Here is a 57,671-nt window from a genome sequence, read left to right as displayed (position 1 = left end):
GCGTTAATGAAAGCGATAAAACCTAAAACTCCAGCACTTACAGCCATTCGATAAACATCATTAATGTTAAACAATGAACAAAATACTGAACTAAAATAACCTACTAATGCCCCAACTAAAGAAGGGGAAAAAATAACTGTAATCATCCATCCATAAAGATGAGCTACTTTAGCTCCATAGATTTTTTCTAAATAAACCAGCATCCCTCCTGTTTTTGGAAACATAACACCAAGTTCACAAAGAGTTAAGCCTCCACAAATGGAAATAGCACCACCGATTATCCATGCTAATAATGCATAATTATAATCACCAGTAACTTCTAATACAGCTGGTGGTTTCATAAATGCCCCAGCCCCTAAAACCATGCCAACAACCAACGATAATGCTGAAACTAAACCAAGATCTTTCTTTAGGCTATTTTCTAAATTATGTTCTGCCATAAAGGTCCTCTTAAAACATATAAAATAAATAAGCGAAACTGGGTTATAATAGGCATTTATTAGTAAAACACAAGGAAGATTAAGTTTTTTATATTAAAATTATAAGAATCAAGTAAATAAAACAATTTTATTTATAAAAAAAGCCAGCACTAAGCTAGCTTTTAGAATTGATAGTAAAATTAACTTATTTATTTTTCTTCATTTTCATATCAACAACCATACGACCTCGAATTCTACCAGCTTTCATTTCGTCAATCATATCATTGATATCTTCCAATGGTCTTTTTTCGACTATTGGTACAACTTTTCCTTCTGCACTAAAACGAAATGCTTCCGCTAAATCTTCACGAGTACCCACCAATGAACCTAAAACTTGAATACCATCCAATACTGTTTTAGGAATACTTAAATCCATATTTTCAGAAGGTAAACCTAATGCAACAACACGTCCTAAAGGGCGCACTGAATTGATAGCTTGATTGAATGCTGTTTTAGTCACAGAAGTTACAACGGCACCATGAACACCACCATCAGTATGCTTTTTAATATAAGCACCAACATCTTCAACTTTTTTAGGATTAACAACTAAATCAGCACCTAATGTTTTACATAATTCTAATTGGCTATCACTATTACTGATTGCAACTACTTTATTGTTAAATACTTTTTTACCATATTCAATTGCTAGTGTTCCTAGTCCACCAATACCAAATACAGCAAGCCATTGACCTGGTTTTGTATTTGCTACTTTAATGCCTTTATATGTAGTTACACCTGCACAAGTGACACTTGTTGCTTGTGCGGGATCGAGCCCTTCTGGTACTTTAACCGCATAATCGGCCTTAACAATACACTGTTCTGCCATACCGCCATCAACAGTATAACCAGAATTTAAAGCACTTCGACAAAATGTTTCATTACCTGAAATACAATACTCACAAGTACCACACCCTGCATGAAACCAAGCAATACTAACTCGATCTCCAATTTTCAGGCTTTTTACATCAGGAGCGATTTTGATCACAATCCCTACGCCTTCGTGACCAATAACGCGCCCTGGTTTTTTACCAAAATCCCCTGCTGCAACATGGAGATCTGTATGGCAAAGACCACAATATTCAACATCAACAAGCGCTTCTCCAGATTCTAAAGGACGAACTGGGATATCTTTAATTTCAACTTGCCCATCACATTCTTGTTTGATAACAGCAGCTTTCATATTTTTCTCCTAAATAATTTTAAAGTTAAAATATAATTGATTCTCATTCTAAACGAATTATTTTGAAAAAATATGAGTAATTTCACAATTTTATAAAAAATATTGATGCTTTAATAAGCTACACTAAAACACACAAATCTCTCAAGATTTGTGAACTCAATAATAGTTGATAAGCGTAATAATATAACGTGCAATTAGTTATTTGATTTCATACAAATCCCAAAATATTGTAATTATAGACTCGATAATCACCAAAAACATATATAACCAAAAGTAATATAAATATGAGTAATTAGCATTTCTCAACTTAATTTAAAGTTCATATAGTGAGATCCTAAAATTATTTAATTGATGAATAAATATCTTTATATGGTGACAATTATTTCAAGGAATCCTCATGAAAATTTTTAATTATAAGAAAGCACTGATTAATACTTTTTTTTCAATTTTGTTACCGTTCTACGCTATGGCAGATAATACTCCACAGCAAGGAGGAACACTTGTTGTCCATTATTCTGGTGAACAAAGAATACTCAACCCAGCACTACGAGCTTCAACAGGGGTATATGAAATATCAGGAAAGATCATAGAATCACTTGTTGATCTTGATGCAGATGGAAATATTATTCCGGTCTTAGCTACATCTTGGTCATCATCTTCTGACGGTAAAGCAATTACATTTAAATTACGTGAAGAAGTTAAATGGCACGATGGCAAACCATTTTCAGCAGAAGATGTTAAATATAGTGCGATTGAATTCTGGAAAAAACGTTTAAATTTTTCAACAGCGTTGCAACTTAATTTAACTTCTGTTGATACACCAGATAAATATACTGTTGTATTTAATTATTCTCGACCTATGCCATTAGATCTCTTATTACGTGCTTTAGTTGATTTGGGTTATGTTGTACCTAAACATTTATATGAAGGAACTGATATTTTAAACAATCCTTATAATACAGCCCCAGTGGGAACTGGACCATTTAAGTTTGTTGAATACCAAAGAGGACAACACATTATTGTTGAAAGAAACCCTGATTATTGGCGTAAAGGTTTTCCTTATCTAGATAAAATTGTTTGGCGTATCATCGACGATAAATCATCCGCCTCTGCAGCATTAGAAAGCGGTCAAATTCATTTAAGTACCTATTCCAAACTTAGTCTTGCCGATATTAATCGATTCAAACAGAACCCAACGTTTGAAGTATTAACAAAAGGATCACAAGCAAATATCTTCAATAACACGCTTGAATTTAATTTCCGCAATCCAATCATTGCAAACCTGAATGTCCGTAAAGCAATAATACAATCACTTAATATTCCCTTCTTTACTAATGATTTTTTATATGGTTTAGGAAAACCTGCAACAGGAATTATTCCCTCATCATCAAAATCATTCTATCCATCAAATAGCAAAATAATCTATCCTTTTGATCAACAAAAATCTGAAGCTTTATTAGACGAGGCTGGTTATAGACGAAAATCGGATGGTATACGATTTAATTTGAAATTAGTGCATATCAATAATGGAGAAGATGTACCACTTTTTGCAACTTTTATTCAACAATCTCTTGCCGAAATTGGTATTAACGTCACCATAATCAATCTTGATACTGCTGGAGCCTTAAACGCAGTTTATAAACAACATGATTTTGATATCGCAACAGGTTGGCATCAATATCGCGGTGACCCAGCAGTATCAACAACAGTTTGGTTACGCTCTGGTAGTCCTGATGGTGCTCCATGGACCAACCAATATGGTTGGAAATCAGACAAAGTAGATACCCTAATCGATGCAGCTGCCACTGAAATTGATCCAGTTAAACGAAAAGCCCTATACGCAGAGTTAGTTGATGTTGTCAACAATGAATTACCATTATGGTTTGCAACCGAGCGCGATTTTATCTCTGTTGTTAGCACCAAAGTGCACAATCATCACAATACAGCACGTTGGCCATCAAGTAGTTGGTTTGATGTTTGGATAGAACAATAAGGAAATAAGATAATGCATTTATTCACACTAGTAATTAGACGATTATTAACTACTATTCCAGCATTGCTTATTATTTTAATAGGACTATTCCTTTTATTACAATTAGCACCAGGAGACACAGTGGATGCATTACTTGCTCAAATTGGAGGAGCTGAATCAAGTGTTATAAATGAAATGCGTCATCACTATGAACTTGATCAATCTACCAGTTCACGTTTATTTAATTATTTATGGCGACTAGTTCATTTAGATTTAGGACAATCAGCCATCTATAATAAACCAGTAAGCTATATTATTATCGAACGATTACCTGCAACATTATTATTAATGGGTAGTGCAATGTTGTTAGCTTTCTCTATTGGTACCATTTTAGGGATTTTAGCTGCACAAAAAGTCAATCGCTGGCAAGATTCACTAATTTCGGTATTAGGATTAATATTCTACTCTACACCATCATTTTGGCTTGCATTGATGGGAATAGTTGTTTTCTCGATTTACTTGAATTGGTTACCTCCTAGTGGCTTTGGAACCGTTGGTCAATCACTAACGGGAATTACCGCTATACTCGATATCGCATGGTATTTAATCTTACCTACTATTACATTAGCACTTGTTTATCTTGCTATTTATTTACGTATCATGCGCGCCTCATTGCTTGAAGTTTCAACTCTTGATTTTGTAAAAACAGCTAAAGCTAAAGGCCTAACCTCACGAAAAGTTTTAAACGATCATATTTTACGTAATGCAATGTTACCAATGATTACACTAATTGGCTTACAAGCAAGCACTATGCTTGGTGGCTCAGTTGTCATTGAAACTATTTTTACAATTCCTGGACTAGGACGATTAGCTTATGACTCAGTAACTCAACGCGATTTAAATACCTTATTAGGTGTAGTTTTTATATCCGCCATTTTGGTTATCGTCATCAATTTCATTATCGACATTCTTTATGCAAAACTTGACCCTAGAATTATAGGATACTAATTATGACGCTATTAAAAAATTATTTCCGTAGTCCTATTGCAAGCTTTGGGCTAATTTTATTGCTATTAATTATTATCATTGCATTAACCGCTGATTGGTTTTTCCCGGGGAACCCTCTTAGTTTAGCTGGACGACCATTACAGTGGCCATTCACAAACCCCAAATTTTATTTAGGAACAGATCAAGTCGGTCGAAATATTGCGGCACAACTTTTTCATGGCGCTAGAGTTTCACTCTTAATTGGTTTAATTGCCACAATAATTTCGATTACTATTGGCATAATCATAGGCGCAATATCAGGGTTTTATGGCGGTTGGATCGACGATATTTTGATGCGTTTTACTGAAGCCTTTCAAATTCTGCCAAATTTTTTACTACTACTGGTAGCTGTTGCCGTATTTGGTTCAACAATCGGGGTTATCATTTTTGCTATTGGTATAGTTTCATGGCCACCAGTAGCCCGATTAACTCGCGCCGAATTTTTATCATTACGTAACCGTGAATTTATTCAAGCGGATAAAACGATTGGCATGAATTCAATACGACTAATGTTCAACGAAATCTTACCTAATGCACTACCACCAGTTATGATGTATGCCAGTGTAATTTTATCAACATCAATATTACTTGAAAGCGCCCTAGCCTTTTTAAACCTTTCCGATCCTAATATCGCTTCTTGGGGAAATTTAGTTGGAGGAGGAAGAGCTGTATTACGCCAACAGTGGTACGTATCTGCAATACCAGGTATTGCAATACTATTAACCGTGCTCTCAACTTCACTCGTTGGTCAAGGTTTGAATGATGCACTCAATCCGAGGTTAAAAAAACGATGAAAGATAAAAAATTAACAGTAAAAAATTTAACTATTACACTACCAAGTGGAGCTGATCGTACAAATGCTATAAACGATGTATCACTCGATCTTTATCCAAATGAAATACTTTGCATTGTTGGTGAAAGTGGTTCGGGTAAATCCATACTTTCAAATGCAATTATGGGATTATTACCGGATGAAGTTATTGTTTCACAAGGTGAAATTAATTTTAATAATAACAACTTGTTAACTTATAGCGAAGACCAAATGCGTAAAATTCGTGGAGCCCATATTGGAATGGTATTTCAAGATCCAATGACGGCTTTAAATCCACTTAAAACAATCGCCAGTCAAATTGGCGAAATGTTTACCATCCACACCAATTTGAGTAAAAAAGAGATTAAACGTAAAGTTATTGAACTACTAACTGACGTACAAATTTCAGACCCAATAGCAGCAGCTAAAGCTTATCCACATCAACTTTCTGGAGGACAAAGACAAAGAGCAATGATTGCAATGGCATTAGCGCTCGAACCAACTATTTTGATTGCTGATGAACCAACTACAGCACTAGATGTCACCACACAAGCATGCATTTTAAAACTAATTCGACAATTACAAATACGTAAAGGAACTTCAATCCTTTTTATTACTCATGATTTTGGAGTTGTAGCAGAAATTGCAACCCGTGTTATTGTAATGCAACAAGGAAAGATAGTCGAACAAGGCTCTGTTAAAGATGTATTAAATAACCCTTTACATCCTTACACTCAAAAATTAATAGCTGCTGTTCCACCATTAGTACCAGGTGACGTTCGTCGAATAAACAAAGAAATTATTCTTCAAGCAAAATCAGTATCTAAAACCTATCATAACCATAGCTTGTTTAAACATAATCGTCGAATTACCTATGCTGTTAATAACGTTAGTTTCAAGTTACATAAAGGTAGCACGCTTGGTATAGTAGGAGAAAGCGGCTCCGGAAAATCAACTCTTGCACGTTGCATAATAAAACTATTAGATATTGATAGCGGTCAAATTGACTTCAATCAAACTAATATCGCAAACCTAAAAGGTAAAAAACTAAAACAGTATACTCGCCATATCCAAATGGTATTTCAAGATCCTTATGCATCATTAAACCCTCGCCGTAAGGTTGGTGAACAAGTTGCCATGGGACCTTGGCTTTATGGAGCCTCAAAACTTGAAGCTAGAACAAAAGCCGAAGAATTATTCAAACTTGTTGGATTAGGCAGTGAAGCATTAAATCGTTATCCACATGAATTTTCTGGGGGTCAACGGCAACGTATTGGGATTGCCAGAGCTTTAGCACTAGAACCCAAAGTATTAATTGCCGATGAACCTGTATCTGCACTAGATGTTTCCGTTCAATCACAAGTACTTGAATTACTATCACAATTACAACAAAAATTAGGATTAACAATACTTTTTATAACTCATGATTTACGTGTTGCAGCTCAAATTTGTGATCATATTTTGGTAATGAAATCAGGCCAAATTGTCGAGCATGGAATTGCTTCGCAAGTATTCTTACATCCTACACACACTTATACTAAAAACCTACTTAACGCTGTTCCTGGGCAAGGTTGGAACCCTCCTCGTTTAATCGATATGTCTCCAGCCATCCACATTTAAGGAGTTAACCTTATGACACAAATTATTCCACAAATTGACCATGTCGTAATAACAGTATCCGACAAGCTTGAGCAAGCTTATCTTCAATACCAAAAATTGGGATTTACCATGACACCAAGAGGGCACCATTCACTTGGTACAAGTAATAATTTGGCTATTTTTGGTACAACCTATCTAGAACTTTTAGGGTATGAATCCCAAAACACAAGTAAAGTCGATACTAGTTGGCGTTTTGATGATGGTTTAACAGGACTAGTATTCAAAACTCAAGATGCAGAAAGTTTATATCAATCATTAATAGCTAGTGGAATAAAAGTTGAAGGTAGTGCACCTAAATCATTTTTTAGACCAGTTGAATTAAATGATGGAACCTGTCCTGAAGCTCGTTTTAAAACAGTACGATTAGACCCTACTTACACACCAAATGGACAAATCTTCTTTTGCGATCAGTTAACACCAGAATTAATTTGGCGAAAAGAATGGCAAAATCATGCCAACGGAGTTATTAACATAAAAGAAGTTATCATAGAAGCCACCGATCCTGCCAAATCTATTAATTTATTAAAAAAAACTTTCTCAACTGCCAATATTGTTGACATTGAAGGAGGTTTACGCCTAATAGCAGAAGATAAACAAATCGATTATTTACACCCAACTTTTACGAAAAAAATTTTCGGATCATCACTAACTAAATCAAACAACCTCCAAGATCGTAAAGTTGCTTTAGCGTTTAAAACACATTCATTATCTCAAACCCAAAAAGCGTTAAAGTCAGGATGTATCTCATTCATTACACAACAAAATTCTATAATTGTACCAGCAAGTGAAACACTTGGTGTTGTAATGATTTTTAAAGAGAAATAATCAATAAGAGGTAGCAATAATGAGTAAAATTCTATTTATTGGTAGCGGACAAATGTCAGAAGCAATTATTCGAGCACTAATTACCAATAAAACCTATTTAGCAAATGACGTCTTGATCAATGACATTGATAACTCACGCTTACATTACTTACAAACAAAGTATAATGTTATACCAACAAAGCAAATAAAAAATACTGATATTATTGTATTGGGTGTGCGACCTCAGGATCAATGGCCTGAAATTGTTAAAAATTTAAAGCTAGAAAATAACAATACTATTCTAATTTCAATTATTGCTGGAGTATCTATTGCTCAAATAAAACAAGCATTAACTATTCACATACCAGTGATTAGGACTATTCCCAATACACTAACCGACACACAGTATGGTTATTCTGGCGTTGCAACCGATAACAATGATCAATGGATAATTAAACAAGAAAATGTTGTGAAGTTTTTTACCAGCTTTGGGAAATTAGAATATATCGATGAATCATTACTTAATATTTTTACTGGTTACGCCATTGCTGGACCTAACTATATTTACTATTTTTACGAATCAATGGTCGATGCTGGCGTATTAGCTGGATTATCGCGTGATGTAGCCAAACGAATTGCCATCGAAAATTTACATGGTGCGGCGGCAATGCTGCAACTAAGTAAAAAACACCCACGCGAATTACTTGATATAAACAATTCCCCTGCAGGGGTTGGTATCAATAGTCTTTACGAATTAAATAATAGCGACTTTACCGCCGCCTTACAACGTAGCATCCAAACCGCGATAAAACGAACAAAAGAATTGGGCGAAAACGAATAGAATAGAAAACAACAAAATAGACTGGCAAATAATAGGAACGAACAACAAAATTCGTTCCTTCTTATTGTTCCGATAATAATTACGTTTATTCCATATCTTTAGCAAGATATTTTTGGCTACTATTATTGATTAATAGAAATAATCCAATAAATGCACCTAAACAAAATAATCCAACCACATAGATAGCGGGTGCCATTTTACTAACTAAATCACTAAAAAATGAAATCAGTAAAGGCGTTATACCGCCAGCAATAGCATAAGCCATATTGAATGAAAAAGAGACTCCACTATAACGAATTTGCGCAGGAAACACTTTAACCATAAAATAAGAAAAAGAACCTACTATACCTATACTAAATCCTGTCAGCGAGTAAGTGATAAATAAAACATGAGGATTATCTAATAAACAATAAAAAATAATAATCATAATTACAGCAATAAAACACCCAATAAATAATACATTACCTATAGGAAATCTATCCATCATCATGCCATAAAAAGTACAACTTATAATTAATCCAATAATCGCTAATATATTGCCTTGCAACGCATCAATTGGAGAATAACCAAACTGCTTTTGTAACAAAATTGGCGTCATCAGCATGATAACCATGATACCAGCAGAAAGTACCCATGTGAGTAGCATTGATAAAATAGTTTGAGGTAGGTACTGAGTTAATACTGTTATAACAGGTATTTTTTTAGACAATTCTTGTTGTTTACGTTTTTGAATTTCAATAAAAATTGGCGTTTCTTTTAACCAACGACGTAAATACATTGCAACCAATCCAAAGATACCACCAATAATAAATGGAATTCTCCAGCCCCAATCAATAATCTGTTCAGAAGACAAAAATTTATTCATAGCCGTTGAAACTAATGAACCGAGTAAAATACCTAGGCTCAAACCACTCGTCAAAATTCCACAAGCTAAGCCAATTTTATTTTTCGGCACATGCTCTGCAACAAAAGTCCAAGCACCTGGAACTTCACCTCCTACAGCCAGACCTTGACACAAACGCATAAGCAAAAGTAACAAAGGAGCCAAAATACCAATATTTGTATAAGTCGGTAAACAACCTATAAATAGTGTAGGTAATGCCATAAGCAATATGCTTAATGTAAACATTTTTTTGCGACCTAAACGATCACCAAAATGAGCCATTACAATTCCACCCAATGGGCGTATTAAATATCCCGCTGCAAAAATACCAAATGTTTGAACTTGACTTAACCAAGCAGGCATATCATTTGGAAAAAAAAGATGGCTAATAGTCATTGAAAAAAAGACAAAAATAATAAAATCATAAAATTCTAATGCTCCACCTAATGCGGAAAGCGCCAATGTTTTATAATCCTGAGTATTTAAAGTTCTTGTCGATGCGTGAGTTAATTCATTTGGCATGGTTATCCCTGTAAAATTCTATTTACAAATCATTTAATATTTTGAACCACTATACCTTAACGTATAATTTTTTAAAGAATATATTTACTCAATCAATTAATTTAATTATGGTCTCATTACACAATAATTTATTTCTATTAAGCATATCGTTAAAACTAGCACAAATGATTAATAAATAGACAAACAAAAAAACTAGAATAGAGATACTTATTAAATGGAGGTCATAAAATGGCTAAAAAATATATTTCTCGTGGCAAATTTACCCGCATGCAGCAATTATCAAACCAAGATGGCGTTATTGCTGCATTAGCGATAGATCAACGTGGTTCAATGGTTAAAATGATGGAATCAGCTGTTGGTAAAGAACGTTATCATATTGATATGGTTTATGAATTTAAAGAACTTGTCTCTCAAGAATTAACTAAATATGTCAGTGCAATTTTGTTAGATGAAGAGTATGGCTTTAAAGGTATGTCAGCCAAAAATAGTAATTCCGGGTTAATCATGTCATATGAAAAAACAGGATATGATGCCAACACTCCAGGCCGATTACCCGATATTTTACCCGAAGATTCATTACAGCGCCTAATAAAAAAAGGAGCCGATGCTGCAAAAGTCTTGGTTTATTATAATCCCGACGACCCTCAAGATATTTTAGACAAAAAACACGCATTTTTAGAACGTTTAGGCAATGAAGCTAGAGCAGCGGATATTCCTGTTTTTGTTGAACCTATTGTATATGATAACGTGATAACTGATGATAAAAGTCCTGAATTTGCCAAAATAAAACCACAAAAAGTCATTAATACCATTAAAGAATTTACAAAAGAACAATATTACATTGATGTTTTAAAAGTCGAAGTTCCTGTATTGTTCAAAAATGTAGAAGGATTTAACGACAACAATATTGTTGTTTATACTCAAAAACAAGCTGCTGACTATTTTAAACAAGCAAGTGATGCAGCAACTAGACCATTCATTTATTTGAGCGCAGGGGTACCGACAAAAACTTTCCACGAGGAGCTGATTTTTGCAGGTGAAAATGGAGCTAAATACAGTGGTATTTTAGGTGGTCGTGCAACGTGGTTTGAAGGTGTTGCCGCCTATGCAAATGGTGGTACAGAAGGTTTAAAACGTTGGTTAGATCAAACTGGACGAGAAAATGTTGAACACCTAAACAAAATATTAAAACAGTATGCAACACCTTGGTATGATATTTACGGTGGTAAAGATAATATTGAAGTTATTGATATTAAATTAAGCAATTAGCCAAATTACCCTAAATAATCAATAGTAACAAGGTATTGTTAAACAAAAAAGAACAGGATTTACTTTTCCTGTTCTTTTTTATGAAGTTAAATTTTACTGTTCAGGTTTAATATCAAGTAAAACCTAATAATTTTATATTTCTACTCATTCGCTTAAATAGCCTTATCAAAAAACAGATCAACCTTACTAAGGTTTGCCATAGATTGAATATAAGCTTTAATTTTAGGCGGAAATGTTAATTTTTTAACACACGTCAAATTACGTAAAATTGGGAATAAACAGATATCATCAAGAGATAATTGCCCATTACACGCATCAGACGAAACAATCAACGAATCAAGTTTGTACAACACAGCTGAAATCTTTGAAATTAACAAATCACTTTGCAACAAACATTCATCAAAAGAGCCCATTTTTTTAACTTTGCTTGTAACAAAATAATCGATAGCACTTTGTGTTGCAAATTCAGCTAAACCTAGTCTGATATAACGTGGACACACTAATTTATAGTCATATTGTTGTAACTGTTTTATTAATTCTGCAATATTTAACGATTGTGAACCTATTAAAATAGTATTTCCTCCATAGTTATTATCAACATAATTAACAATATCTAAGCTTTCTGGCATATAACTACCATCATCTTTTTGTAGAATTGGTGCCATTTTTTCACCAATCATATGTTCAGGCGTAGCAAAATCATCACTAAGTAATACCTGTTGTTCCACAGGTACATTTTTTAGTCCGAAAATCATTCTCGCTCTAACACAAAAAGGACAATGCTCATAAATATACAGTTTCATTTTTGACTCCTTAAGCAGTCAATTGCCCAACATAAAAAAACTAATCCCAAAAATAATAAAAATACCTTACTAACAGCCAATAGTGCTTTAAAATAACCAATCTGCACAACATTAATAAAAGGATACGGATATAAACTTGTATAATAGCCTCGAACAAAAATATAAATGCCATATCCCATTAATGACAATAACGATCCTACAATGACTTTAATATTGATTTTCCGAAATGGTCCCCAAATAAACCAAGTCAATATTCCCAAAACAGGGATAACAACATGCAAACTTTCATTAGCAATTTTTAATAATATATTAGGTGGTGAATGAATTCCCCTTAATATTATGTTATACACTATTGTAGTTATAATCACACCAACTAATCCATTTAATCGAATAACTTTAAAACTATACCGATGGCAATTAGGATTTATAGTTAGCCAAAAACAACTCAATGCTAACATTAAATTTGATAATACTGTAAAGAAACTATAATAATAAACTAACCGCCCTATTGAAGAGCTAGGCTGCCAAGGACGAAACCGAGTATGCCAATAAATATAGGTTTCCAGAACAATAATAGAAATAGCAAACAGAGCAATAAAAAGATTAATACTTCGCTTTAACATAAACAATAGTAAAAAATAACAAAAACCTAAGTATATAGTAGTTAATAAAAATAAGTAACAACAGCCATCATAAATACCCATTACCCAAAACTGTAACTTATTAACAGTTCGTATATAATATAACAAACGAATAAATATAATTTAGAGATAATTTTGATGTCTTACCAAGACGCTCCCCCCCAAAACAAAATGTTAATAGCGCATTTCTTAGATTCATTATGGTTAGAAAGAAACCTAGCTGAAAATACCATTGAATCTTATAAACTTGATCTATTAGCGTTAAGCCAATCTTTACAACAGCAAAATACAACATGTTTAACAGCTCAAACGATTAATTTACAAGAATTTTTGATGCAACGGGTAAAAGATGGTTATAAAGCAAGTAGTTCAGCACGCTTACTTAGCGCAATCAAAAGATTTTTTCAGTATTTATATCAAGAAAATTACCGAACTGATGACCCATCAGCGATATTATCATCACCCAAATTACCCAAAAAGTTACCAAAAGATTTAACTGAATCACAAGTTAGTTCTCTACTTGAATCTCCCAGTATAGAAGATCCTATAGAATTAAGAGATAAAGCCATGTTAGAAGTGCTTTATGCTACAGGTCTACGTGTATCAGAGTTAGTAAATTTAGAAATGAGTGATATTAGCTTAAGACAAGGGGTAATAAGAGTTATTGGGAAAGGAAATAAAGAACGTTTAGTACCGCTAGGTGAAGAAGCTGTTTATTGGCTTGAATACTATTTCAAATATGGCCGAAACGATCTTCTAAAAAATGGCACTATTGATGTGCTATTTCCGAGCCGATTAGGTAAAAAAATGACACGACAGACCTTTTGGCATAGAATAAAATACTATGCCATGTTGACGGGCATCAATATCGAAGCGCTTTCACCTCATGTACTTCGGCATGCTTTCGCAACCCATTTACTTAATCACGGAGCGGATTTACGTGTTGTACAAATGTTGCTTGGACACAGTAGTCTGTCAACGACACAAATTTATACACATGTAGCGACTGAAAGATTAAAACAGTTACACAGCAAACATCATCCTCGAGCATAACGCACGAAAAAATAAGGATAATTAAATGAAAAAATTAGTTTTAGGTTTAGCATTAATATCAACTACAGCGTTAGCAAATAATACAGATATTATTAATGCAATGGACAAATTAGGTTATAGTCATAAAAATATTAAAATTGCAAATAGCCCAGTAAATGGCTTAAAAAGAGTCACTACACCTGATGGACTTTTTTATGTTACAGACGATGGTAAATATTTAACCCAAGGCCCTATTTATGATATTCAAGGTGATGAACCAGAAGATATCGCTAATGGTAACAACCTTAGATTAATCAAATCAATTAAAAATGATGCCATTGTTTATAAAGCCAAAAATGAAAAATATATTATTTCAGTCTTTACTGATTACACTTGCCATTACTGCAAACTACTACACGAAAATATCGATAAATATTTAGAAGCCGGTATTTCAGTACATTATTTTGCATTCCCTCGAGCAGGTGCTGATAGTGAGGTGGGTAAAAATATGCAATCCATTTGGAGTATGACTAACCGCAAAGCAGCATTTGAAAATGCTTATAAAGGCAACACTATTTCTCCAGCTAGCAGTATGATTCCTTACGTAACACAACAATTTAATGTTGGTAAAAAACTTGGCATTAGTGGTACACCAGCAATTGTTTTACCTAACGGACAATTGGTTTCTGGCTATTTACCTGCGGATAAATTAATTGAAATTTTAGATAAAAAAGCAACTAAATAAAAATTAACAAGTAATCACTTATTAAAACTTAAAACATAATAACAAAATACATGCTAGCGCCAATACGTTAGCATATAAAATATGAAAAGAAATAAATTAATACATCGCAAATTAATTGAGGTATATCCAGAATTTCCTAATGATATTCCGTTATTATTGCAACGAATTTATGCATCTCGTGGTATTACTCATACACAAGAGCTTGACTACACCACTCGCAATTTATGTAATTACGACAAACTAAATGGCATTGAAAAAGCCGTCGAAATTCTTTATTTAGCAATGAAGAATAATCAACAAATTATGATTGTTGGTGACTTTGATACAGATGGAGCTACAAGCACCGCTTTAACAATCAAAGCTCTTAAAAATATGGGCTGTCAATTTGTTGATTACATCATTCCAGATCGCTTCAATGATGGATATGGATTGAGTGTATCGGTGGTTAAAAAAGCCATTTTAAAAAAAGCACAACTTATTATTACTGTTGATAACGGAATTTCTGCTATTGAAGCAGTCGATTTTGCCAAACAAGCAAATTTATCAGTCATTATTACTGATCACCATTTATGTCCTGAGCAACTGCCTAATGCTGATGCCATAATCAATCCTAATTTACCTAATTGCGATTTTCCATCTAAGCACTTAGCGGGTGTGGGAGTAGCTTTTTACTTTATGTCAGCCTTACGTGCAAAATTGCGCAAAGAAAACTGGTTCACTGACAATAATTTGACTGAATATAATATAACAAATTTGCTCGACTTAGTGGCACTAGGTACTATTGCTGACGTAGTTCGGCTAGATCACAATAATCGTATTCTAGTTTACCAAGGTGTGAACAGAATCAGGGCCGGTTATTGTAGCGAAGGAATCAAAGCTCTATTACAGATAGCCAAAAAAGATCCTACATCTATTACTTCAACAGATTTAGCTTTTTATATTGCGCCTCGATTAAATGCTGCTGGTAGAATGGATAATATGACATTAGGTGTTGAATTATTACTTTGTGATAATTATGATTTAGCTATCAGCAAGGCGACAGATCTTGATAACCTCAATAGCGATCGAAAATTGATTGAACAAACGATGCATAAAGAAGCTTTATCGTTTATTGAAGAAATTGAAAAACAAAGCACAGCTATTCCTAACTTCCTCGTCTTTTATCATCCCCAGTGGCATCAAGGTATTATTGGCATATTATCGGCTCGCTTGAAAGACAAATATTACCGCCCAGTGATCTCTTTTGCCTCAACCCAAGATGGTTTTTTAAAAGGTTCAGGACGCTCAATTAAAGGATTACATTTAAGGGATTTTATTGATAAATTAAATCAGCAACATCCAGATTTAATCGTTAGTTTTGGAGGACACGCAATGGCTGTTGGATTAACCATTCGTGAAGAAGATTTAGAACGTTTTAAAAGTAGTATTGAAGCTCTTTCAGACAAACAATTACCTCCTAATTTACTAGAACAAATCATTGAAACCGATGGTGAAATAGATAGCCAAGACTTTACTTACGCAATAGCTAAACAAGTAAAAGAATCAGGCCCATGGGGAGAAGGATTTAGTACCCCAATTTTTGATGGCGAATTTATTATTCACCGACAACAATTACTTGCAGAAAAACACCTTAAATTAGTATTAGAGCCTAAAAATGGTGGCCCACTTATTGAAGGAATATTTTTTAATGTAAATAGACAGCAATGGCCTGATCAGTCAATAAAAAATGTAAAGATAGTTTATCATTTAGATGTCAATGAATTTCGAGGTAACCAATCACCAAATTTAATCATAAAACACCTATGGCCTATCGCATAAGCAAGTCGGATCGATTATAATTGTAAAGTTGTGCTGGATTTACACCAGATTGAGGCCAAGTTAACAATGGTTACCCAACATCACTGATATAGAATTAATACAACGTTAAGGATACAAAATGCATATTCATATTCTTGGAATTTGTGGCACATTTATGGCAGGGATTGCACTAATAGCCCGTTCTTTAGGTCATCGAGTAACAGGTTCAGATAAAAATGTTTACCCACCAATGAGTACGCTTTTACAAAAAGAGCGCATTGATATTATTGAAGGATATGATCCATCACAACTAACATCGACACCTGATTTAGTCATTATCGGCAATGCCCTATCAAGAGGAAATCCTTGTGTTGAATATATTTTAAACAATAACATTCCTTATATTTCAGCCCCCCAATGGCTACATGACAATGTACTTCGTGACCGTTGGGTCATTGCTGTTGCTGGAACGCATGGCAAAACCACAACTGCAGGCATGGTCAATTGGATTTTAGAAAAACAAGGTTATAAACAAGGTTTTGTGATTGGAGGGGTCCCCGGTAATTTTGAAGTTTCAGCAAGATTAGGAGAAGGTAACTTTTTTGTTATTGAAGCGGATGAATATGACTGTTCATTCTTCGACAAGCGTTCAAAATTTATGCACTACTGTCCAAAAACACTGATCATGAACAATTTAGAATTTGATCATGCAGATATTTTTGACGACCTTAGCTCAATTCAAAAACAATTCCACCATTTAGTACGTTTAGTACCAAGCAAAGGGCTAATCATATCACCACAAGAAGATGTAAATTTAAAACAAGTATTAGCAAAGGGGTGCTGGAGCGAACAAGTATTTACAGAATCAAAAACTGGTTGGTTAGCGCAACGTATCAATAATGATGCAAGTCAGTTTGCTGTTTACTATAAAAATCAAAAAGTAGGTGAAGTAAAATATTCATTAGTAGGTGAGCATAATATGCACAACGCATTGATGGCAATCGCAGCGGCACATAATGTAGGAATTGAGCCTGCGGACGCATGTTTAGCATTAGGTACATTTATAAATGCAAAAAGACGTTTAGAACTCTACGGTGAAGTTAATAACATCGAAATTTATGATGATTTTGCTCATCACCCAACGGCAATTTTAGCAACACTAGAAGCATTGCGTAGCAAAATTGGGGCAAATCGACGAATCTTAGCCGTACTTGAGCCTCGCTCAAACACAATGAAACTGGGTGTCTCCAAAGAAGAGCTTGCCCCATCGCTTGGCCGTGCTGACGAAATATTTATCTTTCAACCGGAACAATTACCTTGGTTGGTTGCCGATGTCGTTGATGCTTGTATTCAACCAGCTTACTGGACTGGTGACATTGATTTACTGGTTGAAATGATCACAAAATCATCCCGCCCAACAGATGCAATCTTAATTATGAGCAATGGCGGCTTTAATGGCATTCATAAAAAGCTTTTAGAAAGCCTAGAAAAAAAACAAGTCAAAGATAAAGAAGATAAGCCATTAATTTAATAACAATATATTAATAGCGATAGAAGATATGCCTATCACATGGCATATCCTACAAAGGATATTTCATGAATGAAAATATCGACATAGTTGCTACGTTATGTCGCAGAATAAAAATGGCAAGAATCGAAAAAAACTTATCTCAGCAAGAACTTGCTAAAAAATCTGAAATTGGTATTGCCACAATAAAACGGATTGAACACGGTGAATCGATTACATTACAAACGTTAATTTCTGTACTTCGCGGATTAGATGAGCTTGATCAGCTTAACAATTTACTTGCTTATAACGAAGTTATTCACAACAGCTCGATAGAACAACCTAAACGAAAAAGAAAACAAAAAACAACAAAAACAGAAAAAGTAAACGTGCTAACAGAGAATGATTTCTTGCGTTCTAAAGTCAACACTATGTGTTGGAAACATTAAACTCAATTAGATTAAATCAACCAAGTACAATTAATTAACGACCACAAACTACACTATTTAAGTATTGGCCGATTTTGCAATCGGTCAATACAATACAGCCAATAAAGTAAGCTAATTACAATGAACAGTAATCGCAAGGCCTCCACGAGATGTTTCTCGATATTTTGCATTCATATCTTTACCCGTTTCGTACATCGTTTTAATCACTTTATCTAATGATACTTTGGCTGCCGTAATTCGCCTTAAAGCCATTCTTGTTGCATTGATTGATTTTACTGCAGCAATCGCATTACGCTCAATACAAGGTACCTGCACTTGACCAGCTACAGGATCACAAGTCAATCCTAAGTTATGCTCCATCGCAATTTCAGCTGCCATACAAACTTGCTCAGGGTTTCCACCTAAAAGTTCAGCAAGTCCAGCGGCTGCCATAGAACAAGCAACCCCGACTTCGCCTTGACAACCAACTTCTGCACCAGAAATAGAAGCATTAATTTGGTAAAGTTGCCCAATTGCACCACATGTCAAAAAGAATCGAATGTAAATATCAGGTGTTACTTCGTTGATAAATTTATCATAATAAGCAAGTACTGCAGGAATAATACCGCACGCTCCATTTGTTGGCGCTGTCACCACTCGTCCACCCGCGGCATTTTCTTCACTTACGGCAAGTGCAAACATATTTACCCAATCAATAATAACCATTGGATCACTAATAATCTTATCTTTGGTGGTAGACAATTGTCGATATAATGAAAACGCACGACGAGGAACTTTAAGTGGCCCCGGTAATAACCCTTCAGTATTCATTCCACGCTTAATACACTCCAAAATAGTCTGCCCAACACGAGAAAAGTACGTTTCAATTTCTTCATAAGAGTGCAATTGCAGCTCATTTTTCATCATAATACTAGAAATTGATAATGAATTATCTTCACAATGTTTTAATAATTGCTCAGCTGAAGCAAATGGATAAGGAAGTTTTACAGAATCTTGCTCTTGTTGACCAAATTTTTCTTCTTCAACAATCTTCCCTCCTCCAACAGAGTAATACGTCTTTTGAAATAATAATGTATCTCCATTATAGGCACTTAGCGTCATACCATTTTCATGTAATGGTAAAAATTTAGAATGAAACACCATACAACTGTCCAAAGGGAAATCGATTTCGTAACGATTATTATAAATAGGTAAACGGCCAGTTTGGCTCAGCGTTTCGATAAAAACCGGAATAGCATCAATATTAACAGTGTCAGGCATTTCACCAGCTAACCCCATAATGATAGCAATATCGGTTTGATGCCCTTTTCCTGTTAACGACAAAGAACCATAAACATCCGCCACAATTTTTGTTACTGATGGCATCATTTCGTTACTAATAAGTTGATCTATAAACGCCTTCCCTGCCCTCATTGGTCCTACTGTATGTGAACTTGAAGGCCCAATACCAATTTTAAATATTTCAAATACCGAACTCATATTTTTCCTTTTTAAGGCAGCACAAATTAATCGTACTAGCCTAGTTATACCTTTGTAAATTTACTTATAAGCTTTTTTATAAATAAAACACCATTCATCGACGCATACTAACGAATTTTACCAATAAAAAACGAATAGATGATCTATAGTCAATTAAACAAATTTTATAGCAAATTATAAATAGCTGCTGAAATCGCAACAATTCCCATCACAACAATAAAAATATTACTTAGTTTGCCACGATATTTTGCCAATACGGGTAATTTATGAATGGCATACATTGGCATCAAAAATAATAAGATCGCTAAAATTGGACCACCAAGTGACTCAATCAGGCCTAAAATACTTGGATTTAATGTTGCAACGCCCCATGCTGTTACAAACATAAAGGCAATAGCTAATTTATCAAGCTTCTTTTCTGAAATTGTTTTATTACGACTACGCAAGAATTTATTAACAACACCATTAAACCCTTCTTTACCACCAAGGTAGTGACCTAAAAATGATTTAGCCATTGCAATAAATGCAATTGGAGGGCCAATATACTCAATAACAGGTGAATTAAATCGATTAGCCAAATACGATAACGTTGAAATATTTTGAGCTTTTGCATCTAAAAGTTCAGCAGGTGACAAGCAAAGCGCACAACTAAAAACAAAAAACATCACCGTTACAACCATCATAATATTACTTGCTGCAATAATTCTAGTACATTTAGGTTCAGCATAAACATCACCATATTCTTTACGTTTCGCGACCGCTAAAGATGAAATAATCGGTGAATGATTAAACGCAAAAACCATAACAGGAATAACTAGCCAAAGTGTCATTAAAATACTTTGTCCACCATCACTACCACTACTAAACGACCAATTAGCAAAAAGCTCACCATTCCACTCAGGAATTAAAAACAACGCTAAAATCATTAAAACAGCAATAAATGGAAAAACTAATATCGACATAACTTTAACGATAAGATCTTCACCAAATTGAACAATCAACATTAAAAATGCGACTAAAACAAATGAAAGCAATCCCCTTGGAAGCGATGACATGCCAAGTTGATTAACCATAAAACTATCAACAGTATTAGTAATACCAACACTATATACCAATAATATTGGATAAATGGCAAAAAAATAAAGAACTGTTATCCAGTTCCCTGCTGTGCGTCCAAAAGCCTCTTCGACCACAACAGTAATATCGCCTTCGCGACTTTTACCTGATAAAACAAATCGACATAACGCTTGATGTGCAAAGAAAGTCATAGGAAAGGCAAGAATCAACATCACTAACAGTGGAATTAACCCTCCCACACCAGCGTTAATGGGCAAAAAAAGCACACCTGCGCCAATGGCAGTACCATAAAGGCTTAACATCCATAATGAATCGCTTTTTCGCCATTTAGATAATGCTGAATCATTATTGGCATTTATTTGATTATCCCTTAGCTTACTCATTTTTTTACTACTCCTTAATCTAAAATTTGCCGCATATGATATCAATTTAATATTTTTAACAAAGTGATCAGCATCACATAAACAACAAAAAATTAAATATAATCAACGTTATACTTAATATCCAAATTGATACTTAATAACTTAAAAAAAATTAAAGAATCAATTTTGATTCCAAAAAAAACAGAGCAAGATACTTGCTATAACACAAATTTAACTAAGCTTAAATGAAAGCTGCTAAATTTAATAAACAAGTCAATGGGGGGGTATATAACCAGACGATTAGTATTTGATATTAGTAATTAATCTCTACATCAAGTAATAATGTGCAACCATAATAAAAACATCAACTATAGCCTCAAACACTTATTTTTGCTAAAAAGACAACAGCAGATATATTTAAACAAAATTTTCTCACAAGCACCAAAGGCAATATGCATAGGCATTTATGATAATTTACAGCATAATCAGCAAATAGGTCAGGATTTAAAAGATAGAAAACAAAAGCTTAAGAACAATTTATTAACAATTAAATTACCGTAAAAATCGCATAAAAGGATTTTCTGAAAAATGTCTTAAATGTTTTTAGAAGATTATTTTAACCATGAAGTGTAAGCAACGGGGTGTTTTCCTACATATTAAAGATTGTATTTCAATCAAGAACTGAATCATAATAACAAATTATTCCTGTTTCTAAATGCTCAATTTCTAATTCGCCGCCTGTTAGAATTTCACCACCAGAAAAATAACTTGGCTTTGTTTTTAGGATAACTTTTCCCAAAAGCTTATCATTGTAATAAAAATCCCCTTCATTACTAATTTTATAAGGATCACCTGGTCCCATCATTCCTCCACCACAGGGGCAATCTCTACCATCTACCCTATGACCATCTTTAGTTTCACACCCATACCCTCTCCAGTTAAAATCCAAAATTTCATCATAACTTAAATCCATTAAATAATATTTGGTTATTTTCACAGGATAATAAAGTATAGCAAAGACTAATAGCACATAAATAATATGCGATATTTTTAATTGTTTGATTCTCATCATTTTCATAAGCAATTATTTTTTATTATTTATTACTAAATTACTCATATGAATAAAAGCTACAGGTAATGCCTGATTCAAAATCCTTAACGTACAGTTCCCCACCAGTAAATCGCTCTAAAGAAATGTAATCAGGTTTTCTTTTCAAATAAACTTTTTTCATCAGATCATTACCAATAATATAGCCATTCCCCTCTTTGATATAAATACCGTCACTTTTATACGGATTCATTTGTTCACAAATAGAACAATCTTTACCATAATTATATTTGCCGCTGCCCAACTCACCAGGGTAATAACATGTACGATCATCCACCCACATAAAATCCATCATTTCTTCATAACTAAAATCAGTTAAATAATAGCTAATAAATTTAGCTGGTTGGTATAATACCAAAACCACAAATAAGGTAGTCACTAAGCGTGATAAATTTAATTTCTCCATATCAATTTCGTTTAATTACTCATGCTAATAATTTACAATTAATCTTTATTATTCACAATAATTACCAATAAAATTGCTTTAGTGTTGCGCTTGGTACTGTTAAACTAACTCACATTTTTATTATATTTATAACTAAATTATTTTTTCGGGATAAATTTATGCGAACCAGTAAATATCTTCTTTCTACGTTAAAAGAAACCCCTGCTGATGCAGAAGTCATTAGTCATCAATTAATGCTACGCGCCGGTATGATCCGAAAAGTTGCGGCAGGTTTATATACTTGGCTTCCCACTGGTTACCGAGTTCTTAAAAAAGTTGAAAATATTGTCCGTGAAGAAATGAACAAAGCAGGGGCAATTGAAGTGCTCATGCCCGTTGTACAACCAGCAGATATTTGGCAAGAAAGTGGGCGTTGGGAACAGTATGGCCCAGAACTATTACGCATTAAAGATCGAGGCGAACGTGATTTTGTGTTAGGGCCAACCCATGAAGAAGTCATTACAGACTTACTACGTAACGAAGTTAGCTCATATAAACAACTACCGCTTAATGTATATCAAATTCAAACAAAATTCCGAGATGAAGTTCGCCCACGTTTTGGCGTTATGCGCTCACGAGAATTTATCATGAAAGATGCCTACTCATTTCATACAACACAAGAATCGCTACAAGAAACGTACGATGACATGTACAAAGCCTATAGTGCCGTATTTACTCGTGCAGGCTTAAATTTTAGAGCGGTTAGAGCTGACACGGGATCAATTGGCGGTAACTGGTCACACGAATTCCAAGTATTAGCCGACAGTGGTGAAGACGATATTGTATTCTCAACTGAATCAGACTATGCCGCTAATATCGAAATGGCGCAAGCACAAGCACCAACACAAAAACGAGCAGAACCGACTAAAACCATGGAGCTGATCGATACCCCTAATGCCAAAACCATTGACGAATTAGTTGAACAGTTCAATGTGCCGATTGAAAAAACGGTTAAAACCTTAATGGTTAAAGCCACAAAAGAAAGCGGACACCAACTTGTTGCACTACTAGTTCGAGGCGACCACACCTTAAACGAAATCAAAGCCGAAAAAATCGATATTGTTGCCTCGCCATTAGAATTTGCAACCGAAGAAGAAATCCGCGCCATTGTCAACGCAGGTCCGGGATCATTAGGGCCAATTAACCTCAATATGCCAATTATTATCGACCGCGATGTCGCGGTTATGAGTGACTTTAGTGCCGGTGCGAATATCGATCATAAGCATTACTTTAATATTAACTGGCAGCGCGACGTTACCCTGCCGCGTATTGAAGACATTCGCAACGTTGTTGAAGGTGACATCAGCCCAGATGGCAAAGGCACATTACAAATTAAACGCGGTATAGAAGTTGGGCATATCTTCCAACTTGGCACTAAATACTCGCAAGCAATGAAAGCCACCGTCCAAGGTGAAGATGGACAAAACCACGTTATGATCATGGGTTGTTACGGCATTGGCGTTAGCCGAATTGTGGCAGCAGCTATTGAACAATGCCATGACGATCGTGGTATTATTTGGCCAGAAGCAATCGCCCCATTCAGTGTTGTCATTATTCCAATGAACATGCATAAATCTGAAAAAGTTCAAGCTACCGCAGAAAAACTTTACGCAGATCTACAAGCTGCTGGCATTGAAGTCTTATTTGATGACCGCAAAGAACGCCCTGGAGTAATGTTTGCTGATGCGGAATTGATTGGTATTCCACACACAATTGTGATTGGCGAACGTAACCTTGAAAACGGTGAAGTAGAATACAAACATCGAGCTGGTGGTGATAAAGAAATGATAAAAGTGGACAATATTATCGACTTTATCAAACATCGCCGTCAATTAGCTTAACTTCTGAAATTAACCTTCAAAACACAACAGTAATAAACCAATTGCTGTTGTGTTTTTATATTAGTTATCCAAAACAACTATCGCCTAAAGATTAAACTCGCTTTAAAAATTCAAAGTGATATTGTGTTTTTTTTCAGCTAAAATAAATCAAAATAATCTTATCTTAATTGGTTGAAATAATGTTAAAAAAAGTCATCGCATTTACACTATCTACCTCGTTACTACTACAAAGCACTCCTATTGTTTATGCTGATAATATCAACCTACCCGATATAGGAACCGCAGCGTCTACAACCCTTAGCATTGGTCAAGAAATGGAAATGGGTGACTATTATATACGCATGTTACGAAACAGCGCCCCAATAATCAATGATCCCGTTCTAAACCAATATATTAATGATCTGGGAAAAAAATTAGTCGCTAAATCAGAATCGGTAAAAACGCCTTTCCATTTTTATATTATGAAAAGTGATGTACTTAATGCCTTTGCCTTTTTTGGTGGAAATGTCGTCATTCACTCTAAACTAATATTAGATACCGATAATGAAAGCCAATTAGCCTCGGTTATGGCCCACGAAATTGGTCATGTTACCCAACGCCATTTAGCGCGAGCAATGGAAAACCAAAGCCGCACAAGCCCTTATGTTTGGGGAGCAACATTAGGCTCCATTTTACTAACTCTAGCCAACCCCGAAGCGGGCATGGCAGCAATGACGAGCACTATGGCGGGTTCAGCACAAAACATGATCAGCTTTACACAAAGTAACGAACAAGAAGCTGATCGTGTTGGTCTTAGAACGCTATCAAAAGCGGGATTTGATCCGTATGCCTCATCTGAATTTTTACAAAAACTAGCCGACCAAAGTCGTTTTAGTAGCAAACCACCAGAAATATTACTTACTCACCCATTGCCTAATAGCCGAATAACAGATATTCGCAATCGTTCCTTACAATACAGTAAAAAGAACATAACACCTTCACTAAACTATTATTTAGCTAAAGCACGTTTAGCAATTTTAATTAATAACAAAAAAAATGCAGGCCAACTATTAATACAATCTTATAAAAAGCTAAATAATGAACAAAGCAATATTGCCGCTATTTATGGTAGTGCTTTAGCTGACAACCTAAACGGTAACAACCAAAAAGCCAAACAACAGTTGCAACCACTGCTAGACAATGACCCGAATAACATATGGTATATTGATTTAATGACTGATATTGATTTAGCGCTCAACAACAGCAGTGCAGCCATTACACGCTTGCAAGCGGCATTAAAAAAAGCACCTGATAGCTCAGCATTACAATTGAATCTAGCAAATGCATATATAAAAAGCAAAAACTACCAACAAGCGGTAAGTTTATTACACCGTTATACTTTTGACCATAATGACGATATCAATGGTTGGGATTTACTTGTTACAGCTTATGGCGGAATACGTTCAAGAGCGCAAGAAATGAGTGCACAAGCAGAAATCAGCGCATTAAGAGGCAATTTTAAACAAGCGATCACCATTTTGCAAAATGCGAAAAACCAAACCAAAGGCAATCAAACGATGATGTCGAAAATGGATGCAAGAATCAAACAATTACAACAACTGCAAAAACGCTATACAGCTTATACACGATAACAGAATAAAATTGTAACGCCTCGACTCATGATTAAAATACGCATGAGTCGAGGTATAACCCAAACTCTTATTTGTCGGTCAAATGATCCACATTATTATAGAATTTCACCGTAAATTCGCCTGAAGCTTGATCATCATGCTGCTTATAATTGACCACACTAATGCTAGTATTTAACATCCGAGGAAAATACGCCTCATCACGATGTAAACGCCAATCGCCACCATTTAAAACACAAAGCAATATGCGCAATACCGTGCCATGCGACACAACCAAAATATTTCCTGAATCTTGTGGTGCATTTTGCACAATGGTATTTAACCCTTGCTTCATACGCGTTAAACTATCAAGATAATTTTCGCCTTGATTAACTGACGCATCAAAATTAGCTGGATCGGTTAAATAAACATTAAATTCGGGCACATCTTGTTTTAAAGTAGGCACATGCTTACCTTCCCAAAGACCAAAATCCATTTCGCGCAGATCAGCAAGCTCAAAAGTACTAATAGCCATATTATTTTCATTAACGATATAATTACGCGTATCCATAGCACGCTTTTGAGGGCTTGAATAAGCTTGTATAAAAGGAACATCTTTTAAATATTGCCCAGTTAATTTAGCACCTAACACACCTTGCTCAGTTAAAGGAGAATCTTTTGAACCTTGCATCTGATCTTTAACATTCCACTGCGTTTGACCATGTCTAATTAAATATAAATTTAAATCTTTCATTCATATACCTTTTTTTATTTTAAGATTCTGTGTTCTGATATTTATTTTTCTAAGAATATTTATCTTTTCTAAGATAAGTTAAACAGTTCTGTAAAGCATCATCCATAGGTGCGTTTAATTGCATCTCTTGTTGGCTTTTAGGATGAATAAATTTAACACTTGCGGCATGTAAAAATAACCGACTAAGCTTAGTACCTGCTAACAACGCATCAAATTGCTTATCACCATAACGATCATCAAAAGCAATAGGATGATTAGCATATTGAGTATGAATGCGAATTTGATGCGTACGCCCAGTAACGGGACTAGCTTTAATCAAAGTAGCAAAATCAAAACGTTCTTCAACTTTAAAGCGAGTTTCTGACGGTTTACCCTCTTTATCGACTTTCACCACTCGCTCGCCGCTTTTCAACACATTTTTAAGTAAAGGAGCCTGAATCACCTTACATTCAGAAGGCCAATTCCCCTTAACAAGCGCCAAATAATTTTTTTGCATTTGCTTAAGGCGTAACTGTTCGTGTAACGCTTTTAATGCCGAGCGTTTTTTGGCGATCAGCAACACGCCTGATGTTTCGCGGTCAATACGATGCACTAACTCCAAAAACTTCGCTTCAGGTCTTAATGCACGCAATCCCTCGATCACCCCAAAGCTCAAACCACTCCCCCCATGAACCGCGATACCGGATGGTTTATTAATCGCTAATAAAACATCATCTTCATAAATAATAGCCCTTTCTAAATCAGCCACCTTATTAAGCTTGGTTGAAATTTCAGGTGTGGCTTTTTCAGCGATGCGAATAGGAGGAATACGAATTTCATCACCAACATTTAGTTTATATTCAGGCTTAATGCGCTTTTTATTAACACGCACTTCGCCCTTTCTTAAAATACGATAAATCATACTTTTTGGTACACCTTTTAAATAGGTGATTAAAAAGTTATCAATACGTTGTGTCGCATTTTCCTCAGAGATGGTAACAAATGAGACTTGCAATTTTGTTTGTGGAGCATTTGAGTCCATAAGAAAAGATTAATCCGTCATCAATAAATAAAGTCGTTTACATTATTCAAAAATAAACTACACTATCGGCATTAAGGAATAACGATAGATGATATTCAATATAATTAAAGTAAAACGATTATAACGGAATATGGGGGAATAAAATAGTATGTTATCACTGCTTAATCAATACTCACAAAGCAGATTCGCTTGGTTCTTATTGTTCTTTTCCACTCTTAGCTTTGAAATAACTGCACTTTATTTTCAACATGGTTTAGGGCTCGCCCCTTGTACGCTTTGTATTTATCAGCGTTGTGCCATACTTGGCATCATGTTAGCTAGCATCGTAGGGCTTATTGCACCTAAAAGCATAATTGCTCGATTAATCGGCATTTTAATTTGGCTTTTTAGCGCTTATAAAGGAATTTCGTTAGCAATATTTCATGCCCACCTACAATTTGAACCAAATTTAAGTGACACTTGCTCAATTAACGTCCAATTTCCAGCTTGGTTACCGCTAGACTCATGGTTCCCTAGCTTGTTTAATGCTTATGGTTCTTGTGCCGACAAAATTTGGACATTTCTAACTATCGAAATGTCACAATGGATGATTATCATCTTTGCTTGCTATCTTATCGTTGGTTTAGCCATATTAGTATCACAACTCTTTTCTGCACCTAAAGTTTCGATTTGGAGTAAGTAACGCTATTTATAAAACTAGCGCTTTTCGTTGATTTTGTTAGAATGTGTGACAATTTTATTTTACAAATTGTCACACAAAAATGCTTTTGGAATATCACCCACCTATCGAACCTTGGCTTTCTATTTTATATCAAGACGATCACATTGTTGTTGTCAACAAACAACCGGGGATCTTATCGGTATCAGGAAATAAACCGCAATTTATTGATAGTATAATTCACCGCCTACAACAAAAATATAGCTATGTCGAATCAGTACATCGACTCGACATGGCAACTAGCGGAATTATGGTCGCAGCCTTATCAAAACTTGCCGATCGTGAAATAAAAAAACAGTTCAGAGAACGCATACCCAAAAAAACCTATATCGCTGTTGTTCATGGGCATCTTGAACATGACACAGGTCGTGTTGAATTACCCCTAATTTGTGACTGGCCCAATCGCCCAAGACAAATGGTCGATATTGAAAACGGCAAACACGCACTAACAGAATACCAAGTCATTGCTCGCAACCCTGACAACACCACACGAATACAATTATTCCCATTTACAGGGCGATCACACCAATTACGGGTTCACATGCAAGCGATCGGGCATCCCATTTTAGGCGACAAATTTTATGCACACCCAGAAGCCTTTGCCATGTCAAAGCGACTACTACTCCATGCCCAACTACTAACAATCAACCACCCCAAAACTGGAGAAAGCATGACATTTAGTTGCGAACCAGAGTTTTAAAACAAAAATAATACAAAAAAAACAGCTTATGCCAAAAGCTACCCCCCATCAAAATAGAGGAAATTAAAATGCAAAAAATTGTATTAGCAACCAACAACCAAGGCAAAGTCAATGAATTGCAAAAGTTACTTGCTGATGCAGGTTTTGATATTGTTGCACAAAGCCAATTTAACGTTCCCGACGCTGACGAAACGGGCTTAACGTTTATTGAAAATGCCATTTTAAAAGCAAGGCATACCTCAAAATTAACCGGCTTACCCGCCATTGCCGATGACTCAGGCTTAGCTGTCGATGCGCTTGGTGGAGAACCTGGGATATACTCAGCACGTTATGCAGGAGTACATGGTAACGACAAAAGCAACAACGAAAAACTCCTTATCGCATTACAAAATGTTCCCAAAGAAGCTCGCACCGCCTATTTTTATTGTGCACTAGTCTTTATGCGACACGAAACCGACCCGACACCGATCGTCTGTTTAGGAAAGTGGAATGGCATAATCTTAAATGAACAACAAGGCGAAGGTGGATTTGGCTACGATCCGCTTTTTTATATTCCTGAATTAGGTTGCACCGCAGCGCAACTAACCAAAGAACAAAAAAGCCAAATATCACACCGAGGACAAGCACTAAAACAACTGATTGCCCAAATAAAAACAGAATAGTAATGATTGAAATATTATTTATATTCAAAATTGTATATCAAGAAACAAACAGTATATAATTAACGCATTGATGAGATTGGAGTTAATATTGTGATTCTAATGATAGTAAGTGGTCGCTCAGGTTCTGGCAAATCAATAGCTCTACGAGCGTTAGAAGATATGGGGTTTTATTGTGTTGATAACATACCCGTTGCGCTATTACCGCAATTAGCCAACTCATTAAAAGACAACAACACACCAGTGGCAATTAGCATTGATATCCGAAACTTACCTAAAAATTTTGACGTCAATAACGACATTTTTCAACGCTTACCACAATCAGTAACACCAGAAATTATCTTTTTCGATTGCGGCCGCAACACACTAATTCGACGCTATAGCGAAACACGGCGCATACACCCACTAGCTAACCAACAATACGCCCTTGAAGAAGCCATCGACCTTGAAGAAACCTATCTAGAACCACTAAAATCCCACGCAAGCTTAGTTATCAACACCGACAATCTTTCAGTTCACGAACTATCCGATATTTTAAGAGCACGCATTCTAGGCAAAAAAGAGCGTGAATTAACCATTATATTTGAATCATTTGGTTTTAAACATGGATTACCCGTTGATGCTGATTTTGTATTTGATGTCAGGTTTTTACCTAACCCGCATTGGGATGCCAGTTTGCGCCCACTAACAGGGCTTGACCAACCGGTCAAAGAATACTTACAAAAACACGACGAAGTATCTTACTTTATCTACCAAACTGCCAATTACCTTAATCAATGGCTACCACTACTAGAAAAAAACAACCGCAGTTACTTAACCATCGCCATTGGTTGCACTGGTGGACAGCACCGTTCTGTGTATATTACTGAACAATTAGCCGCATTTTTCAAAGCCCAAAACAAACAAGTACAAATCCGCCACCGAACATTAGAAAAGCGCTAAAAACAGCGCTACTCATCAACGAGCTTAAGGTTTACAATTTTCTCAAAGCGTTGCTTGCATTTTTCAATAATCGCCTTCAACGTTATTTTAGGTTTATGGCTTACAGAATCTGACACAATTAACTGACGAAGTTTAACCAACTCAATATCCTCAGGTAAATTAGCTAGCTTTGTTCGTAACACATTAACTGTCTGTGGATGTGGATGACCAATAGCAATTGCCACACCATTTTTACGGGCCAATTTTACGGCCAAATCAAATTGCTGACTAATTGCACTTTCGGTTTGCTTATCATCCAAAAAAACATCACGTGTCAACACGGGAATATTATAGTCCAGACCCGCTTTCTTAACTTGCGTTTTACCAATTGTCTTACTATCTAAAAAAAACATCGAATAATGACTCAGCGCTTTCATCACATTTGTCATACCGTTCAGATTTGATGTCATTAAACTACCCATATGGTTATTAACCCCAACAGCATAAGGAACCCGAACAACGGCATTATCAACAATGGTTTTAACTTCGCTCTCACTCATTGAAGGGAACAAAGTATCCTTTTCTAACGGTTGTTTATTAATTGGTGCCATCGGCAAATGGATAATCACATCATTACCATGTTCATGAGCCAACGTAGCAATATGTTTAGCATTAGGCGAATGAGGCAACACGGCAATAGTAATATAAGGCGAGAAGCCAATAATCTGCTCCTCATTATGTTGGCGATACCCAAAATCATCAATAACCAGCACCAACTGTCCTGCCCACAAAACAGGCGAAGTAACAGCTAGCAAACAACAAAACAACAAACCAATAAAACGACGCATTACTTTAACCACCCACTTGGATCCAGAGCCTTACCATCACGGCGAATTTCAAAATACAAAGCGGGCACATTTTGCCCCCCACTCGAACCAACTAACGCAATGGCTTGTCCGCTCTGAATCTTATCACCCACCTCAACCAACATACGTTGATTATAGCCATACAAACTCATATCCCCCTTGCCATGCTCAAGCGCCACAACAAAACCATAGCCTTGCAACCAACTTGCCAATATCACCCGCCCATCAGCAATCGCCCGCACCTGAGCACCGTCTTGTGCATTAATCACCATTCCTTTCCAATGCAACTCACCTTGAAGTGACTCGCCAAAACGGTGAGCAACACGACCATTAACAGGCCAACTAAACTGATGTTGCGGCTTACCTATACCACTCACCCGAGCCATCAATGCTCGCTCATCTTGATTAGGGGTATAACTTGTATTTTTTTGCTTTTCTGCAATGTGTTTTGCCTGTCTTGCTTCTTCTTCGGCTATGCGACGGCTTTCCCTTTCTGCTTGGGCAATTTTGGCTTGTAATTTGGCTTCATTATTACGCAAATCAGCTAATTTTTGTTGATTGGCTTGCATTGACAATTCAAGCGAAGATATCGTCTTTTGACGATTTTGACGATTCTTTTCAAGCCCGACTTGCTGTTCTTTTTGCTTACTTTGCAAAGCCTTATGGGTCGCTTGTTTTTTTTGCAGTTGTTGTTTCTTTTCGGCTAATTGGGATTGCGTATCTTCAAGTTCAGCAATTTGTTGCTGTCGAGCGTTATTAATATAACTGAAATAAGTCATAATACGCTCATTACGCTCACTCTTTTCGCCCGAAAACACAAGTTCAAACCCCGTCGCATTACCCAGCTTAAATGCACTTTCTAACTGTTTTGCCAGCACAGTTCGTTGCTGTTTTTGTTTGACGGTTAATAAATCAATTTGTTTAACTAAATTATTGATATCTTGATCAAGTTTTTTAAGTGACAAATCATTTTTTTCAATCGAAGTTAACAATTTAGCGATTTCAGTTTCTTGTTCTTTAAGATCATTAACCAGTTCGGTACGTTCTTTTTTTTGCTGCGCAAGGCGTTTTTCTTGTTCCTCAATAGAGTGACGTAGGGATTGGAGTAGCTGATTGTCATCAGCAGCGTATAAAAAACTCACTTTCATCAATCCAATAAAAATAATAATTGCGATTTTTTGATAGATGGACATGGTGTTGTATTTATAATTTATAACCAAGCGATAATGATGTTGTCACTATACCGATAAATAGGACAAGATGCAAAATGAAAACCAATTGTAATGTGTGGGGGAAAGATTGTTTTTTTAGAAAAAACAACAAGAAAAAACCTCAATAAAATCAGTACTTTTCCTGACTGATTTTTTGTTTTTTTTTGCGTTGCTTTTTAACACAAAAACAACGCACAAAAAACACCTAAGGTTATGTTGTTGTCTTGTTTCGACGGCGGACAAATTTGTCTGGAACAAATTTGAACACCTGAGCATAGCGAGGGTGGCCTCGTAGAGGCGAGTATCAGGATGATACGAGCAATTGCAAAGGGAATTCGCTTTAATTCCCTGACTCGGACGTGGTCACTGTAGCTATTTTGTTCACCAAAGGTCAAAACGTCCGAAACCACTGCACCTACCCCATTCTATACACTAACAAAAAGAAATTATTTTGATAAAAAATAAGTCAGAAAAAGTATTGATTTTATTGAAGTTTTTATTTGGCGTTTTTTTAGAAAAAGCCTAAACGTTCTAAACCTTGCCAAACTAAAATAGACCATCGCTTTAAACCGCCACTGCGCAACCCTAAGGGAAAGCCCCCACTTGCGTGGGGGCTTGATTCTTTTAAGGCGGTGTGGTACAAACACCATAGAAGTTGAAGCGGGCAGCTTCGTAGCCGAAGGCGTCGCCGTCGTACGAGCCGACAACGAACTGCTTGTTACCTGAAGCATCACTCGTCCAGTAGTTGCCATTGTAGACGAACTGCGCATCATCGTAGCTGCGCATGTCGCCCCACTCAGCGAGCAAGCCTGCTCCTATGTGACGCTGATAATAATTACCTGATGAGCTAGGTGTTGCGCCTGAAATAGGCGGGGTAGCTGTTCTGACCGCATTGGTTAAATCCCTTACCCGTGGCATACGATAACCCAAACTATTACACCATGCTGTTTGACTATAAGCAGTACCACCTTTATTACCCCGATTGACGAACCACTGCTTTAACACAAATCCATACTTCACTTCATTACCATTACTATCCCTACCGACTAACTCAAACGTCTGTGGCAAAGATGGCACTGTAATTCGACTTGGATTATAAGCGTGCCACTGGCTTTTTGCTTCTGGACCTCTCAACGTTACCCGTGTTACATAATTTGATTTATCGCTAATCCATCTATCAGATTGGATAGTCCCCCCGTTTGGTGGGTTGGCCCTTCCTGTATTCGGACGTCTCCACCTCACCGTTGCTGTTATTCCACTATGAGTGACTGGAGACCAAGTTAACTGACGTGCATCAAGCCCACCTATATCCAAATCAAAATACAAGCCATCAGCTCCCGTTGTTGGGAAATTTTGGCCGTAAGATGATGGACTCGTTGACTGAACGAAAAAGCCCTTAGTTGGACTCCATATGTTAGATGGGCCTGCAAATTTTGACTTATCGTAAGAATCTAGACCTCTTGTGCCACCATACAACAAACTCGGCCTGACCGAACAAATACCGGCATACTCATATGGAGCAATATAATAATCCACCGTAGCACCACTAAAACTACTACGCCTTGGCACACCATACTGAGTGCTTAATGTACCGCTTGTACTTGTTAGCGTTACCTTATAAGGGGAACCTCTACATATATCTAATGCATCACTGCGATTAACCGTATTACCGTTTTTATCCTTAAACGTTACCGATATGTTTCCCGATGCTGTTACCTGTCCGTCACCATCATCATCCCCCCAATTTCCCTGACTAACTAAATCATTGATGGTGATTGAACTCCGTGATGGCGGTACTATCATATCGATATTACTTAAATTACTCCCTACATATGGCAACCTGATTGGATTGCTTGGCGTAGACGGGTTGGTTGTCCTTGTGTATACCGTGCCATCCTGCAACTTTATCGACAATAAACTGTCTGTATTGGTTAATTTAGTCGCCCCACCATCAAACGTTAAATACGGCGCACTGCCCTCTATGGCCCTTGAGGTATAAGCCGTTAACGCCTGCGCTCCCTGCGTGTATGACAATAACAACAATGGCGCAAACAACAGTGCCGATTTAGATAACAATAATGGCTTAAACAATAAGCGCGGTTTGGATTGTAATGGCGGTTTATATAACCGCTTGGATATCGGCGATAATTTTGCCGAAAATAAGGCCAATGATGTGACCGAGGATGTTGTTGAAGAATCCGCCGAAGATATCGCCACTAAAGACCGCGATGACGGCGTCGATTTCGCTACGCGAAATGACTTCAGTGATGAAAATAACTGTGGCGCCTGTTTTTGACCACTGTGTGAATCAATAAGATTTAGGGCATAGGTTTGGCAGGCCAGATGCCAGATGCCAGATGCCAACCATGATAGTGCATTTTTAATTTCCTGTCAAGTAGTTTCTTGTTTTATTTGAATTTTTATACCCGCTCGCCTAATTAACAAGCGATTCCTTGCCTAAAAAAGCCTAAAAATTATAGCTTGATGGTGAATAATCTGCCACTTTTTTTGTTAATTTATTGTAAAGATTTGTTAGAAGGTTGAGTGTGTTGCTTTAGATTTTTTTGGGGGTGGTTTTGTTTGATAAAAATGGCCAAAAAACATCAATAAAATCAATACCTTTCCTGACTGATTTTTGGGAAGTTTTTGCTGTTTTTTATAAAAAAGTAACTTATAAAAGCCACTTAAGGTTATGTTGTTGTCTTGTTTCGACGGCGGACAAATTTGTCTGGAACAAATTTGAACACCTGAGCATAGCGAGGGTGGCCTCGTAGAGGCGAGTATCAGGATGATACGAGCAATTGCAAAGGGAATTCGCTTTAATTCCCTTTGCTCGGACGTTGTCACTGTAGCTATTTTGTTCACCAAAGGTCAAAACGTCCAAAACCTTGCCGTACTACAAATAGACCAAGAATTTAAACCGCCACATCGTAATCCACTAAAACTGCCATCGACGCTTTCAGCGTCGGCGGCGGGGGGCGGCGCTATTGTGGCTTTGTCACAACGGCGCAACCCTAAGGGAAACGCCCCAACTGCCGCGGGGGCTTTATTCTTTTTTATATTATCCCCTCAGGCACCTTAACCCCCTTCCGCTCCCTAAAGATTAAGAAATAAAAACTAAGGTGCGGTGCAAACAGCAGAACGGCTGTTGGAAGGGGAGTACCAGCCGACATAACCGCTGTACCAGCCGACATCGAACGGGTCGCCGCCACTTGTGTCGCTCGTCCAGGGGGTGCCGTCGAAGCTCACACCAGCGTAGCCGTACATGAAGCCCCACTCAGCGAGCAAGCCTGCACCTATGTGACGCTGGTAATGATTACCAGATGAATGAGGTTGTGCGCCTAAACCGTAACGGTTTGAATTGGTTAAATCCCTTACCCTTGACAATCGATAACCCAATCTATTACACCATGCTGTTTGATTAGAATGGATATCCCTTTTATTACTACGATGGACGAACCACTGCTTTAACACAAAGCCATATCTCACCTCATTACCACTTCTATCCCTTCCCACCAACTCGAAGGTCTGTGGCAAAGATGGACGTGTTAGTGAACTTGGACGACTTGAACTTATTTGAGTACTATCAGCTTTAGGACCATGCAACGTTACCCGTGTTACATTTTTGGATTTATCCATAATCCATTTATCAATATCAGAATTCCTTGGGTCTGAGACTGGCAACCTCCAACTCACCGTTGCACTTATACTTCCACTTGTGTTAACTGTCCAACTTAACTGACTTCCGTCAATACCACCTATATCCAAATCAAAATACAAACCATCAGCTCCCGTTGTTGGGAAATTTTGGCCGTAAGATGATGGACTCGTTGACTGAACTAAAAAGCCCTTACTAGGATTCCATATGTTAGCAGGACCTGCATAGATTGGGGAGTCGTTAGAAACGATGCCAGTTGTTCCACCCCACAACAAACTCGGCCTGACCGAACAAATACGGATATCGTCATTTGGATTAATATAATAATCCACCGTAGCGCCACTAAAACTACTACTCCTTGGCACCCCATACTGCGTGCTTAATGTGCCACTTGTACTTGTTAAAGTTACCTTATACGGTGCATTACATATATCCAATGCATCAGTACGATTAACCGTAGTACCGTTTTTATCCCTAAACGCCACCAATATACTCCCCGATGCCGTTACTCCACCTACTCCCTGTCCGTCTCCATCATCATCACCCCAATAACCCTGACTGACCAAATCATTCATCGTGATTGAACTCCTTGATGGTGGTACTATCGTCTGTATATGACTTAAGTTACTCCCCACATATGGCAACCTGATTGGATTTGTTGGTGTCGATGGGTTGGTTGACCTTGTATATACCGTGCCATCCTGCAACTTTATTGACAATAAACGGTCTGCATTCGTTAATTTTGTTACCCCACCATCAAACGTTAAATACGGCGCACTCCCCTTGATAGCCCTTGAGGTATAAGCCGTTAACGCCTCTGTATCCTGCGTATATGACAATAACAACAATGGCGCAAAAAACAGTGCCGATTTAGACAATAATGACGGTTTGAATAGCAATGGCGGTTTTAATAACCACTTGGATATCGACGATAATTTTGCCGATGACGGCGTCGATTTCGCTACGCGAAATGACTTCGGTGATGAAAATAACTGTGGCGCCTGTTTTTGACCACTGTGCGAATCAATAAGATTTAGGGCATAGGTTTGGCAGGCCAGATGCCAGATGCCAGATGCCAACCATGGTAATGCATTTTTATTTCCTTGTCAAGTAATTTATTGTTTTATTTGAATTTTTATATCCGTTCGCCTAATTAATAAGCGATTCCTTGCCTAAAAAAGCCTAAAAATTATAGCTTGATGGTGAATAATCTGCCACTTTTTTTGTTAATTTATTGTAAAGATTTGTTAGAAGGTTGAGTGTGTTGCTTTGGATTTTTTTGGGGAAGTGGCATTTTTTATGGTGCTTGAGTGGTCGTTTTTAGTCGCTGTTTTAGGTAGCGGTTTTTAATCGCGATTTTGGTAAAAAACACCTCAAAAAAACTTCAATAAAATCAATACCTTTCCTGACCGATTTTTTGGGGTTTTTGCGTTGCTTTTTAACACAAAAACAACGCACAAAAAACACCTAAGGTTATGTTGTTGTCTTGTTACGGCGGCGGACAAATTTGTCTGGAACAAATTTGAACACCTGAGCATAGCGAAGATGGCCTCGTAGAGGCGAGTATCAGGATGATACGAGTAGCGTAGCCGAAGGCCACATTCTGTAGCCAAAGCGTGGGATTGCTAAAGGAATTAGCTTTAATTCTCTGACTCGGACGTAAGCACGATAGCTGTTTTGTTCACCCAAAGCTAAAACGTCCGAAACCACCGCACTACCCCCATTTCATGCACCAACAAAAAAACATTATTTTGATAAAAAATCGGTCAGAAAAGAGTTAAATAAAAACTTAAATAAAATCAATACCTTTCTTGACCGATTTTTTGGCTAGTATTTTTGTTTTAAAAAATAATAGTTAGTCACTTTATTAAGAATCAAACCAATTAGCATAATAAGTAATATCAACAAGAGCAAGCTACGACCTACACGAATCAGGGTAGTGGCGTTAATATAAAACCTTATTGGCATATGGTATATAGAGGCAAAATAAAAAATCACACAAATAAAAATCATTATGGCAGATACAAAAATGCTTTTAATAAGCCGTTCTGATTGAATTTTATTAAAGGGCTTTTTAAAACAGTTTTTAGACAAAAACAGCCCAAGCAATATTGCGCTAAGATACAAAAACTCTTGAACATAACTAAGCGAAAAACCAAAAGCATCAGCAATTAACCAATATCCTTTAATCAAGATAAAACAAATAAACGTTGAAAATAAAATAAAGTGAATATTTGGGCTATTAGTTGCTGTAATTGCAAATGGCTGTTTGCTTTTTATAAAGTAGCTTTTGAAGAAATTGGTTAAATAGTAAATTAATAAGCTGTATAGCAAAGGACAAAAAATTGCTGTTGAGATAACGATTATTATTACTGGAAAAATAGGTGTCTCGTAGAAATAAATAATGATGCTTTGTTGAATAAATGCAGCAATTGTCGAAAAAATAATCATTATAAAAATAAAGATTATTGTATTGATTTTATTAACAATATGAATATTGGCATAATGAAGAGTAATCGACAACACCCCAAAAATCCATAATGCGTTTACTAATATATCTTGAAAGAAATAAAATGAAATATTAGAGAAGAATAACAAAAATGAGTCAAAAGAAAATTCGTAATGGTAATACACAAATGTGAAACACAGTGGAAAAAAACAACTCAATAAAAAATAAACTGCACTACCTATAATAGGTAGTGTAAAGAAAGAAACGTTATTCATCCTATTTCCTTATTAGTTTTATAATTAATGATTTTTATTCTAATTGATCTTTATTCGTTTTTATTAATCAATTCGTTTAATAAAGTGTTTTATCTTAAATCCCATGGCAATCAATGCCGCAAAATAGATAACAATCCCAACCACGACCAATAAAAATAATCGTCCAATACGAGCCAACATTGAGCCTGTTGACCAGTCGGGTAATAATTGCGAACCAAACCATAATGCCGCAGACATTAAAATTACCGCTATGATGATTTTGATTAAAAATCCATACCAACCGGGTTGCGGTTGATAAAGTTGCTTTTTACGCAACTGCCAATACAATAACCCAGCATTAAAGCAGGCGGCTAAGCCAATGGATAATGATAGACCTGCGTGTTGTAGTGGAGCAATAAAAGCAAGGTTCATTAGCTGTGTTAAAATTAGCGTAATAATGGCAATTTTGACGGGCGTTTTTATGTCCTGACGTGAATAAAAGGCTGGTGCTAAAACTTTAATCAATATCAATCCAAGTAGTCCTATAGAGTAAGCAACTAATGCTCGCTGTGTCATTAGGGTGTCATTTAAGGTAAATTGTCCATATTCAAATAGTGTTGATATCAATGGTCGCGAAATAACCCCTAATGCAATCGTACTTGGTAAGGCCAATAAAAAGCAGAGGCGTAATCCCCAATCTAATAATTCTGAATATTGCTTATGATCGCCTTTTGAAAAGCTTTTGGCTAACGATGGCAATAAAATAGTACCCAATGCCACACCCAGCACCCCCGCAGGGAATTCCATTAATCGGTCGGCATAATACATCCAAGAAACCGATCCTGAAACAAGAAACGAGGCAAAAATTGTATTAATAATTAAAGATATTTGCCCAACCGATACCCCTAAAATTGCAGGCCCCATCTGTTTTAATACCCGCCAGACACCGCTATCTTTTAAACTTATACGAGGCAGTACTAACATGCCAATCTTTTTTAAATAAGGTAGTTGATAGAGTAATTGTAAAATGCCACCAACACCAACCGATACCGCCAGTGCTAATACTGGTGGGTTAAAGTAAGGCGTAAAAAAAAGTGTGAATATAATCATGCTGATATTCAGCAAAGTTGGCACAAATGCCGGTACAGAAAACCGATTCCAAGTATTTAATATTGCACCAACCAATGAGGCTAGCGATATAAAAAAGATGTAAGGAAAGGTTATGCGCAACATGGTGGTTGCTAATTCAAACTTTTCAGTTGATTCTTGCATAAACCCCGGTGCGGTGAGCATGATAACAAAAGGAGCGGTGACAACACCAATTAAGGTGACAATCGCTAATACTAAGGTTAATAAACCTGCAATATAGGCAACAAATGTGCGAGTTGCTTCGATACCTTGTTGATTTTTATATTCGGCTAAAATTGGCACAAATGCTTGCGAAAATGCCCCCTCGGCAAAAATACGCCGTAGTAAGTTAGGAAGTTTAAAAGCAACAAAAAATGCATCCGTTGCCATGCCCGCACCAAAAAAGCGCGCAATAATGGCATCACGCACAAAACCTAATACGCGCGAGACCATCGTCATTGAACTTACAGTCGCTAAAGATTTTAAAAGATTCATATCTGATTTATATACTGTGTATACAACCTAAAAGTGATAATGGAGCATAGTCTACAAACTATTACTTTAAATCACCATGCTTTTTTAATAAACTTGGTTTTTAAAACATGCGCAATCGCTGAATGTTACCGGCCAATTTATGGCAATTTTTATAAAATTAATATGTTATTAATATTTATTTTAATAGTTGCTCAATAATATATAAAGTAAGTAAGCAGTATATTGATTAGCAATTATATTAGCGTTATTAACTTTAGTTTAAAATTATGTGAACAATCACAATATAAAAAAGTTTTAGATAAATATACGGTTAACTATAAAATAGAGTTAATGATGTTATTTACCTACACAATAAAGATGTGTTAAATTAACAATCCGAATAATATTTAATCTTATTTTTTATGAACCCAAAAACAAATTCATCACCAATAAAAACAGGTGGTTTTTTAAATACTATTGAACGAATTGGAAACAAAATCCCTGATGTCACAACATTGTTTTTCTATGCTTTAGTCATTTGTTTTGTCGCCTCTTTATTACTTTCTTTTGTAAACTTTGATTACATTAATCCAGTCACGCAAAACAAACTCGTTGTCGTCAATATGTTGGCGCCTGAGAATTTAGTCACCTTTTTTACTAAGATGGTACCTAATTTTGTTACCTTTCCGCCACTTGGCATTACAATCGTTGCAACATTAGGTATTGGTATTGCTGAAAGTAGTGGTTATATTCATGTGCTACTTAAGAAGTTATTGGCTGTTACACCTAAAAAATTAGTCACACCGTCAGTTATTTTTGTTAGTATGGTTTGTCATATTGCGGCTGATTCGGCTTATGTAATTTTAATGCCTGTATCTGCGATGATGTTTTACGCTATTGGTCGTCATCCGCTAGCAGGGATTGCTGCGTCATTTGCGGGGCTAGCTGGTGGATTTAGTTCAAGTTATACACCGTCAATTATCGATCCAATTATGCAAGGCTTTACTCAAAGTGCTGCCCAAATTATCGATCCTTCTTATCAAGTTAATGTGCTTTGTAACTACTTTTTGAGTTTTGGTGGTACTTTTTTTGTTTTACTTGCTTGCTGGTTTGTTACCGATAAAATTGTCGAGCCCCGTTTAAAGGCGACCATGCCTTTAAATAATGATCTAGAATCAGACAATATTACCAATTCACCTGAAATTACACCTATTGAAAACCGTGCTTTTAAAATTGCTTCAATTGTTTTTTTAGCTATTGCGATTGGTTTAGTTTTATTATTATTACCAGAAAACTCTTTATTACGTGCTCCTGACGGAAGTATGACGAGTAATAAAGCACCTATTATGCAAATCATTGTGCCACTATTATTTGTGTTTTTTGCAATTCCAGGCTTAATTCATGGCTTTATTACTGGTACGTTTAAATCGTCCCGCGATATTGTAAAAGCAATGGAAAATATCACCAAATCGCTTATTCCATTTATTGTTTTTGCTTTCTTTTGTGCACAATTTCTTTATGTTTTTTCTCACTCACAAATTGGGACATTAATTGCTATTGGTGGGGCTGAGTTTTTAAAAGCACTGCACTTGCCTTCGGTCGTGACAATCTTTGGGGTAATAATTTTAACAAGTATGTTAAATGTGTTAATTACCTCTGCATCGTCTAAGTGGGCTATTTTAGCACCAATTTTTGTACCCATGCTGATGTCGGTTGGTATCTCACCTGAATTAACCCAAGCAGCTTATCGTATCAGCTCGGCGGTTAATGTCAGTACGCCTATGTTTGCTTTTTATCCGTTGATTATTGCTTATTGCCAACAATACTGCAAAAATACCGGAGTAGGAACATTAAGTTCGATGATGATACCTTATACCGCAGCACTACTCATTGCATTAACAATAAACTTGCTACTCTTTTGGTTCCTTGGTCTACCAATTGGTTTTGACAGCGGTTATGTCTATCCACCAGCAAGTAATTAGTACCATAAGGAGTCAAAATACGATGAATATTAAAGAACAATTAGTTGAGCGTTTTTTGCGTTATGTCAGTATACCAAGCCAAAGTACTTTTGGCTGTGCTCATGTGCCTTCTACGCCCGGACAAACTGAATTAGCTAAGCAACTTCAACAAGAATTGATCGCTCTTAATCTACAAGATGTTCACCTTGATGAGCATAGCATTGTTACAGCAAAATTACCGGGCAATAATCCTAATGCGCCAAAAATTGGTTATGTTGCTCATCTTGATACTGTCGATGTTGCTTTATCAGATAAGATCAATCCTCAACGTGTTACGTTTACTGGGCAAGATATTCTTTTAAATAAAGAAAAGAATATTTGGTTTAAAGTTGATGAACATCCTGAGCTGAATAAATATCTAAATGATGAATTGATTGTAACAGACGGTACTAGTGTACTTGGTGCAGATAATAAAGCGGCCATTGCTGTCGTGATGACCATGTTGGATCAGTTACAACAACAAAATTGTTCTCATGGTGATATCTATGTGGCTTTTGTTCCTGATGAAGAAGTCGGCTTAAATGGCGCTAAAAAACTTGATTTAAACCGTTTTAAACCTGATTTTGCTTATACTATTGATTGTTGTGAGCTGGGCGAAGTTGTGTATGAGACGTTTAATGCAGGCTCTGTCACTATTGATATTGCGGGTGTTTCTGCTCATCCAATGTCTGCTAAAAATGTGTTAATCAATCCTATTCGTGTTGCTAACGATATTATCAACTGTTTTGATAGCTTTGAAACACCAGAACATACTGAGGGTAAAGAGGGTTATTTTTGGTTTAATGATATTGTGGGTAATCAAAGCACAACAACATTAAAAATGAGTATTCGTGATTTTGATTTAGCTAAATATGAATCACGTAAAGCTTATATTCAACAAGTCGTCGATCTTATTAGTCTTAAATATCCAAGAGCTAAAATTGAATGTAAAATTAGCGATACTTATAGCAATATTGCTAATTATTTAGGTGACGATCGTCGCTGTATTGATTTAATTTATCAATCATTTGAGCTTCTTGATATTCAACCAAAAACAATCGCTATGCGTGGTGGAACAGATGGTTCTGCTCTTTCAGCAAGAGGGCTTACAACACCAAATTACTTTACTGGTGCTCACAACTTCCATTCTTGCTTTGAGTTTTTACCATTATCTTCATTCCTGAAATCATTTGAAGTTACGATGAAAATTATTGAGCTTTCGGCTAAAGGCCAATAATCTTTTTGAAAGTAAGAGGGAGAAAACTCCCTCTTTTTATTTTTGGCTATAATTTATAACTTGCCGTCAACAAAAAGGCTCTTGGTGTGCCTGGCATGCTATTTGAACGCCAATATTCTTTTCCTAATAAATTAGTGAATGATAGCGTTATATCATAAGATTTTGTTTGATAACCAACCGCACTATTCCAAACAGCATATCCCGAACGTTTATGTTGATTTTTATCATCATTGTTAGATCGTTCTGATTTGCTTAGTGATAGTGTAACTAAAGAATATAATTAAAGAATGTAACTAGAGAGTGTAACTAAATGGTGGGTCGTGAGCGATTCGAACGCTCGACCAACGGATTAAAAGTCCGCTGCTCTACCGACTGAGCTAACGACCCATTTTGAAAAGAATTACTCTGCCATTAATTAAGAAGCTTTCAAGTAATTTCGGGTTGCTATAATACTTATAATCATAATGCTACGCAACCCTTTTATTGCTATTTTTATTCAACCGCTTTTTATTTATACATTTTATTTTAGTGATGCTAACTTTTTATTTGCAAGCGCAACAGCATTTTTGTCCTTTGGATATTTATTTATCACTTGTTGAAAAACAGCTTTAGCATTTTTAGTATCACCTTTATCAAGTAAAATTAATCCTACTTTATAAAGGCTATCTGCTGCTTTTGGAGAAGACGGAAAATCTTTTACCACAGTTGCATAATAATATGAAGCATCATCTTTTCTACTTTGTTTATACGAAAGTTGACCAAGCCAATAATTAACGTTAGCTCGGTAACTAGACTTTGGGTAGGCTTTTAAATATTTTTGAAATGCAGCAGTAGCTTCATTATTTTGTTTATCATCGTTAACAAACTGCATGATAAAGTTATAATCAGCTTTGTCATCACCTGAAGTTGTCCATCCAGACAAATCTGATGAAGAAGATGTTGCTGAAGTCGAGTCAGAAGATGGTGCAGGACTACTATCTTGTGAGTCTGAATTAGAATTTGATGATAATCCAGAACCATTGGCCATTTGTTGCAAAATCATTTTTTGGCGTTCAATTATCTGATTAAGTTGATATTTTGTTTCTTCCAACTGACCGCGTAATGTATCTACATCTGCCTGTAAATCACTAATTTTTTGTTGATTTTGAATCAATAATTGCCCTTGAGCTTGAATAGTTCGCTCTACATCAGAGCTCCCTGTAGCACAACCATAACCTGTGAATAAAAGAAATAAGAACAATATGAGTATTTTTTTATGCATATTATTAAACTCGGCGTGAACTTAGAAAATAAAAACGGCTGAATAATCAGCCGTTACAAGATGTTATTAATATCCAGCATAAGTTACTACAGCACGACGGTTTTTAGCATAAGCTGCTTCGTCATGACCTAATACCGCTGGTTTTTCTTTACCATAAGAAACGATTTCCATTTGGCTTGCAGAAGCACCATTACCTTGTAAGTATGATTTTACTGCAGCGGCACGGCGTTCACCTAATGCGATGTTATATTCTGGAGTACCGCGTTCATCGGCATGACCTTCAATAACAACTTTTACATTATTTGCACGAATAAATACAGCGTGTGCATTTAATAATGTTGCATATTCAGATTTAACATTGTATTTATCAAAATCAAAATATACAGTATTGATTTGCTCCAATTTTTGAAGTTGTTCTAAAGCTTCTTTTGATAAAGTACCGTTTAAATTACCACCTGCGTTACGGCTGCTATTAGATGAACATGCTGTAACTGCAATTAATGGTAAAGTAACCGCAGCTACTTTAAGAAATTTAGAAAATTGCATTGTATTAACTCCTTTGTTTGAATAAATTATTACTTATATTTTACATATCTAACCGATTTCAAAGTAACAGTAGTTACAGACCTGAAAGATTAGAAGTATATATTATAACGACCTAACGCTTAGCACAATTTTAATAATTGTAATATTGCATAATATTTAAGCTACCTTATAGATATGGCGACCATGCAGGGAATTTTACTTGCCCATCGGTTGCAGGTAATTTTGCTTTGAAATTACCATCAGTAGAAACCAGATTTAAAATTGTACCTAATCCTTGTGATGAACTATAGATAATCATTGTACCATTTGGTGCAATACTCGGGGTTTCATCTAAAAAAGTGTCAGTTAAGCGTTGATATGTTTTTGTGTCCATATCGTATCGAGTAATATGCTGTTCACCATTATTAGTTGAAATCATAGCAATAAAAGAGCCGTCAGGTGATACGCGAGCATTCTGATTTTGTGTATTATCCCAAGTCAACCTTTCAGACGAACCATTATTGATGTTGATGCTATATAGTTGAGGACGACCTGCTTGGTCAGAAGTATAAACAATAGTTTCATTATCTGGCATCCAAGATGGTTCCGTATCATTGCTACGACCAGAAGTAATTTGCGTGATTTTTTTATTACTTAAGTTCATCACATATAAATTTAAGCTACCGCTTTTAGATAACGCAAATGCCAATTTGCTACCATCAGGGGAAAATGCGGGTGCACCATTGTGTTGAGGGAAGGAAGCAATTGTTTGCACAGCACCACTGTCCAATGTTTTTAAAACTAATGAAGAATGTCCCCCCTCAAAAGTTACATAAGCTATTTTTTTGCCATCTGGTGACCATGTAGGCGACATTAAAGGTTCTTTAGAACGATGAACTGTGATTTGATCATATCCATCATAATCAGATACTCTTAATTCGTGAGAAAAAGGCCCTTTAGTTGTTTTAACAACATAAGCAATTCGCGTTCTAAATGCTCCTTTGATACCTGTTAGGGATTCAAAAATCTCATCACTAGCAGTATGAGCAGCATAACGAACCCAACGTTTTTCAATAGAAAATTGATCTTGAGCCAAAACAGTACCAGGACGGTTAACTGTATCTACTAATTGATAATTTATAAGGTATTTTCCTGATGCATCTGGTTGAATCGTTCCCACTACAACCGCAGAAACGCCAAGACTATTCCATACTGCTGAGGTAACTTCTGAAGCGGTTGTTGGTTTTTGGGGCATACGATTAACGTCAATAGGATTAAACTTACCACTGTTGCGTAAATCAGAAGCTATAATATCTTCAATAAGTTGTGGAGGTTCTCCACCGCCAATCCATTTAAATGGAACAACAGCTATGGGTTTAGCTGAACTTACACCATCGGTAATAATAATTCTAACTTCCGAATGAGCTATCGTAGCAAAAAACAAAAAAAAGCAAGTTGTCAAAAAGCGAGAAGCAAATTTGATCATCTTAAATTCCTTAATAAAAATAATATACATTGAGTAAATTAAATAAAAAACCAACAAAAGGATATAAACCTAATTAATAACTATCGCTAATCAACCCTAAATATTAACTTACAGCGGCAAGATAGCCGATATCTGGTAACAAGTCTATAGTATTTAAAATAAAAAATATCTATAAGATTAATAGTTTTACTATAAAAAGTAATTATTTTGTTGTAGTTGAATATACTAATCCTATTTAAATAAGGTTTAAAGAGTTTTAAAAGATATTTTTTATACAAAAAAGAAGTGATTTATTTAAAATGAATGTGACTATTTTTGGCAATATTCACAATAAAAAGTGTTACGCTGTCCAATCTTTTGTGACTTTATTTCTGTACCACAGATAAAGCATTGTTCGCCAGCCCGACCATAAACTTGTAGTTTCTGTGCAAAATATCCTGGTTTGCCATCTGATTGCAGAAAATCCTTGAGTGTTGTTCCCCCTTGCTCAATCGATTTGGTCAACACTTGTTTAATAGAGGCAACAAGCTTTTCAAATTCCTTTAATTTTAGAGAATTGACTTTTCGATTTGGATTGATTTTTGCCATAAATAGCGATTCAGAAGCATAAATATTGCCAACGCCAACCACAATGTGGTTATCCATAATCCAACTTTTAACAGGAATTCGTCTATTTCGGGCTTTTTCAAATAAATAATCGGCAGAAAATTCATTACTTAAAGGTTCTGGGCCCAAATGTTGTAACTGAGGTATTTCGTCGAGTGAATTTGCCCAAAGCCAAGAACCAAAACGCCTAGGATCGGTATAACGTAGAATAATGCCATTTTCTAAAACTAAATCAATATGATCATGTTTTTCTGCTTTTTGTGGAGCCTGTAAAATACGTAAACTACCAGACATTCCAAGATGAATCACTATCCAATTGTTGGGTAACTGTAATAATAAATATTTTGCACGACGTTTGATATCTAAAATAACTTGCCCGTTCACATTACTTATAGCACTATCAACAGGCCAACGTAATTTAGGCTGTCGAACAATAATTTTGTCGATAATCTGTCCCTTTAGATACGGCAAAATACCTCGGCGACTTGTTTCAACTTCTGGTAATTCAGGCATATTGTTTCACCTAGTTATTTAATAGGTCAGTAACCCAAGTTGGCGCTTGCTGAGCAGGCATTAATTGATTATTGCCAGCACATAGATTTTGAGGGTTAGTTGTCCATACAGGTAAAGAGCGAACGCCACTCCCATCACATTGCCACTGCCCATCACTACCAATAGGCGCCATAAATATATTTTGAGGTAATGGTAATATTAATTTTTTGGGCGGGTTATTTTGTAGATATTCACTATAAATTTTTAAGGCTCCAGTTGCTCCTGTTAATTTCATAGGAGAATGATCATCTAAACCAATCCAAATAACAGCAACATTTTTACCATCAATTCCGGTAAACCAACTATCACGAGAGTCATTACTTGTACCAGTTTTAGCAGCTAAATTAAACGAGCCGTATTTAGCTTTTAATGAACGAGATGTCCCTGAATTAACCACTTGTTGCATAGCATAAGTGGTTAAATAAGCCGATTGTTGAGATACTGCCTGAAGCTGTTGTGGGTAGCTTTGATAAACTAACTCTCCTTTATCTGTCAATACATATCTTAAAATAGAAAGTGGAGAACGTTGACCATTATTAGCTATCGTTTGGAACATCTGCGCAGTTTCTAGCGGTGTTAATTCTAAGGCACCAAGTAATCTTGATGGTAAGTTCGGTATACGCTCTGAAGGTATTCCTAACGATTGTAAAGTATTCTTTGTTGCATCAAGCCCCAATTCCATACCTAAATTAACAGTAGGGACATTAAGTGAAAGCGCTAAAGCATCCACTAACATAACACGATCGCGGAATTTACGATCATAATTTTTAGGTTCCCAGTATTTTCCACCATCAAGCTTAATAGATAGCGGGCTATCATTAAGCCATGTATTAAGTTGGTAATGATCCGGCTGTCCGAGAGCGGTTAAATAAGTTGATGGCTTAGCTAATGAACCAATTGCACGCTGCATTAACCAAGCACGGTTATAACCAGGATAACGAGGTTCAGCACTACCTATAATTGAACGAATTTCCCCTGTTTCTCGACTAACAATAACCATTGCAGCTTGTAGTTCTTTATTAGTTGATTTTCGAAGATTTTCAATTTGATTGGTTACTGCCTGTTCTGCAGAAGATTGAGCAACCGGATCAAAGGTAGTAAAAATTTTCATACCTGACAAGTGATCCGCTTTGCTTCCTAATTGTTTTCTAAGCTCATTACGAACAACTTGCATAAATGCTGGTTGTGGCGAAATCACGCCCCCTTTGGGTAAAACTGATAGTGGGCGCTGACTTAATAAGTTATACAACTCATCATCAATAATACCTTGTTGCTGTGCAAGTTTTAAAACCACATTACGGCGCTCAATAACTTGTTGTGGTTGTGTCCAAGGATTATATAATGAAGCACCTTTAACCATACCTACAAGTACTGCTTGCTGATCTAATGTAAGCTCATTAACTGGACGACCAAAATAGTAAAGACTTGCTAATGGAAAGCCATGAATTTCTTCACTACCTGCTTGTCCAAAATAAACTTCGTTTAAATAAAGTTCTAAAATACGTTCTTTGCTATAGCGAGCATCCAAAATTAGTGCCATATAGGCTTCACGTATTTTACGGCTTAAACTGCGTTCGTTAGTTAAAAAAAGGTTTTTAACTGTTTGTTGAGTTAAGGTGCTACCTCCTTCGGTACGACCTGTTGTTAAATTAACAAAAATAGCACGACCAATAGAATATAAACTTACGCCATGATGTTCGTAAAACCGCTTATCTTCTGTTGCTACTAATGTTTGTAACAATGAATGAGGAAATTCTTTTAATGGTACAAATAAACGCTGTTCACCATTTGGCGAGCGCATCATAGTAATTAATTTTGGATCAATTTTAAGCAATCCGAAATCGCGTCCGGTATCTAGATTGGTGATACGATCTATACGATTGTCATAAAACGTAATTTTGACACGAAATGCTTGTTCTTCTCCATCAGGAAAGGTAAAAGGACGACGATAAATTTCCACTGCATCATTACTTACAATAAATTCACCAGGACGAGTGGCTTTAGCTTCTTGTTGGCGATATTGTGCGCCAATCAATATTGTAACTACATCGTTTAGGCTATGTTCACTATCAGGTTCAAGATCAATAATTTGTCCGTAAATTGCTGCAGGTAATTCCCAAACATCTCCGTCGATTCGCTCTTTGATTTGTTGATCAAGATAAATACCATAAATAATAGCTACAGAGGTTAAGACAAGAAATAACTTAAATAGTAATGCTAAAAATCTTCGCCAAAGTGTAGAATTTTTATTTTTTTTAGTTTTTTTTGAAGATCGTTTTTTTGTTGTTTTAGTTGATGTGTTCAAACTGCACCTAACATTTATTATTCAATAATAATTAGCCTATAATAACACAATTTTTTAGGGATACCTTGCCCTTATTTTGGTAAAAAAGCTCAGGAAATTGCACATTTAATTATAAAAAAGCACATAAATTTAAAATGTTAACTGTGAGCTAATATTTTTAACTTTTGATAAAAATGCTTTCTTCGACTTACCAGTTAATCCTTCCGAAATAGGTAAGCTTGCCGTTAAAGGATTAACAGGTTTATTATTAATGTGTAATTCAAAGTGCAAATGAGGCCCAGTAGAACGGCCTGTGTTTCCTGATAATCCGATTTTATCACCTTGCTTAACCTGTTGGCCTGGTTTGACTAAGATTTTATCCAAATGCATATAAGTTGTCATATATTGTCGTCCATGCCGGATAGCAATATAGTTACCCGCTGAACCACTATACTTTGCAATTACTACTTCGCCATTACCAACCGATAATACAGGTGTACCACGCGATACCGCAAAATCAACACCATTATGTGGGGCTATTTGCCCTGTAACTGGGTGTAAACGGCGAGGGTTAAATCCAGAAGATACACGCGCTTTTTTTGCTAAAGGGTAACGGAAAAAACTTTGGGATAAGCTATTAGCATTGATGTCATAATATTTACCATCATCAGCTAAAATAGCATAATAATCTTTAGTTCCATTCTTAATGCGAACACCTAGCAACTGACTATTGGATAAACTTTTACCATGCATTTCTCGCGTTAAAACAACTGAAAACTTATCCCCAATTTGTAATCGACGAAAATCTAAGCGCCACTGTAAAGCACGAGTTATAATAGCTATTTCATTACTTGTTAGCCCGCTTTTTCGAGCATCAGAAACAAAACTATTCTTTATTTCACCTTTTATAACAATATCTTGTGGGACTGCCTCCACTGTCTCGGAGCTTTCTACAAATTTATCCCCCGATTTTTCATAAATCCGAATGTTATTACTTGAAATTGTCCAACTAAACGTTTGCAAATTATGATTATCATCAGTTGTCCAACTAACCTGCTGACCTATTCTTAAATTTGCAAGTTGCTTAAATTTTGTCGTTAACTGATAGATATCATTTCGATTAACATTATAACGAAGTAAGATATCATGCAGGGTATCACCACGCACAATAGTATATTGTACAGAGTTATCTTTATCATCAACAATGTCATCTAATTCGTCTTTAGCGATTTCATCTTCAGGATCATCTGATGATTCAGTAACAACAGCTGGCTTTCCATTTACTATCTCAACTTTTTCATCATCTGTAGTAGAGGATTGTGTATTGTCATTAACCGTAGTTTCAGCTTGAGGTGTTAAAGGAACATAAACGGTTCTATCCAAATTGAGTGGACGCCACAAAACAGAAAATAAGATAACAATAAAAAGTCCTCCCGATACTGAAAAATAGGGAAATTTAAAACTACTTTTTCCAATATCAGAGGATTTTATTTTTCTTGCCAAAATTAACCTTAACTATTTATTACTAAAACTAGTTTTTATCTAAACAATCCAACAGTTGCTTTGTTAATTTTAATAAAAATTGTGAATATGCATCTTTGGAAAGAGCAATACCCGTTCCTAATGGATTCAATTCTCCAACTCGTACATCTGTTCCATTCACTAATTTTTCAATAACAGCAGGGCTAAACTGTGGTTCTCGAAATATACATACTGCTTGGTGTTCTTTGAGCTCTTGCTGAATAGCATAAACTTTCTGAACACCTGGTTGAACTGCTGGATTTATAGTAAAACTGCCTAGTTTTTTCAATCCGAACTGAGTCTCAAAATACCCATAGGCATCATGAAACACAAAATACCCTCTATTTTGTACGGTAATTATTTTTTTTGCAATGTTTTGTTCTGTTTCTTCAAGCTTAATGATGAATTCGGCTAGATTTTCATCAATCAACGCTCTTTTATTTGGATACAAGGTAATAAGTCTGTCGTGGATCGAATGTGCAATAACCTTAGCAATTTTAGGTGAAAGCCAAATATGCTCATCATATTCACCATGATGATCTTGATCAGGCGCATCATGAGCTTGAAGAGCTTCATGCTCATGAATATCATGACTAGTTCTAAGTAGTCCTTTAATTTCTGGTATCGCCATTAATTCAATTTGTTTTTCTTTATCAATACTTTTCAATATTGTTGGCATAAAATTTTCCATATCCTCACCAACCCAAATCACAAGCTCCGCTGATTTAAGCTTAACCAGATCAGACGGTTTTAAAGAATAAGTATGTGGAGATGCACCATCAGGAAGTAAAACATCTGTATCTGTAACGCCTGAAGCGATTGCTTCTACTATAAATCCTATTGGTTTTACAGACGAAATAACTTTTGCGTTAGCATAATTAGTTATACACTGAATACACACTAACAAACCCAATATTATAAAGAATAAGGAAGTTCGCCTATTATTTCGTAGAATATTTTTTTTCACACCATTATCCTATAATTTATAAATTATGATAGAATACAATTATTTTATTGTTATAATATAACATAACATATTTGTAAGCAAGGTTCTCAATAATATGACTCCACTAATTTCACTACATAAAGTTTCGGTGGAAATTAACCATCAAAAAATATTATATGATATTTCCTTAGCAATCTATCTTAATCAAATTATTACATTACTAGGACCTAATGGTGCAGGTAAATCAACCCTTGTGAAAGTTATTTTGGGGTTGATTCCATATACATCAGGAACAATAACGCGTACACCTAATTTAACGATTGGTTATGTACCACAATCAATCAATTTAAACTCAACGCTTCCTATTACCGTAGAACGCTTTATGCGCTTAAATAGGCAATTAAATAACGAAGATATTCTCAGCACATTATTAATGGTAAAAGCTGACTATTTGCTCAATAAATCGATGCATCAATTATCAGGTGGTGAATTACAACGTGTATTATTAGCACAAGCCCTGGCAAAGCGGCCTCAATTATTAATTCTTGATGAGCCGACTCAAGGAGTGGATGTTAATGGACAAGAGTTGTTATATGATTTAATCGTTGATGCAAAACAAGAGTTTAATTGTGGTGTTTTAATGGTTTCTCACGATCTTCATTTAGTAATGGCAAAAACGGACGAGGTCATTTGCTTAAACCATCACGTCTGTTGTTCTGGTACACCAGCTATCGTTTCTAATGCCCCAGAATTTATTTCACTTTTTGGCCAACATGGAACACCACAAATTGCTGTCTATAAACATCATCATAATCACCAACATGATTGTTGTAAAACGTCTATTAAACAATAAAAGGCAAACTATTCTGCCTAGCTATGGAAAAAATAATGATTGAATTATTATTACCGTCTTTATTAACAGGGTTATGTCTATCCTGTATAACAGGGCCTTTAGGTACTTTTGTTGTTTGGCGAAAGATGTCTTATTTTGGCGACACATTATCACACGCTGCTTTGCTGGGAATAACATTTGGTTTTTTATTAAAAATCAATTTATTTTATGCCGTCATTTTTGTGACAATTTTATTAGCTTTAGGGTTACTGTGGTTAGAAACTCAAAAACAACTTCCAATCGATACTTTATTAGGTATTTTAGCCCACAGCGCATTATCACTTGGCTTAGTAGTAATTAGCCTAATGAAAAATATTCGTATTGATTTAATCGGATACTTATTTGGAGATCTTTTATCAGTAACATATTCAGATTTTTATCAAATTACTGTTTGTGTGATATTTATTGGCGCTTTGCTATTTTGGCAATGGAATAATATTTTATTTATTACTGTGAGTGAAGAATTAGCTTTCACTCATGGTGTCAATTTAAAGCTCATAAAATTACTTTTAACACTACTATTAGCGTTAACAATAGGTTTAGCAATGAAATTTGTTGGATCATTGATTATAACATCTTTGCTTATCATTCCAGCTGCTGCTGCAAAATATTATTCAAAGAATCCAGAAGCAATGGCATTAATCGCAATAATAATAGGTATGTTATCAGTTATTTCTGGACTAATATTTTCATTTATTTATGACACACCAACAGGACCATCAATAGTATTAAGTAATACTTGCATATTTTTTATATCATTATTTATTTCAAAGCTGATTTTAAATAAAAAGATTTGAAATTATTACAAAATCAAATCATTTATTGTGTGCTAGCTCCCATTAATTAGATGATTTAATAGTTTAATAGATATTTTCTAATATCATAATTATACTATTAAACAAGTTAATGATTGAAAATTATGTCTCTTGCAACTATTTATACTCGGGCATCTATTGGAATACAGGCTCCTTTAATAAACGTTGAAGTTCATATTAGTAATGGCTTGCCTGGCTTTGTTTTAGTTGGACTACCTGAAGCAACTGTTAAAGAAGCTAAAGATCGAGTTAGAAGTGCTATTATTAATAGCGGTTTTACTTTTCCAGCTAAAAAAATAACAGTAAACTTATCTCCGGCAGATCTACCAAAAGAAGGAAGCCGTTTCGATTTACCTATAGCTATTGCTATTCTTGCCGCAACGGAACAAATTCCAACAGAAAATTTATTACATTATGAATTTTTAGGTGAATTAGCTCTGTCTGGAAATATCAGAGCAGTAAAAGGGGCTATTCCTGCTGCTATTTCTTCTAAAAAGAATAAACGTACCTTAATTATTTCAGCTGAAAACCAATCTGAAATTTCTTTGATTCACGAAAATAATACATTGGTTACTAGCAATTTATTAGAATTATGCCAATATTTATATAATCAGATTGATTTACCAAGTGTTCAATATCGTGAATATCAAGATGTTGATAATAACTTGGCCTGTCTACAAGATATAATCGGACAAGAACACGCCAAAAGAGCATTAGAAATTGCGGCAGCAGGAGGACACAATTTATTATTAATTGGCCCTCCAGGAACAGGTAAAACAATGTTAGCTACTCGTTTAACATCTTTATTACCACAATTATCAGATGAAGAAGCACTTGAAAGTGCAGCAATAACAAGTCTAGTTAGTCCAAATGGGACAATTAAGAACTGGCGTAAGAGACCTTTTAGATCGCCACACCATAGCGCATCAGCTGCAGCGCTAGTTGGCGGAGGAACAATCCCTAAACCAGGAGAGATTTCACTAGCTCATAATGGGATATTGTTTTTAGATGAATTGCCTGAGTTCAACAGAAAAGTATTAGACGCTTTAAGAGAACCAATTGAATCAGGTGAAATTATTATTTCAAGAGCGAATGCAAAAATAAAATTTCCAGCAAAGTTCCAACTAATAGCTGCTATGAATCCAAGTCCAACAGGGCACTATCAAGGGACTCATAATAGAACGACTCCGCAACAAACTATTCGATATTTAAATCGATTATCAGGACCATTTCTTGACAGATTTGATATTTCCATTGAAGTTCCATTATTACCCAAAGGAACATTAAGTCAAAAAACAATTACAGCAGAATCAACTGAAACAATAAAACAACGAGTTCTACAAGCAAGAAATATTCAATTTAAAAGAAGTAATAAACTAAATAGTCAATTAAGTGCAAAAGAGATTCAATGTCATTGTAAATTATCAAATGAAGATAGTGAATACCTAGAACAGGCACTGATTAAATTGGGCCTATCCGCTAGAGCATGGCATCGAATATTAAAAGTATCAAGGACCATTGCGGATTTAGATAGCTCAAATAATATAGAACGAAAACATATTTCAGAAGCATTAAGTTATCGTTCTATGGATAGATTACTAATTCAATTACACAAAAATATTGGTTAACGAATTAGTCATCAGTGTCAACAAAATCATCAATTACATCAACTTGTGGTTTTCCGCCTGATAATGTATGAAAACGTTTTGGCTTATTTATTCGGGAAAGGTATTTTAACCATGTTTTTTCAAAATCGGTCGATGCCTGTTTTTTTCCTCTACAAACTGCTAAAAATGATTTTTCTTCAGCTGTAGCTGGTTTTTTTACTTCTGTATCAAGATCTCTAAAAGCACAACCATGTTTTTCTAAAATAAGTGCTTCTTTAATGGTAAAATCCCCATGACGAGAGAACCCTCTTGGATAATTTTTATTATCAAAAAATCGCTGTTGGCTCACAAAACTATCAGTCATGCTTTATCCCCTTTAGTTTTAAAATTAGTTGGCGGGAATTATAATTAACTAAGTCAATCTGTAAACAAAAATTTTTTATTTATATAAATAAAAGTAATCAAGCGAACAAAATTGAATCAAAATAGCTATTTTTTGGCAGGGGCGGAGAGTCTCGAACTCCCAACACCCGGTTTTGGAGACCGGTGCTCTACCAATTGAACTACGCCCCTAAATAAGGTGGCGGAACGGACGGGGCTCGAACCCGCGACCCCCTGCGTGACAGGCAGGTATTCTAACCAACTGAACTACCGCTCCACCGTATTTGGTGTGTTTATTTATATTTAAAAGTCTGGCGGCACCCTACTCTCACATGGGTAATACCCACACTACCATCGGCACTACGGCGTTTCACTTCTGAGTTCG

General features: G+C 35.8%; 47 protein-coding genes and 3 tRNA genes (1 of these 50 running past the window's edge). 23 read left to right on the top strand and 27 right to left on the bottom strand.

Annotated features, from left to right (window positions below; genetic code table 11):
• Together GQ596_RS07535 and adhP are read right to left on the bottom strand one after the other, a co-directional pair.
• On the bottom strand, positions 1-440 hold the 5' end (the start) of the coding sequence (locus tag GQ596_RS07535) for an APC family permease (protein WP_160401067.1). Its footprint begins 1,006 nt before the window's first position; 440 of the gene's 1,446 nt are visible here — the first part of the coding sequence; its start codon is at positions 438-440; its stop codon lies beyond the left edge, outside the window.
• A 184-nt stretch (positions 441-624) separates the two neighbouring features.
• Complete coding sequence (gene adhP / locus GQ596_RS07530) at positions 625-1,659, bottom strand: alcohol dehydrogenase AdhP (protein WP_160401066.1); 1,035 nt, start codon at positions 1,657-1,659, stop codon at positions 625-627.
• Positions 1,660-2,056: 397 nt separating this feature from the next.
• Between adhP and GQ596_RS07525 the strand changes: the two genes are divergently transcribed.
• The 6 genes from GQ596_RS07525 to GQ596_RS07500 are packed head-to-tail and all read left to right on the top strand — an operon-like array spanning position 2,057 to position 8,793.
• On the top strand, positions 2,057-3,652 hold the full coding sequence (locus GQ596_RS07525; protein ID WP_160401065.1) for an ABC transporter substrate-binding protein: 1,596 nt from the start codon (positions 2,057-2,059) through the stop codon (positions 3,650-3,652).
• Positions 3,653-3,664: 12 nt separating this feature from the next.
• Positions 3,665-4,639, top strand: coding sequence for an ABC transporter permease (locus GQ596_RS07520; protein WP_160401064.1), 975 nt, complete (start codon positions 3,665-3,667; stop codon positions 4,637-4,639).
• A 2-nt stretch (positions 4,640-4,641) separates the two neighbouring features.
• Positions 4,642-5,472, top strand: coding sequence for an ABC transporter permease (locus tag GQ596_RS07515; RefSeq protein WP_160401063.1), 831 nt, complete (start codon positions 4,642-4,644; stop codon positions 5,470-5,472).
• Positions 5,469-7,109 (top strand): ABC transporter ATP-binding protein, encoded by a 1,641-nt coding sequence (locus tag GQ596_RS07510; RefSeq protein WP_160401062.1) that lies wholly within the window; start codon positions 5,469-5,471, stop codon positions 7,107-7,109. The genes GQ596_RS07515 and GQ596_RS07510 overlap by 4 nt, the downstream gene beginning before the upstream one ends.
• A 12-nt stretch (positions 7,110-7,121) precedes the next feature.
• Positions 7,122-7,973 (top strand): VOC family protein, encoded by an 852-nt coding sequence (locus GQ596_RS07505; RefSeq protein ID WP_160401061.1) that lies wholly within the window; start codon positions 7,122-7,124, stop codon positions 7,971-7,973.
• 19 nt (positions 7,974-7,992) lie between these two features.
• Positions 7,993-8,793 carry a pyrroline-5-carboxylate reductase gene (locus GQ596_RS07500; protein WP_160401060.1) on the top strand — a complete coding sequence of 267 codons (801 nt, stop codon included), beginning with the start codon at positions 7,993-7,995 and terminating at the stop codon, positions 8,791-8,793.
• A gap of 85 nt (positions 8,794-8,878) precedes the next feature.
• Here the strand turns inward: GQ596_RS07500 and GQ596_RS07495 are convergent, their stop codons facing one another.
• Positions 8,879-10,198, bottom strand: coding sequence for an MFS transporter (locus GQ596_RS07495; protein WP_160401059.1), 1,320 nt, complete (start codon positions 10,196-10,198; stop codon positions 8,879-8,881).
• 228 nt (positions 10,199-10,426) lie between these two features.
• On the opposite strand from GQ596_RS07495, the gene GQ596_RS07490 reads away from it, so the two are divergent.
• Entirely contained in the window at positions 10,427-11,467 is a 1,041-nt protein-coding gene (locus tag GQ596_RS07490; protein WP_160401058.1) for a tagatose 1,6-diphosphate aldolase, read from the top strand.
• 152 nt (positions 11,468-11,619) lie between these two features.
• On the opposite strand, the gene grxB is transcribed toward GQ596_RS07490, so the two are convergent.
• Positions 11,620-12,270: a glutaredoxin 2 gene (gene grxB / locus GQ596_RS07485; RefSeq protein WP_160401057.1), complete on the bottom strand. Its 651-nt coding sequence runs from the start codon at positions 12,268-12,270 to the stop codon at positions 11,620-11,622.
• Positions 12,267-12,893: a Pr6Pr family membrane protein gene (locus GQ596_RS07480; protein WP_160401056.1), complete on the bottom strand. Its 627-nt coding sequence runs from the start codon at positions 12,891-12,893 to the stop codon at positions 12,267-12,269. Before GQ596_RS07480 ends, grxB begins: the two co-directional genes overlap by 4 nt.
• 156 nt (positions 12,894-13,049) lie before the next feature.
• On the opposite strand from GQ596_RS07480, the gene xerD reads away from it, so the two are divergent.
• The 5 genes from xerD to GQ596_RS07455 all read left to right on the top strand — a co-directional run bounded on the left by xerD (position 13,050) and on the right by GQ596_RS07455 (position 18,441).
• A complete protein-coding gene (gene xerD / locus GQ596_RS07475; protein WP_160401055.1) occupies positions 13,050-13,964 on the top strand; it encodes a site-specific tyrosine recombinase XerD in 915 nt (304 codons plus the stop codon).
• Positions 13,965-13,989: 25 nt separating this feature from the next.
• The gene (gene dsbC, locus GQ596_RS07470) at positions 13,990-14,688 is read left to right on the top strand and encodes a bifunctional protein-disulfide isomerase/oxidoreductase DsbC (RefSeq protein WP_160401054.1); all 699 of its coding nucleotides are present in this window, start codon (positions 13,990-13,992) and stop codon (positions 14,686-14,688) included.
• 81 nt (positions 14,689-14,769) lie between these two features.
• Positions 14,770-16,506, top strand: a complete 1,737-nt coding sequence (gene recJ, locus GQ596_RS07465) for a single-stranded-DNA-specific exonuclease RecJ (protein WP_160401053.1) — start codon at positions 14,770-14,772, stop codon at positions 16,504-16,506.
• 118 nt (positions 16,507-16,624) lie between these two features.
• On the top strand, positions 16,625-18,016 hold the full coding sequence (mpl, locus tag GQ596_RS07460; RefSeq protein ID WP_160401052.1) for a UDP-N-acetylmuramate:L-alanyl-gamma-D-glutamyl-meso-diaminopimelate ligase: 1,392 nt from the start codon (positions 16,625-16,627) through the stop codon (positions 18,014-18,016).
• A gap of 65 nt (positions 18,017-18,081) precedes the next feature.
• Positions 18,082-18,441, top strand: coding sequence for a helix-turn-helix domain-containing protein (locus GQ596_RS07455; protein ID WP_160401051.1), 360 nt, complete (start codon positions 18,082-18,084; stop codon positions 18,439-18,441).
• 111 nt (positions 18,442-18,552) lie between these two features.
• Here the strand turns inward: GQ596_RS07455 and GQ596_RS07450 are convergent, their stop codons facing one another.
• From GQ596_RS07450 to GQ596_RS07435, 4 genes are all read right to left on the bottom strand, one after another.
• A complete protein-coding gene (locus tag GQ596_RS07450) occupies positions 18,553-19,920 on the bottom strand; it encodes an L-serine ammonia-lyase (protein ID WP_160401050.1) in 1,368 nt (455 codons plus the stop codon).
• A gap of 164 nt (positions 19,921-20,084) precedes the next feature.
• On the bottom strand, positions 20,085-21,380 hold the full coding sequence (locus GQ596_RS07445; RefSeq protein ID WP_160401049.1) for a serine/threonine transporter: 1,296 nt from the start codon (positions 21,378-21,380) through the stop codon (positions 20,085-20,087).
• 649 nt (positions 21,381-22,029) lie between these two features.
• Positions 22,030-22,431, bottom strand: a complete 402-nt coding sequence (locus GQ596_RS07440; RefSeq protein ID WP_160412281.1) for a hypothetical protein — start codon at positions 22,429-22,431, stop codon at positions 22,030-22,032.
• A 37-nt stretch (positions 22,432-22,468) separates the two neighbouring features.
• Positions 22,469-22,873 (bottom strand): hypothetical protein, encoded by a 405-nt coding sequence (locus tag GQ596_RS07435; protein ID WP_160401047.1) that lies wholly within the window; start codon positions 22,871-22,873, stop codon positions 22,469-22,471.
• A 158-nt stretch (positions 22,874-23,031) separates the two neighbouring features.
• Between GQ596_RS07435 and proS the strand changes: the two genes are divergently transcribed.
• On the top strand, positions 23,032-24,753 hold the full coding sequence (gene proS / locus GQ596_RS07430) for a proline--tRNA ligase (protein WP_160401046.1): 1,722 nt from the start codon (positions 23,032-23,034) through the stop codon (positions 24,751-24,753).
• A 179-nt stretch (positions 24,754-24,932) separates the two neighbouring features.
• Positions 24,933-26,384 (top strand): M48 family metalloprotease, encoded by a 1,452-nt coding sequence (locus GQ596_RS07425; RefSeq protein WP_160401045.1) that lies wholly within the window; start codon positions 24,933-24,935, stop codon positions 26,382-26,384.
• 67 nt (positions 26,385-26,451) lie between these two features.
• On the opposite strand, the gene GQ596_RS07420 is transcribed toward GQ596_RS07425, so the two are convergent.
• Positions 26,452-27,114 carry a histidine phosphatase family protein gene (locus GQ596_RS07420; protein ID WP_160401044.1) on the bottom strand — a complete coding sequence of 221 codons (663 nt, stop codon included), beginning with the start codon at positions 27,112-27,114 and terminating at the stop codon, positions 26,452-26,454.
• A 49-nt stretch (positions 27,115-27,163) separates the two neighbouring features.
• Positions 27,164-28,135: a 23S rRNA pseudouridine(955/2504/2580) synthase RluC gene (gene rluC, locus GQ596_RS07415; RefSeq protein WP_160401043.1), complete on the bottom strand. Its 972-nt coding sequence runs from the start codon at positions 28,133-28,135 to the stop codon at positions 27,164-27,166.
• Positions 28,136-28,283: 148 nt separating this feature from the next.
• On the opposite strand from rluC, the gene dsbB reads away from it, so the two are divergent.
• From dsbB to rapZ, 4 genes are all read left to right on the top strand, one after another.
• A complete protein-coding gene (gene dsbB / locus GQ596_RS07410) occupies positions 28,284-28,817 on the top strand; it encodes a disulfide bond formation protein DsbB (protein WP_160401042.1) in 534 nt (177 codons plus the stop codon).
• Positions 28,818-28,896: 79 nt separating this feature from the next.
• Positions 28,897-29,553, top strand: coding sequence for a bifunctional tRNA pseudouridine(32) synthase/23S rRNA pseudouridine(746) synthase RluA (rluA, locus tag GQ596_RS07405; protein WP_160401041.1), 657 nt, complete (start codon positions 28,897-28,899; stop codon positions 29,551-29,553).
• Between the two features lie 68 nt (positions 29,554-29,621).
• A complete protein-coding gene (locus GQ596_RS07400; protein WP_160401040.1) occupies positions 29,622-30,215 on the top strand; it encodes an XTP/dITP diphosphatase in 594 nt (197 codons plus the stop codon).
• A 90-nt stretch (positions 30,216-30,305) separates the two neighbouring features.
• On the top strand, positions 30,306-31,154 hold the full coding sequence (rapZ, locus tag GQ596_RS07395) for an RNase adapter RapZ (RefSeq protein WP_160401039.1): 849 nt from the start codon (positions 30,306-30,308) through the stop codon (positions 31,152-31,154).
• A gap of 8 nt (positions 31,155-31,162) precedes the next feature.
• Here rapZ and GQ596_RS07390 read toward each other — a convergent pair whose 3' ends face one another.
• From GQ596_RS07390 to murJ, 5 genes are all read right to left on the bottom strand, one after another.
• Positions 31,163-31,993: a divergent polysaccharide deacetylase family protein gene (locus tag GQ596_RS07390; RefSeq protein ID WP_160401038.1), complete on the bottom strand. Its 831-nt coding sequence runs from the start codon at positions 31,991-31,993 to the stop codon at positions 31,163-31,165.
• Positions 31,981-33,192: a murein hydrolase activator EnvC gene (gene envC, locus GQ596_RS07385; RefSeq protein WP_160401037.1), complete on the bottom strand. Its 1,212-nt coding sequence runs from the start codon at positions 33,190-33,192 to the stop codon at positions 31,981-31,983. Before envC ends, GQ596_RS07390 begins: the two co-directional genes overlap by 13 nt.
• A gap of 642 nt (positions 33,193-33,834) precedes the next feature.
• Positions 33,835-35,574, bottom strand: a complete 1,740-nt coding sequence (locus GQ596_RS07380) for a hypothetical protein (RefSeq protein WP_160401036.1) — start codon at positions 35,572-35,574, stop codon at positions 33,835-33,837.
• Between the two features lie 753 nt (positions 35,575-36,327).
• A complete protein-coding gene (locus GQ596_RS07375; protein WP_160401035.1) occupies positions 36,328-37,947 on the bottom strand; it encodes a hypothetical protein in 1,620 nt (539 codons plus the stop codon).
• A gap of 1,708 nt (positions 37,948-39,655) precedes the next feature.
• Complete coding sequence (murJ, locus tag GQ596_RS07370) at positions 39,656-41,194, bottom strand: murein biosynthesis integral membrane protein MurJ (protein ID WP_160401034.1); 1,539 nt, start codon at positions 41,192-41,194, stop codon at positions 39,656-39,658.
• A 401-nt stretch (positions 41,195-41,595) separates the two neighbouring features.
• Between murJ and GQ596_RS07365 the strand changes: the two genes are divergently transcribed.
• Both GQ596_RS07365 and pepT read left to right on the top strand, forming a co-directional pair.
• Positions 41,596-43,155, top strand: coding sequence for an AbgT family transporter (locus GQ596_RS07365; RefSeq protein WP_160401033.1), 1,560 nt, complete (start codon positions 41,596-41,598; stop codon positions 43,153-43,155).
• Positions 43,156-43,177: 22 nt separating this feature from the next.
• Positions 43,178-44,410 carry a peptidase T gene (gene pepT, locus GQ596_RS07360; protein WP_160401032.1) on the top strand — a complete coding sequence of 411 codons (1,233 nt, stop codon included), beginning with the start codon at positions 43,178-43,180 and terminating at the stop codon, positions 44,408-44,410.
• Between the two features lie 311 nt (positions 44,411-44,721).
• Here pepT and GQ596_RS07350 read toward each other — a convergent pair.
• The 8 genes from GQ596_RS07350 to znuA all read right to left on the bottom strand — a co-directional run bounded on the left by GQ596_RS07350 (position 44,722) and on the right by znuA (position 53,612).
• Positions 44,722-44,797: transfer RNA gene (locus GQ596_RS07350), tRNA-Lys, on the bottom strand.
• A 133-nt stretch (positions 44,798-44,930) separates the two neighbouring features.
• Positions 44,931-45,671 carry a tol-pal system protein YbgF gene (gene ybgF / locus GQ596_RS07345; RefSeq protein WP_160401031.1) on the bottom strand — a complete coding sequence of 247 codons (741 nt, stop codon included), beginning with the start codon at positions 45,669-45,671 and terminating at the stop codon, positions 44,931-44,933.
• A gap of 66 nt (positions 45,672-45,737) precedes the next feature.
• A complete protein-coding gene (gene pal, locus GQ596_RS07340; RefSeq protein ID WP_160401030.1) occupies positions 45,738-46,217 on the bottom strand; it encodes a peptidoglycan-associated lipoprotein Pal in 480 nt (159 codons plus the stop codon).
• A 166-nt stretch (positions 46,218-46,383) separates the two neighbouring features.
• Positions 46,384-47,679, bottom strand: a complete 1,296-nt coding sequence (gene tolB, locus GQ596_RS07335; protein ID WP_370516490.1) for a Tol-Pal system beta propeller repeat protein TolB — start codon at positions 47,677-47,679, stop codon at positions 46,384-46,386.
• A 312-nt stretch (positions 47,680-47,991) separates the two neighbouring features.
• Entirely contained in the window at positions 47,992-48,801 is an 810-nt protein-coding gene (gene mutM, locus GQ596_RS07330) for a bifunctional DNA-formamidopyrimidine glycosylase/DNA-(apurinic or apyrimidinic site) lyase (protein ID WP_160401028.1), read from the bottom strand.
• A 10-nt stretch (positions 48,802-48,811) separates the two neighbouring features.
• The gene (gene mrcB / locus GQ596_RS07325; protein WP_202113768.1) at positions 48,812-51,145 is read right to left on the bottom strand and encodes a bifunctional glycosyl transferase/transpeptidase; all 2,334 of its coding nucleotides are present in this window, start codon (positions 51,143-51,145) and stop codon (positions 48,812-48,814) included.
• Between the two features lie 129 nt (positions 51,146-51,274).
• Complete coding sequence (gene mepM, locus GQ596_RS07320; protein WP_160401027.1) at positions 51,275-52,627, bottom strand: murein DD-endopeptidase MepM; 1,353 nt, start codon at positions 52,625-52,627, stop codon at positions 51,275-51,277.
• Between the two features lie 28 nt (positions 52,628-52,655).
• The gene (gene znuA, locus GQ596_RS07315; protein ID WP_202113767.1) at positions 52,656-53,612 is read right to left on the bottom strand and encodes a zinc ABC transporter substrate-binding protein ZnuA; all 957 of its coding nucleotides are present in this window, start codon (positions 53,610-53,612) and stop codon (positions 52,656-52,658) included.
• Positions 53,613-53,706: 94 nt separating this feature from the next.
• Between znuA and znuC the strand changes: the two genes are divergently transcribed.
• The 3 genes from znuC to GQ596_RS07300 all read left to right on the top strand — a co-directional run bounded on the left by znuC (position 53,707) and on the right by GQ596_RS07300 (position 56,926).
• Positions 53,707-54,444 carry a zinc ABC transporter ATP-binding protein ZnuC gene (gene znuC / locus GQ596_RS07310; protein ID WP_160401026.1) on the top strand — a complete coding sequence of 246 codons (738 nt, stop codon included), beginning with the start codon at positions 53,707-53,709 and terminating at the stop codon, positions 54,442-54,444.
• 35 nt (positions 54,445-54,479) lie between these two features.
• The gene (znuB, locus tag GQ596_RS07305; protein WP_160401025.1) at positions 54,480-55,280 is read left to right on the top strand and encodes a zinc ABC transporter permease subunit ZnuB; all 801 of its coding nucleotides are present in this window, start codon (positions 54,480-54,482) and stop codon (positions 55,278-55,280) included.
• A gap of 122 nt (positions 55,281-55,402) precedes the next feature.
• Positions 55,403-56,926, top strand: coding sequence for a YifB family Mg chelatase-like AAA ATPase (locus GQ596_RS07300; RefSeq protein WP_160401024.1), 1,524 nt, complete (start codon positions 55,403-55,405; stop codon positions 56,924-56,926).
• A 4-nt stretch (positions 56,927-56,930) separates the two neighbouring features.
• Here GQ596_RS07300 and GQ596_RS07295 read toward each other — a convergent pair whose 3' ends face one another.
• The 3 genes from GQ596_RS07295 to GQ596_RS07285 all read right to left on the bottom strand — a co-directional run bounded on the left by GQ596_RS07295 (position 56,931) and on the right by GQ596_RS07285 (position 57,563).
• On the bottom strand, positions 56,931-57,269 hold the full coding sequence (locus tag GQ596_RS07295) for a DUF413 domain-containing protein (RefSeq protein ID WP_160401023.1): 339 nt from the start codon (positions 57,267-57,269) through the stop codon (positions 56,931-56,933).
• Positions 57,270-57,402: 133 nt separating this feature from the next.
• Positions 57,403-57,478 (bottom strand) — tRNA-Trp (locus GQ596_RS07290).
• An 8-nt stretch (positions 57,479-57,486) separates the two neighbouring features.
• Positions 57,487-57,563: transfer RNA gene (locus tag GQ596_RS07285), tRNA-Asp, on the bottom strand.
• Between the last annotated feature and the right edge of the window lie 108 nt (positions 57,564-57,671).

Source organism: Gilliamella sp. Pra-s60, assembly GCF_009795755.1.
Lineage (GTDB): Bacteria > Pseudomonadota > Gammaproteobacteria > Enterobacterales > Orbaceae > Gilliamella.
Note: the sequence above shows the minus strand (reverse complement) of the source record. Positions and strands in the feature narration are given on the sequence as shown.

Excerpts from the sequence above, each read along its gene's own strand:
- adhP (WP_160401066.1), bottom strand. The coding sequence starts at position 1,659 with ATGAAAGCTGCTGTTATCAAACAAGAATGTGATGGGCAAGTTGAAATT.
- GQ596_RS07525 (WP_160401065.1), top strand. The coding sequence starts at position 2,057 with ATGAAAATTTTTAATTATAAGAAAGCACTGATTAATACTTTTTTTTCA.
- GQ596_RS07520 (WP_160401064.1), top strand. The coding sequence starts at position 3,665 with ATGCATTTATTCACACTAGTAATTAGACGATTATTAACTACTATTCCA.
- GQ596_RS07515 (WP_160401063.1), top strand. The coding sequence starts at position 4,642 with ATGACGCTATTAAAAAATTATTTCCGTAGTCCTATTGCAAGCTTTGGG.
- GQ596_RS07510 (WP_160401062.1), top strand. The coding sequence starts at position 5,469 with ATGAAAGATAAAAAATTAACAGTAAAAAATTTAACTATTACACTACCA.
- GQ596_RS07505 (WP_160401061.1), top strand. The coding sequence starts at position 7,122 with ATGACACAAATTATTCCACAAATTGACCATGTCGTAATAACAGTATCC.
- GQ596_RS07500 (WP_160401060.1), top strand. The coding sequence starts at position 7,993 with ATGAGTAAAATTCTATTTATTGGTAGCGGACAAATGTCAGAAGCAATT.
- GQ596_RS07495 (WP_160401059.1), bottom strand. The coding sequence starts at position 10,198 with ATGCCAAATGAATTAACTCACGCATCGACAAGAACTTTAAATACTCAG.
- GQ596_RS07490 (WP_160401058.1), top strand. The coding sequence starts at position 10,427 with ATGGCTAAAAAATATATTTCTCGTGGCAAATTTACCCGCATGCAGCAA.
- grxB (WP_160401057.1), bottom strand. The coding sequence starts at position 12,270 with ATGAAACTGTATATTTATGAGCATTGTCCTTTTTGTGTTAGAGCGAGA.
- GQ596_RS07480 (WP_160401056.1), bottom strand. The coding sequence starts at position 12,893 with ATGTTAAAGCGAAGTATTAATCTTTTTATTGCTCTGTTTGCTATTTCT.
- xerD (WP_160401055.1), top strand. The coding sequence starts at position 13,050 with ATGTCTTACCAAGACGCTCCCCCCCAAAACAAAATGTTAATAGCGCAT.
- dsbC (WP_160401054.1), top strand. The coding sequence starts at position 13,990 with ATGAAAAAATTAGTTTTAGGTTTAGCATTAATATCAACTACAGCGTTA.
- recJ (WP_160401053.1), top strand. The coding sequence starts at position 14,770 with ATGAAAAGAAATAAATTAATACATCGCAAATTAATTGAGGTATATCCA.
- mpl (WP_160401052.1), top strand. The coding sequence starts at position 16,625 with ATGCATATTCATATTCTTGGAATTTGTGGCACATTTATGGCAGGGATT.
- GQ596_RS07455 (WP_160401051.1), top strand. The coding sequence starts at position 18,082 with ATGAATGAAAATATCGACATAGTTGCTACGTTATGTCGCAGAATAAAA.
- GQ596_RS07450 (WP_160401050.1), bottom strand. The coding sequence starts at position 19,920 with ATGAGTTCGGTATTTGAAATATTTAAAATTGGTATTGGGCCTTCAAGT.
- GQ596_RS07445 (WP_160401049.1), bottom strand. The coding sequence starts at position 21,380 with ATGAGTAAGCTAAGGGATAATCAAATAAATGCCAATAATGATTCAGCA.
- GQ596_RS07440 (WP_160412281.1), bottom strand. The coding sequence starts at position 22,431 with ATGATGAGAATCAAACAATTAAAAATATCGCATATTATTTATGTGCTA.
- GQ596_RS07435 (WP_160401047.1), bottom strand. The coding sequence starts at position 22,873 with ATGGAGAAATTAAATTTATCACGCTTAGTGACTACCTTATTTGTGGTT.
- proS (WP_160401046.1), top strand. The coding sequence starts at position 23,032 with ATGCGAACCAGTAAATATCTTCTTTCTACGTTAAAAGAAACCCCTGCT.
- GQ596_RS07425 (WP_160401045.1), top strand. The coding sequence starts at position 24,933 with ATGTTAAAAAAAGTCATCGCATTTACACTATCTACCTCGTTACTACTA.
- GQ596_RS07420 (WP_160401044.1), bottom strand. The coding sequence starts at position 27,114 with ATGAAAGATTTAAATTTATATTTAATTAGACATGGTCAAACGCAGTGG.
- rluC (WP_160401043.1), bottom strand. The coding sequence starts at position 28,135 with ATGGACTCAAATGCTCCACAAACAAAATTGCAAGTCTCATTTGTTACC.
- dsbB (WP_160401042.1), top strand. The coding sequence starts at position 28,284 with ATGTTATCACTGCTTAATCAATACTCACAAAGCAGATTCGCTTGGTTC.
- rluA (WP_160401041.1), top strand. The coding sequence starts at position 28,897 with ATGCTTTTGGAATATCACCCACCTATCGAACCTTGGCTTTCTATTTTA.
- GQ596_RS07400 (WP_160401040.1), top strand. The coding sequence starts at position 29,622 with ATGCAAAAAATTGTATTAGCAACCAACAACCAAGGCAAAGTCAATGAA.
- envC (WP_160401037.1), bottom strand. The coding sequence starts at position 33,192 with ATGTCCATCTATCAAAAAATCGCAATTATTATTTTTATTGGATTGATG.
- murJ (WP_160401034.1), bottom strand. The coding sequence starts at position 41,194 with ATGAATCTTTTAAAATCTTTAGCGACTGTAAGTTCAATGACGATGGTC.
- GQ596_RS07365 (WP_160401033.1), top strand. The coding sequence starts at position 41,596 with ATGAACCCAAAAACAAATTCATCACCAATAAAAACAGGTGGTTTTTTA.
- pepT (WP_160401032.1), top strand. The coding sequence starts at position 43,178 with ATGAATATTAAAGAACAATTAGTTGAGCGTTTTTTGCGTTATGTCAGT.
- ybgF (WP_160401031.1), bottom strand. The coding sequence starts at position 45,671 with ATGCATAAAAAAATACTCATATTGTTCTTATTTCTTTTATTCACAGGT.
- pal (WP_160401030.1), bottom strand. The coding sequence starts at position 46,217 with ATGCAATTTTCTAAATTTCTTAAAGTAGCTGCGGTTACTTTACCATTA.
- mutM (WP_160401028.1), bottom strand. The coding sequence starts at position 48,801 with ATGCCTGAATTACCAGAAGTTGAAACAAGTCGCCGAGGTATTTTGCCG.
- znuC (WP_160401026.1), top strand. The coding sequence starts at position 53,707 with ATGACTCCACTAATTTCACTACATAAAGTTTCGGTGGAAATTAACCAT.
- znuB (WP_160401025.1), top strand. The coding sequence starts at position 54,480 with ATGATTGAATTATTATTACCGTCTTTATTAACAGGGTTATGTCTATCC.
- GQ596_RS07300 (WP_160401024.1), top strand. The coding sequence starts at position 55,403 with ATGTCTCTTGCAACTATTTATACTCGGGCATCTATTGGAATACAGGCT.
- GQ596_RS07295 (WP_160401023.1), bottom strand. The coding sequence starts at position 57,269 with ATGACTGATAGTTTTGTGAGCCAACAGCGATTTTTTGATAATAAAAAT.